37 protein-coding genes and 1 pseudogene are annotated in these 57,671 nt (G+C 44.7%); 29 read left to right on the top strand and 9 right to left on the bottom strand.

Translation table 11 applies throughout. The annotated features are described in order from the left end of the window. Positions 1–148: 148 nt before the first annotated feature. The 5 genes and pseudogenes from CA600_RS06190 (at position 149) to CA600_RS32090 (ending at position 10,173) form a co-directional block, all read left to right on the top strand. Positions 149–1,492: an ABC transporter substrate-binding protein gene (locus tag CA600_RS06190; protein WP_094869389.1), complete on the top strand. Its 1,344-nt coding sequence runs from the start codon at positions 149–151 to the stop codon at positions 1,490–1,492. A gap of 71 nt (positions 1,493–1,563) precedes the next feature. Beyond that, complete coding sequence (locus tag CA600_RS06185) at positions 1,564–2,502, top strand: carbohydrate ABC transporter permease (protein WP_094869388.1); 939 nt, start codon at positions 1,564–1,566, stop codon at positions 2,500–2,502. Between the two features lie 15 nt (positions 2,503–2,517). Continuing rightward, positions 2,518–3,357 (top strand): carbohydrate ABC transporter permease, encoded by an 840-nt coding sequence (locus CA600_RS06180; protein ID WP_094869387.1) that lies wholly within the window; start codon positions 2,518–2,520, stop codon positions 3,355–3,357. A gap of 153 nt (positions 3,358–3,510) precedes the next feature. Beyond that, positions 3,511–5,475: pseudogene (locus CA600_RS32095) on the top strand (hypothetical protein); the annotation flags it as partial. Positions 5,476–5,616: 141 nt separating this feature from the next. Further along, on the top strand, positions 5,617–10,173 hold the full coding sequence (locus tag CA600_RS32090; protein WP_306440384.1) for an S-layer homology domain-containing protein: 4,557 nt from the start codon (positions 5,617–5,619) through the stop codon (positions 10,171–10,173). A gap of 96 nt (positions 10,174–10,269) precedes the next feature. Here the strand turns inward: CA600_RS32090 and CA600_RS06170 are convergent, their stop codons facing one another. Beyond that, entirely contained in the window at positions 10,270–11,106 is an 837-nt protein-coding gene (locus CA600_RS06170) for an AraC family transcriptional regulator (RefSeq protein WP_094869386.1), read from the bottom strand. 190 nt (positions 11,107–11,296) lie between these two features. On the opposite strand from CA600_RS06170, the gene CA600_RS06165 reads away from it, so the two are divergent. The 5 genes from CA600_RS06165 (at position 11,297) to cls (ending at position 19,090) form a co-directional block, all read left to right on the top strand. After that, a complete protein-coding gene (locus tag CA600_RS06165) occupies positions 11,297–12,442 on the top strand; it encodes a DUF2264 domain-containing protein (RefSeq protein WP_094869385.1) in 1,146 nt (381 codons plus the stop codon). A 40-nt stretch (positions 12,443–12,482) separates the two neighbouring features. Next, positions 12,483–14,300: a heparinase II/III family protein gene (locus tag CA600_RS06160; RefSeq protein ID WP_094869384.1), complete on the top strand. Its 1,818-nt coding sequence runs from the start codon at positions 12,483–12,485 to the stop codon at positions 14,298–14,300. Positions 14,301–14,332: 32 nt separating this feature from the next. After that, complete coding sequence (locus CA600_RS06155; RefSeq protein ID WP_094869383.1) at positions 14,333–15,469, top strand: glycoside hydrolase family 88 protein; 1,137 nt, start codon at positions 14,333–14,335, stop codon at positions 15,467–15,469. Positions 15,470–15,480: 11 nt separating this feature from the next. After that, positions 15,481–17,361 carry a DUF2264 domain-containing protein gene (locus tag CA600_RS06150; protein ID WP_094869382.1) on the top strand — a complete coding sequence of 627 codons (1,881 nt, stop codon included), beginning with the start codon at positions 15,481–15,483 and terminating at the stop codon, positions 17,359–17,361. Between the two features lie 274 nt (positions 17,362–17,635). Further along, positions 17,636–19,090: a cardiolipin synthase gene (cls, locus tag CA600_RS06145; protein WP_094869381.1), complete on the top strand. Its 1,455-nt coding sequence runs from the start codon at positions 17,636–17,638 to the stop codon at positions 19,088–19,090. 85 nt (positions 19,091–19,175) lie between these two features. Here the strand turns inward: cls and CA600_RS06140 are convergent, their stop codons facing one another. After that, the gene (locus tag CA600_RS06140) at positions 19,176–19,964 is read right to left on the bottom strand and encodes a YheC/YheD family protein (protein WP_094869380.1); all 789 of its coding nucleotides are present in this window, start codon (positions 19,962–19,964) and stop codon (positions 19,176–19,178) included. Positions 19,965–20,128: 164 nt separating this feature from the next. Here CA600_RS06140 and sbnA point away from each other — a divergent pair, with 164 nt between their 5' ends. Together sbnA and CA600_RS06125 are read left to right on the top strand one after the other, a co-directional pair. Further along, positions 20,129–22,342, top strand: coding sequence for a 2,3-diaminopropionate biosynthesis protein SbnA (gene sbnA, locus CA600_RS32085; protein WP_306440383.1), 2,214 nt, complete (start codon positions 20,129–20,131; stop codon positions 22,340–22,342). Positions 22,343–22,373: 31 nt separating this feature from the next. After that, complete coding sequence (locus tag CA600_RS06125) at positions 22,374–23,339, top strand: 2,3-diaminopropionate biosynthesis protein SbnB (protein WP_094869379.1); 966 nt, start codon at positions 22,374–22,376, stop codon at positions 23,337–23,339. Positions 23,340–23,413: 74 nt separating this feature from the next. Here the strand turns inward: CA600_RS06125 and CA600_RS06120 are convergent, their stop codons facing one another. Then, the gene (locus CA600_RS06120) at positions 23,414–24,295 is read right to left on the bottom strand and encodes a LysR family transcriptional regulator (RefSeq protein WP_094869378.1); all 882 of its coding nucleotides are present in this window, start codon (positions 24,293–24,295) and stop codon (positions 23,414–23,416) included. A 151-nt stretch (positions 24,296–24,446) separates the two neighbouring features. On the opposite strand from CA600_RS06120, the gene CA600_RS06115 reads away from it, so the two are divergent. After that, entirely contained in the window at positions 24,447–25,811 is a 1,365-nt protein-coding gene (locus CA600_RS06115) for an MATE family efflux transporter (protein WP_094869377.1), read from the top strand. Between the two features lie 54 nt (positions 25,812–25,865). Here CA600_RS06115 and CA600_RS06110 read toward each other — a convergent pair whose 3' ends face one another. Then, complete coding sequence (locus tag CA600_RS06110; RefSeq protein ID WP_094869376.1) at positions 25,866–27,608, bottom strand: SGNH/GDSL hydrolase family protein; 1,743 nt, start codon at positions 27,606–27,608, stop codon at positions 25,866–25,868. A 237-nt stretch (positions 27,609–27,845) separates the two neighbouring features. On the opposite strand from CA600_RS06110, the gene CA600_RS06105 reads away from it, so the two are divergent. Next, positions 27,846–30,701, top strand: coding sequence for a glycosyl hydrolase 115 family protein (locus tag CA600_RS06105; RefSeq protein WP_094869375.1), 2,856 nt, complete (start codon positions 27,846–27,848; stop codon positions 30,699–30,701). A gap of 55 nt (positions 30,702–30,756) precedes the next feature. On the opposite strand, the gene CA600_RS06100 is transcribed toward CA600_RS06105, so the two are convergent. The 4 genes from CA600_RS06100 to CA600_RS06085 all read right to left on the bottom strand — a co-directional run bounded on the left by CA600_RS06100 (position 30,757) and on the right by CA600_RS06085 (position 36,785). Next, the gene (locus CA600_RS06100) at positions 30,757–31,536 is read right to left on the bottom strand and encodes an AraC family transcriptional regulator (RefSeq protein WP_094869374.1); all 780 of its coding nucleotides are present in this window, start codon (positions 31,534–31,536) and stop codon (positions 30,757–30,759) included. Positions 31,537–31,629: 93 nt separating this feature from the next. After that, on the bottom strand, positions 31,630–32,250 hold the full coding sequence (locus CA600_RS06095) for a TetR/AcrR family transcriptional regulator (RefSeq protein ID WP_094869373.1): 621 nt from the start codon (positions 32,248–32,250) through the stop codon (positions 31,630–31,632). A 44-nt stretch (positions 32,251–32,294) separates the two neighbouring features. Continuing rightward, positions 32,295–33,485, bottom strand: coding sequence for a pectinacetylesterase family protein (locus CA600_RS06090; protein WP_256989760.1), 1,191 nt, complete (start codon positions 33,483–33,485; stop codon positions 32,295–32,297). 168 nt (positions 33,486–33,653) lie between these two features. Further along, a complete protein-coding gene (locus CA600_RS06085) occupies positions 33,654–36,785 on the bottom strand; it encodes an alpha-mannosidase (RefSeq protein ID WP_094869371.1) in 3,132 nt (1,043 codons plus the stop codon). A gap of 249 nt (positions 36,786–37,034) precedes the next feature. Between CA600_RS06085 and CA600_RS06080 the strand changes: the two genes are divergently transcribed. The 15 genes from CA600_RS06080 (at position 37,035) to CA600_RS06010 (ending at position 57,316) form a co-directional block, all read left to right on the top strand. Further along, positions 37,035–38,849 carry a sensor histidine kinase gene (locus CA600_RS06080; RefSeq protein ID WP_094869370.1) on the top strand — a complete coding sequence of 605 codons (1,815 nt, stop codon included), beginning with the start codon at positions 37,035–37,037 and terminating at the stop codon, positions 38,847–38,849. Further along, positions 38,849–40,417 (top strand): response regulator transcription factor, encoded by a 1,569-nt coding sequence (locus tag CA600_RS06075; RefSeq protein ID WP_094869369.1) that lies wholly within the window; start codon positions 38,849–38,851, stop codon positions 40,415–40,417. The genes CA600_RS06080 and CA600_RS06075 overlap by 1 nt, the downstream gene beginning before the upstream one ends. Before the next feature lie 295 nt (positions 40,418–40,712). Beyond that, the gene (locus CA600_RS06070; RefSeq protein WP_094869451.1) at positions 40,713–41,594 is read left to right on the top strand and encodes an ABC transporter permease; all 882 of its coding nucleotides are present in this window, start codon (positions 40,713–40,715) and stop codon (positions 41,592–41,594) included. A gap of 19 nt (positions 41,595–41,613) precedes the next feature. Then, complete coding sequence (locus CA600_RS06065) at positions 41,614–42,537, top strand: carbohydrate ABC transporter permease (RefSeq protein WP_094869368.1); 924 nt, start codon at positions 41,614–41,616, stop codon at positions 42,535–42,537. Between the two features lie 86 nt (positions 42,538–42,623). Next, positions 42,624–44,141, top strand: coding sequence for an ABC transporter substrate-binding protein (locus CA600_RS06060; protein ID WP_094869367.1), 1,518 nt, complete (start codon positions 42,624–42,626; stop codon positions 44,139–44,141). 123 nt (positions 44,142–44,264) lie between these two features. Next, entirely contained in the window at positions 44,265–45,584 is a 1,320-nt protein-coding gene (locus tag CA600_RS06055; protein ID WP_094869366.1) for a glycoside hydrolase family 125 protein, read from the top strand. Next, complete coding sequence (locus CA600_RS06050; protein WP_094869365.1) at positions 45,581–48,739, top strand: beta-galactosidase; 3,159 nt, start codon at positions 45,581–45,583, stop codon at positions 48,737–48,739. Before CA600_RS06055 ends, CA600_RS06050 begins: the two co-directional genes overlap by 4 nt. 44 nt (positions 48,740–48,783) lie before the next feature. Then, positions 48,784–51,537 carry an alpha-mannosidase gene (locus tag CA600_RS06045; protein ID WP_094869364.1) on the top strand — a complete coding sequence of 918 codons (2,754 nt, stop codon included), beginning with the start codon at positions 48,784–48,786 and terminating at the stop codon, positions 51,535–51,537. 150 nt (positions 51,538–51,687) lie between these two features. Then, positions 51,688–52,449, top strand: coding sequence for an IclR family transcriptional regulator (locus CA600_RS06040; RefSeq protein WP_094869363.1), 762 nt, complete (start codon positions 51,688–51,690; stop codon positions 52,447–52,449). Further along, entirely contained in the window at positions 52,449–53,222 is a 774-nt protein-coding gene (locus tag CA600_RS06035; RefSeq protein ID WP_094869362.1) for an SDR family NAD(P)-dependent oxidoreductase, read from the top strand. Before CA600_RS06040 ends, CA600_RS06035 begins: the two co-directional genes overlap by 1 nt. 35 nt (positions 53,223–53,257) lie before the next feature. Further along, complete coding sequence (locus CA600_RS06030; RefSeq protein ID WP_094869361.1) at positions 53,258–54,169, top strand: fumarylacetoacetate hydrolase family protein; 912 nt, start codon at positions 53,258–53,260, stop codon at positions 54,167–54,169. Between the two features lie 28 nt (positions 54,170–54,197). Further along, positions 54,198–55,058, top strand: coding sequence for an amidohydrolase family protein (locus CA600_RS06025; RefSeq protein WP_094869360.1), 861 nt, complete (start codon positions 54,198–54,200; stop codon positions 55,056–55,058). A gap of 3 nt (positions 55,059–55,061) precedes the next feature. Further along, positions 55,062–55,832: an SDR family NAD(P)-dependent oxidoreductase gene (locus tag CA600_RS06020; protein WP_094869359.1), complete on the top strand. Its 771-nt coding sequence runs from the start codon at positions 55,062–55,064 to the stop codon at positions 55,830–55,832. Positions 55,833–55,858: 26 nt separating this feature from the next. Continuing rightward, on the top strand, positions 55,859–56,182 hold the full coding sequence (locus CA600_RS06015) for an L-rhamnose mutarotase (protein ID WP_094869358.1): 324 nt from the start codon (positions 55,859–55,861) through the stop codon (positions 56,180–56,182). 36 nt (positions 56,183–56,218) lie between these two features. Further along, positions 56,219–57,316 carry a mandelate racemase/muconate lactonizing enzyme family protein gene (locus CA600_RS06010; protein ID WP_094869357.1) on the top strand — a complete coding sequence of 366 codons (1,098 nt, stop codon included), beginning with the start codon at positions 56,219–56,221 and terminating at the stop codon, positions 57,314–57,316. Between the two features lie 104 nt (positions 57,317–57,420). Here the strand turns inward: CA600_RS06010 and CA600_RS06005 are convergent. Next, positions 57,421–57,671 (bottom strand): integrase core domain-containing protein (locus tag CA600_RS06005; RefSeq protein WP_143812107.1); only part of this gene is annotated, 251 nt, incomplete at its 5' end.

The raw sequence follows: 57,671 nt of genomic DNA, 5'->3' as shown, positions 1-57,671 counted from the left end.
TTGAAGCAAGGAGGAAAAGAAGAACAAAGAAAAGTGAATGAACTGAGTTTGAAAATACATGCCATTCTAGATGGGAAAGTCTTAAACTTTGAAATAGATCGGATGAGCCGATCAGTGTAAACAATCAGAAGGAAAAGGGGATTTTTATATGAAATTGAAAAGATTCTATGGCATGACTTTCGCCACAATACTCTCCCTAAGTGCGCTGGCCGGATGTTCCGGTAATAACAACAACGAAGGTAGTGCTGCAACAGCTGCTCCACAAAAGAGCAATTCTGCAAACGCTTCCGCTGAACCGAAACAGGATCCTGTGACCTTGAAATGGGCATTGTGGGATTGGGAAGCCACAGCATACTACCAGCCGTTGATCGAAGCCTATAAAGCTGAGCATCCGAATGTAACAATCGAATATGTCGATCTTGGTTCCACGGACTATATGACCATGCTAAGTACACAGTTGTCCGGCGGTGCCGATCTGGATGTTCTTACGATTAAGGATATTCCTGGATACTCAAACCTCGTGAAACAAAATCACTTGGAGCCGCTCAAGGGCTTTATGGGCGACAAAAGCATTGATCCATCCGTTTACGGCGGTACTGTAGAACAGATCGAAGTGAACGACGAAGTGTATGCGCTTCCTTTCCGTAGTGATTTCTGGGTCGTTTACTACAATAAGGATTTGTTCGACAAAGCAGGAGTGGAGTACCCGAGCAACGATATGACATTTGACCAATATGATGAACTAGCTAGAAAAATGACCTCCGGCAGTGGTGCTGAAAAAGTATATGGAGCCCACTACCATACTTGGCGGAGTGCAGTTCAATTGTTCGGTATTCTAGACGGCAAGAACAACGTTGTTGGTGGCAACTATGATTTCCTGAAGCCAACCTATGAACGGATCTTGAAAGAACAGGAAGATGGAATCGTTATGGATTACGCCACACTGAAGACTTCAAGTACGCATTATTCTGGTGTATTCTACAACAATTCCGTTGCCATGATGAATATGGGTAGCTGGTTTATAGCGACACAAATTGAAAAGGTGAAGAGCGGCGAGTCCCAATCAACCCACTGGGGAATTGTGAAATATCCTCACCCGGATGGTGTAGAAGCAGGCACAACCCTAGGTACAATTACTTCCCTGGCTGTAAATCAGAAATCTAAAAATAAAGAAGCTGCCCTTGATTTCATGAACTTTGTGACGGGTGAAGAAGGTGCCAAAGTCATTGCTTCCACCGGAACCATTCCAGCGATTAAGAACGATGAAGTTATCCAATCCATCACATCCATTGACGGTTTCCCTACGGATGAGAACAGTAAAGCAGCACTGACTACGATTCAGACGTATCTGGAAATGCCAATGCATGAAAAGAGTGCAGATATTGAAGTCATCCTGAACGAAGCCCACGATAACATTATGACCAAGAACGCTTCGATCGACGAAGGTTTGAAGGATATGAATACGCGCGTACAGCAGCTCTTGAACAATTAACCTGAAGAGAGTTGGTGAATTCTAAGGGCGGGTGTATGCCCGCCTTTTATAGAAGGTTTGGAGGAGAAAGCATGCAGAACGAAACCATATTGGGTACAAAAAAGATCCCTAAACGACATTTGTCTAAAGGTGTCCGGGAAAACCTGGTAGCTTACAGCTTCATTGCGCCAAACTTTATCGGATTTGCCGTGTTTACGCTGGTACCCATGTTCTTTGCCTTTATTCTTGCTTTTGTGAAATGGGACGGGGCCAATCCAATGAAGTATATCGGACTGGACAATTTCACCCGGCTTATCAAAGATACAACATTTCACAAAGCATTATGGAATACCATTGTTTACACTATTGGCGTAGTACCGTTCACTATGATTGTGGCGCTCGCGCTGGCCATTCTGCTTAATCAGAAGATAATGGCCCGCAATTTCATGAGAACCGTATTCTTTTTCCCATATGTAGCTTCATTGGTAGCTGTTGCTGCCGTATGGAACTTTATCTTTAGCCCTACGATGGGTCCGATCAACAATATTCTGCATACCCTTACCGGCATCCCACTGGAGGAGCTTCCCCGCTGGGCAGCGGATAAACACTGGGCGATGTTCACCGTAATACTGTTTACGGTATGGAAAAACATGGGGTATTACATGGTCATTTACTTGGCAGGTCTTCAGGGGATCAACCCTGAATTGTACGAGGCTGCTGAACTTGATGGAGCCAATGCATGGAGAAGGTTCCGCAATGTGACGGTCCCTCAGCTGGCGCCTACCTCCTTCTTTGTGCTGATGATTCTAGTCATCAATTCATTCAAAGTCTACGATATCTTTATCAACCTATTTGCCGGCGCTGATAACCAGCTGAACGATTCTACAAGGGTTATGGTTTATCAAATCTACAATACGGCGTTCCGTTCGCTTGATTACGGATATGCCAGCGCCATGGCCATTGTATTGTTTCTGCTGGTACTTGGCATCACCATCGTCCAGTTCCGCGGCGAGAAGAAATACGGACAATAGGAGGATTCAAAAGATATGGTGGGTACAAATAAAGGAATTAGAATCGGCACAATGGTGCTAGTGTATATTTTGTTATTTGCGACAGTGCTCTGTATGCTTGTTCCATATATATGGATGTTGTCTTCTTCACTCAAGCTGAACAAGGATGTGTTCTCGTTTCCGATGCAATGGATTCCGGCAAATCCGCGCTGGGAGAATTTCGTGGATATCTGGACCCGAATTCCGCTGGACCGCTTCATTTATAACACAGCGAAATTATCAATTATCGTAACGATATTGCAGCTACTGACTTCAAGCTTTGCTGCTTATGCGTTCTCCAAACTGCAATTCAGAGGAAAAAATGTATTATTCCTTGGATATATCGCTACGATTGCGATTCCTTGGCAGGCATATATGGTGCCGCAATTTATCTTGATGCGTTACATGGGACTTAATAATACCCATCTGGCAATCATTCTATTGCAGGCATTCTCGGCTTTCGGAGTATTTCTGATGCGCCAGTTCTATCAGGGAGTCCCAGATGAATTATGCGAGGCGGCCCGAATCGATGGCTTGAGCGAATATGGGATTTGGGCGAGAATCATGCTGCCGTTATCTAAGCCAGCCTTGTCCACATTGACGATCTTCACCTTTGTTGCCACATGGAATGACTTTTTGGGACCAATGATTTATTTGACGGATACAAAGCTTAAGACCATTCAAATTGGACTCCGAATGTTCATTTCGCAATATTCCGCCGAATACGGTCTAATTATGGCTGCAAGTGTGGTTTCCATTATTCCGGTTGTGATTGTTTTCTTGGCACTTCAGAAGTACTTCGTGCAAGGCGTCGCAGCATCTGGTATTAAAGGCTAGATAGGTTGAACCTGGCAGTTGCAGTCTTCGCATGCTGCCAGTTTTTTTAGCTTACCTATGAAATGAATGCGCTTTCTTGTTGTCTTTGCCGTTGACAAATTCCAGCATGGAGCATACCGAAAAGCTATTTGCAGCAAAAAGGAGGATTAGAGAATGAACAGAAAGTACGCCATTGGAAAAAAGTTAATCTCAATAATGATGACCACTGCGCTCGTAGTAGGAATGTTTCCGGCATTCCATATGCCAACTGTATTTGCGGCTACAATGGATCCGATCTTCGCAGCTGCCCATATGGGCGTGCAGACATCTGCAGAAACTACTTTGCCTGCTAGCATTGATATTGGAGGCCAGTCTGCAACTGTGAAATGGAATATTGGCGAAGATACCTTTGCCGTACCTTATGACACAGTGTCAGTAACTGGTACAGCGAACGGAGAACCGGTTGTTGCCAGCGTAGAAGTTATCCCATCTTCAAACCATCCATTGGTTTACTTTGTGGATAGCGGCAGGGGGGGAGATTCCGTAGGAAATGTCCCTACTGCTTCGCCGCTGTACGAAGCAGTCAAAACGCTGACAGGTAGCTTGCTAATCAACCAGTCACCGGATCAGAAATATGTCAGCGGAACGACAATCTGGGGATTTGATGATTCCATAAACAAAGTGAAAAACTCCAAAGACGGGGGACTTGCCGATCCTGCAACTGATCCATCCATATGGACAGTAGGACTTCGTGCCGACCCTACTAGCAATCATATTGTATATAAATTAATGGCTCCAGAAGCTGGAACTTATACACTCAGTAGTGGTTTCCATGATTGGTATGGCAGCCGCACTCGAGTAATACAGCCTCAGATCGAATATAAGGATACAAATGGGGTAACAAAGACGATATCGTTTGCACCATTCAATACTAATGTCACTCAGCTTATTTCCGGCGAATTCACTATTCCCGGTGATATCGACGCTAGCAGTCCTATGACATTAACCTATGCCTATGTTTCCGGTGAGAAACCTATCTTGAGCTGGTTCGCCATTGCTAAGGGCGGGATTCAGAAAGAGATCGAAGAGGCTCGGCAGACCGCAGCTTCTATGGTCAAGGTTCTGCTCGACGGCAACGATATTAAAGCAGACAATGTCAACGGCCTCACGTTCAAGGGATTTGGCGTACTGAGTGCCAACAGCACCAGTGCCCTATTGATGGATTATAAGGCAGAGCATCCGGATGCATACATGGAGATGCTGCGGATTCTGTTCGGTGGAGATCATCCCATTATGACGCATGTAAAAATCGAGATGGGCAATGACCGCAACAATTCTACCGGTCCGGACCCGGCTACCATGCGTACGGCCGATGAAGAAGCCAATGTCACCCGGCATCCCGGATTCTAGCTTGCGGCAGACGCCAAGGCTACGAATCCGAGTCTCAAGGTCAGCATTCTGCGATGGAGTGCTCCGGCCTGGGCAAGCAACAACGATAAAATCTATACCTGGTATAAAAAGACGATTCTTGCCGCTTACCGAGAGTATGGTTATATGGTCGACTACGTGAATCCTCATATCAACGAGCATTCGCCGGATTTGACATGGACCAAACAGTACGCTGAGCGAGTTAAAACAGATAACGAAGGTTTTGCAAGTCCAGAGGAGCAAGCGCTCTATAACCAGATCAAGGTTGTGATCTCTGATGAAGTAGGGATCGGTTCCTTTGGCGGCAGTATGGTAAGCGACGCTTCACTAAGGGATGCGGCTCCGATCGCCGGATATCACTATAACACTGACGACGACAGCGCAGGAAATTTCAAAAAGCTCGCAGAGCAATATGATATTGAAGTATGGAACAGTGAGGCGCAGTCAACCTTCAGTAACTCTGCTTTCCGTCCCAACAATAATGTGAAAGACCCTACAGTGGAAGGAACCGGCATCGGCGGTGTTGGCAGTCCGCTGGAGATGAGCAATACGATTATTAAAGGATTCGTCAATTCCCGCCGGACGCATTTTATTTATCAGCCAGCCATCGGTTCATTCTACGAGGGTGGACAATATTCATTTAAGGAACTAGTTAGCGCGCGTGATCCGTGGTCGGGCTGGATTCACTATGATGCAGGTCTTGTTACACTGCAGCATTACAGCTGGTTCGCAAATCTGGGCTGGGAGAACGAGAATAATACGGCAGAGATTTGGAGAGCGGTTCCTAAGGCTAGCTCTACGGGGGCAGCAGGCACTAACCCTGTCAGCGGCCGCAACGGTTCTCCTAGCTATATGACTCTTGCTGCACCTGACAAGAGTGATTTCTCGACCGTTATCGTAAATGACAGCGAGTATGCTAAAACCTACAAGCTACAGACAGTCAATATGGGTTATACGGACAATCCATCACTGGAAGTGTGGGAGACTCGTGCGGCAGACGCGGGAAAAGCTTTTAACAGCAATTATATGAAATATCTCGGGGATATCGTTGCTGATGGCAGCGGGGTTTATACCATTCATGTCAAACCATATTCGACAGTGACCGTGACCACTTTGGAGAATAAGGATAATGAGGCATTTCAGACGCCGATACCTGTAGAAGGCGACCGCACCGTGCTTGATACCGATGCAACGGGCAGGGTGCAAAATACCACAGACAATATCCTGTATGCGGATGATTTTGACTACTCCAGTCAATCCGTTGTGAAGATCGGGGCAGGCGGGCAGAGTGCGGGCACCCAAAGCTATATAGAATCCCGTGGCGGCTCTAAAGGTGTGATGCCGCGCTATACGCATGACCGTAACGGTGCCTTCGAGGCATATCTTCCGGACGGGACGGACAACTATATTCTGCGCCAACAGCTGGATAAGGGAATTATGGGGCTGGGGGGTACTTGGAACGGTGGAGATCCCGTAACAGCTATCGGTGATAACCGCTGGACGAATTACAAGGCTAGTGTTGATGTTTCGTTCGAGACGAACAGTACGCAGGAAGGAGACAATTATGCTGCGATTGGTGCACGGTATCAAGGAGGTGGGAGCTCTCACACTATAAACGGCACACCTTATGTGCTGAAATTCTGGTTTGACGGAGGCTGGCAGCTGCTGGTCAATAATAGTGCAGTAGCGAGTGGCAATGTAGTGAGCGGTTCCGGTGGAGTTAAGCTGGCTGGATTCAACGCCGCACATGATGCTTGGCATAACATTGCCGTTCAAGTTGCAGGCGATAAAGTGACTGCTTATCTGGATGATGTGAAACTGGCCGCTTATACAGATCCAAATCCAGAATTGTCTGGACGGGTAGATTTAGCCAGCGGATATTATCATGTTCGCTTCGACAATTTGAAAGTTGAGACGGTTGACGGCTATGCGCCGTACTATTCCGAACTACTGGATAATCTTGAAATGTATGACCTGGCAGCTACACCTAACCCTAAATTGCAATACAACGGATTGTGGAGTCATCAAAATGGTGCCGGTATGTATATTTACCAACGTTCCTTATCCACTAGTCAAGGTGCGGATGCAACGATGGAATATTCTTTTGAAGGCACTGGGCTAGATATTCTGGGACCGAATAATGGCTCGGCTAAGTTAGAAGTGACTGTTGATGATGAAATTGTCATGCTGTCAGCCGATACGATGGCCTCTAAAGAACTTTACCAAACGTACACGCTTCGCGGACTTAAATATGGACAGCATAACGTTCAGATAAGGGTATTAAGCGGCACTTTGGTTGTGGACGCGGTGGCAGTTGTTTCCGGTGAAGTAAAAGGTGCTGTGGATACAGCAACGCTGCAAGCCGCAGTAACCGCTGCAAAAGAAATTAACAAGCTGGATGAGTATTCTGAGAGAGATTGGCTGCTTTTTGCCACCGCACAGCGTGCCGCAGAGGAAGCGCTGGAGAATGCGGCTGACTACAGATTGGATCAAGAAGGAGCCATTCATCTTGCGGGACGTCTCACTTCCGCTCAGAACCAGTTGACTACAGGGGATGTAAGGGAGCTTGCGGCTCCTCAGGATACTGCCACTTCTGTCGGTAAACTGCCGACTCTTCCTGATAAGCTGGAGGCTACCCGTGAAGACGGATCTAAATTACTTGTGCCAGTGAAGTGGAATGTAGGTGCAGTTAGCTTCAACACGCCGTATGAAAGGGTAGCTGTAACTGGTACTTATGGCAATCTAAAAACCACTGCTTATGTAGAAGTGGTGCCAGAAGGTCTCGTATACTTTTTGGATGTTGGTGTTTCGGCGGATGGTGTCACACCACCCTATACGGTGATCAAAAATTTCGTGGGCGACAGCCTCCTGAACAGCACTGCGGATCAACTATCAACAGGTGCTATGTGGGGTCATACCAATACAGGAGCAAATTATAATCTCAAGGGGCTCGGAGGTGCCGTGGTTATTACGGATAAAACTCAGACAGGTGTCTACAGCTCGAATACAAAGAATACACCTCTGATCTACACCCTCCCACTAAACGCAGGGAAGTACACGATTACATCATTCCATCGGGACTGGTGGAATATGAGCAACCGTACGATGGATATTACGCTTAGCTATATGGATGCTGAAGGGAAAACGGTGAACGAAACGGTCAAGACCGGTGTACTCGCAGGTCCTAACGGTGTCACGATCAATCATGACTTCACACTACCCGTGAGCGGTGTCGTGAAATATGCGATAAACAACACGAACAGTCAGGCATCTGTGATCAGTTACTTAGCTGTGGCGAAGGACAGGGTCAGCATTGCCAATGAGCAAGCTGTGAACGAGGCCAAGAGTATTATAGAAGGCGCTGCATACAGCGTGCAGAAGACAACAGCTAACAGCGAGGACAAAGTCCGGACTTGGCTGCTCCAAACGATGAACGGCTTGATCGGGTTCAGTGATACAGGGGTTACGATAGGTGACATCACCCTATCTTCGTTCCAGGAAGCCACGGATGACACAGCCGGCAGCTTCAGCTTCACGGTAACGCTGAGCAAGGGCGAGGCGAAGGCGGAAGCTGCAGCCAGCGGATCGATTAAGCTGCCGGAGCCGGATCGTCTTCAACCGGTGATTACCCTGAATGGTGAGGCTACTGTTAATCTGCCGATAGGATCTGAATATACAGATGCCGGAGCCTCAGCGTATGACAACGAAGACGGTGACATCACAGACCGCATCACTACAACGGTCAGCAGTGAAGTGTATGGTCTAACTGAATTAGATACGGCGAAAGCGGATATCTACACTTTCCATTACAATGTCAGCGATGCTGCAGGCAACGCGGCTACTGAAGTTACCCGAAAAGTAATCGTATCGGAAGATCCGGATGTATTGAAGCCGATCATTACCCTGCTTGGTGAACCATCTGTTCAACTGGATAATGGTGCTAGCTATACAGATGCTGGAGCCACAGCAGTAGATGACCGCGATGGCGACATCACAGAACGTATTACAGCTACGATTACGAAGGATGGAAACAGCATCGAAACGCTAGATACTACAGTGGAGGGTACTTACATTTATCATTATAATGTGAGCGATTCCGTAGGCAACGCGGCAGCAGAAGTCACTAGAACAGTTACAATTGCCGAAGCTCAGCAACAGCCGACTTCAACACCAACGGCAGAACCAACACCGACAGTTGAACCCACAGCAAGTCCGGCGCCAACACCTGCACCTGCAGTGACCCCGGGCCCAGTGTCAACAACAGCGCCGACGATATTACCAACATCAACACCGCTGACGCAAACCACACGGATTCTTGACAGAGATGATTTTACCGCTCCGGTTGGAGGGGTTATAACGGTTCAGCTTAACGAAACTACAGATTCTGTACTGCTTCCTGAGGGGTTATCAGAACTCATCGGAGTAAATACGCTACGTCTCGTATGGCCTACGTTAACTATTCAGCTGACTCCGGAAGCGCTGAAGAGCATCCAAGAGAAAGCTGGGGGAGATCAAGCAGATGGGGCACGCCTCAAGCTCTCGGCCGGGAAGGTATCAAGAGCTGTCGTGGAACAGCTTATGAATAACCCGGCTGTCAACCGTTCGGTTCAGTTAACTGCTGCAAGCGATGTAATTAACTTCAGCTTGGAAGGTATAGGTGTGGACGGTACTGCCATTCCGATCCCCCGTTTTGACAAGCCATTGACGATTACCTTCACCGTCGATTCGGATGCCAATACCGATTTGCTCGGCCTCTACTATATCGCCGGGGACGGAGCTCTTGAGTTTATGGGAGGAACGCTAACTACTGGAATATGGAATGCGGAAATACAGCATTTTAGCCAGTTTGCGGTCCTGGAATATGACAAGGTTTTCTCGGATGTCAGTGCAGATAGTTGGGCTAGTAATGTTATTAAGACCATGGCTGCCAAACATATTATGCAAGGCATTTCTAATACCGAATTTAATCCACAGGGGAAAGTGACAAGAGCACAATTCGCGACCATGATTGCAAGAGCGTTAGGGTTAGAGGCAGGAGGTAATTCGACGTTCGTTGACGTGGACTCCAAAGCCTGGTATGCCGAAGCCGTTGCAGCTGTAAGCGAAGCGGGCATTGTATTTGGCCGCAGTTCGGATACTTTCGCACCGGATCACAGCATCACCCGTGAGGAAATGGCTGTGATGATCGTCAGGGCTTATGAATATTTACATGGCAGCAAGGTAGAAGAAGTTTCTGCGGGCTCGTTCAGTGATTATTCCCAGATTCATGACTGGGCACAGAAGTCAGCAAGGATTGCTGAGCAGACGGAGCTCATTAAGGGACGCGGCAATAAGCAATTCGCGCCTCAAGAGCTGATGACCCGTGCCGAAAGTGCACAAGTCATTGCCAATCTGCTGGGGCATTTGTAAGGCCCATACTTCTATGAACCTGGCAGCTGCTGTAGCGGGCTGTCAGGTTCTTTATAGTTTCAGATTACAATTGCGGAGCGTTGATAAGTGGCAAGATCAGCTTTTTTTGCCGTATTTTCCAGGTGGAATGCCCGTGATGTTCTTGAAGGTACGAATGAAATTGGCATAGTCATTGAAGCCGGATAGATAACAGGTATCGGAAACGGAGTTTCCAGCGGTTAAGAGCTGTTTGGATAACGCGATCTTTTTCAGCAGGACGTAACGGTAGATTGTTCCTCCGGTCTGTTGCTTGAACAGGTGACTAAGATAATATTTATCGACGTTCAACTCCCCGGCGATCTGCTCAAGCGATAGATTCAGATGGAGATGGTTATCAATATAGCTCATGGCTGTTTGAATATGTGAGGAAATAATGCTAGGTATAGTGGAAACGGTACGGCTATATAGCTCATTAATGAGGACAAGGATCTGAATCAGATATGTAAGGGCCAAAACCTCGCTGCCGTATTGAGGGTTCTCCAAGGATGCAATCAGGCAGGAAGCAAGCGCCATATACTCTGCAAGCAGCGCTTCATCCATTTGAGCCAGATTATACTCTCCGTTCTGACGGTTCTGGAAGCAGGCGAGCAGATTTGTAGTTGCGGTACAGAAGGGATATACAAGTGGAGCTTTGAAATGAATAGTTAAACGTTCGTAAGGCTCCGGAGATAGATTAATGATTTTATGAATCTCGTGATTGTTGAATAAGAGCACATTGCCCCGCTGAAGCGGATAGCTATATTGATCCACAAATCCGTTCACCGTGCCGCCTAAAAATAGGAAGATTTCAAAGTGATCATGAATATGAAAATCTTTGGTGGGTGAGATCGGTGAATTGCCGATGCCCGCCAGTATGTCGCCTTCGAACGGCTGATAATACTGGGCATGTTTCATCGAGAGAGCCCCTTTCAAATTGATCGCAAGATACGCAATAAATGATCATAAATCGCAAAGACATTGCAATAACATAACACTAAACTATAGAAGAAGATTACGCAATCAACCAAGTATATAGCTGGTCAGAACAAGAGTAACGGGAACCTGCATCTGCTGAATAGACGCAACTGGAAGGGCGGTATTGTGTATGAATGGTACGAAACAGCGTAAATATTGGCTGGACACGATGCTAAAGATCGGGGACCCAGTGCTTGACGCTTTGTCGCAGAGAAAATTAAAGGAACGGCTACCTACGGAGTTTAACAGTGACAGGAGTTCATTTGCGCACTTGGAAGCATTCTCTAGGTTATCCTGTGGAATGGCTCCCTGGCTAGAGCTTAAAGGGCTGGAGGGTGAAGAAGAAGTGCTCAGGGCTCGTTATGTCATATTGATGCTGGAATGCATCGATGCTGCTGTTGATCCATCATCGCCTGACTATATGGATTTTAAGTCCGAAGGCCAACCGTTGGTCGATGCGGCATTCCTCGCTCATGCTTTGGTGCGTGCACCGAAGCGGCTTGCAGGGCAGCTGAATGAGCGGGTGAAAGGTAATTTAATAACAGCTTTGAAGCAAACGCGCCGGACAGCGCCTAGCGGCAGCAACTGGCTGTTATTTAGCGCAATGGTCGAAGCAGCTTTATATATCCTCGGCGATTCAGAATATGACCGGATGCGCGTGGGATATGCGATCCATATGTTTATGGATTGGTACAAAGGGGATGGCATATACGGGGACGGTAAGGATTTCCACTGGGATTATTACAATAGCTTTGTCATTCAGCCGATGCTTGTGGATGTGGTTACACTCTTTGAACGGGAATCGGAGCAATATTCAGAATTGAAGCTCTTGATTGTAGAGCGGGCACAACGATACGCAACGGTTCTGGAACGAATGATTGCGCCAGACGGTACGTATCCGTTCATCGGGCGTTCCATCGTTTACCGTTTTGGTGCATTTCAACTGCTATCCCAAGCGGCGCTGCAGCATTTTCTGGAGGATGCGCTATTCCCCTCACAGGTACGCTGCGCCTTGACTGCTGTAATTACACGGACTATGGGGTTTACGGGGACATTGGATGAGGCCGGATGGCTACGTCCAGGGGTATACGGCTACCAGCCGGAGCTTGCTGAGAGCTACATCAATACGGGAAGTCTTTATTTATGCGCTTCGGTATTCCTTCCACTGGGGCTACTGCCTGCAGATCCTTTCTGGGCAGGGACAGAATTGAAATGGACCGCACAAAGAATTGCAGCCGGTGAGGATGTTATGAGAGATCATGCCTTGAGTAGATAGAGGTGGATCTGATCTAACTGGGCAAAGGGAGGAAGAAAGCATGAACAGACAGGAGCTTTTCGAAATTGTCCAAGTGCTGAAGCCGGCAAATCTGAGCTTGTATTATCCGAATGGAGCTTCGGATGCTTTTTGGCAACAGGCAGCCTCTTCAGAGACGTTAAAGGAAGATATCAGCGAAATCCGTGCAGAGGCTCTAAGAATAGACGGGCAGCCTATAGCGGAGCTGACGGATACGCTATTTTCAATTTTTGCGCGCACGGGTTCGAGGCTGGAGTATGAACGGGTATATTTTGAACGGAGAAGAAGGCTGAACACATATGTGTTTATGAGCTTGCTTGAGCCGGATGATCTCAGACTTCTGGAGAATCTGGAAAACATCCTGTGGTCTATATGCGAAGAGTACACATGGTGCCTGCCAGCCCATCTTCCTTTAGATCATCATTCAGTGAATATCAATCAGTTTATTGATCTGTTCTCCTCAGAGACCGCTTTTACCCTTAGTGAAGTTTTACTTCTACTGGGAGAACGACTTCCGCTGCTTCTTCAATCCCGAATCAGACATGAAGTAGAGCAGAGAATACTTCGACCTTTTATAGTACATGGTCCTTATGAATGGGAGACCGCACGTCATAACTGGGCAGCAGTGTGCGCAGGGTCGATCGGGGCAGCCGCCTTATTGATGTTGGATGATCCTGCTGCGCTGACGAATATCCTGCTGAAGACAGAGCGCAGCATGAGCTACTATCTGGAAGGCTTCGGGGAAGATGGGGCCTGCCTTGAAGGTCTGAGTTACTGGAACTACGGATTTGGCTATTTCACGTATTACAGCGATCTTCTCCGGGTTAGAAGTGAGGGAAGAGCAGACTGGTTTGCAACGGACAAAGTGCGGAGCATTGCTCAATTCCAGCAGAAATGTTTTCTTGGGAGCAGCTTTGTCGCTAATTTCTCTGACTCTGAGCCTCAAATTCACATTCATATGGGACTGTCTCATTATTTAGCTGATATCTATCCAGATGTCGAATGTCCACCTTCTGAGCTGCGTGCTCCTTTCACAGAGGATCACTGTAGTCGCTGGGCCCCGGCCTTTCGAAATCTGATTTGGAGAAAGACCAGTGATCTGGAAGAGAACCAGGATTGGAAAGCGGCCAGCTATTATCTTCCTGATGCGGCATGGCTCGTTTCACGATATATATCCGGAGGAAGCTCGTTCGGCTTCGCGGCGAAGGGAGGGCATAACGCTGAACCTCATAATCATAATGATCTGGGACAGTTCATTCTGTTAGGTGGAGGCGAAATCTATGCAGCTGATCTCGGCAGTGGAGAGTATACGGCTGAATATTTTGGGGCTGGCCGTTATCAATATGATTGTAACGGCTCGCAGGGACATTCGGTTCCGATCATCGACGGCCAGTATCAACTGGCTGGCAGGAAGCATAGTGCTACAGTTCTGTATGCGTCGGCTGGGGTGGAGCGGGACGAGTTGAAGCTAGAGCTGTCTCAGGCATACGAAGCGGAAGATCTCCAATCCCTGATCCGCTCTATGGTTTGGTATAAAGAGCAGCGTCCTCGTTTAGAGTTAATGGACGAGTATCGGTATAACGGTAGGCCGGAGAGCTTTACGGAGCGGTTCGTAACCTGGCGTCGTCCAAAGATACTTCGATCTGGTGTCGTACTGCTGCCCGGAACTGAAGTAGGCGGTGTGGAAGTGACTTATGATATCCAGGTCGTAGAGCCAGAAATTACCGTACGTGAGTACCAGGATCATTTTGGCAGGAATACGGTCTGGCATACGCTCGACTTTCATGCTCTTCAACCTGATTCTGAAGGGAAATTAACATTTACCTTTCAATTTATATAAAAGCGAACCATTCGAAGAAGGCGGTGTTTGAAATGAATATAACGGAAAAACAAACTTGGGTGGATGAAGCTTGGAACAAGGCACTTGAAAAGACAAGATGTAACAGTCGAAAGATCGGTGCAGAATTTCCACACGCGAGTCAAGGTGGTAAATACTTGCTTGAGGCACCGAACTGGTGGACAGCAGGGTTCTGGCCGGGAATGCTCTGGCAGTTTTATTCTGAGAGCGGGGACGAAAGTCTTAAAATGATCGCGGAACGCTGCGAAGAGAGACTCGACGAGGTACTGGACGGCTACGTTAAGCTGGATCACGATTTAGGCTTCATGTGGATTCTTACCAGTGTGGCAAATTATAAGTTAACGGGTAGTGAAGCGTCACAAATTCGGGCATTAAAGGCGGCCAACTACCTGGCAGCCCGCTTCAATCTGAAAGGACATTATATTCGGGCTTGGAATCCATGGAGTGAAGGGGAGGACAACAGCGGAGTTGCTATTATCGACTGCTGTATGAACACCAGCCTGTTATTCTGGGCTTCCGAGACAACAGGTGATCCCCGCTATCGTCATATCGCAGAGGCGCATATGGATACTGTACTGGAGCATTTTATCCGGCCGGACGGCTCCGTGTACCACATCGTCAAATTCAACCCGGAGACGGGTGGAGTGGTGGAGAAGCTTGGAGGACAAGGCTTTGCGCCTGAATCGGCTTGGTCACGGGGCACGGCTTGGGCTATTTACGGCCTAGCGCTTGCCTATCATCATACGGGAAAGCAAAGCTACTTGGATGCAGCCAAGCAGGTAGCGCATTTCTTCTTGACCCGACTGCCGGATGATCACGTTCCACATTGGGATTTCCGTGCTCCCGTTGAAGTAGGCGAGCTGCGTGATAGCTCCGCCGGTTCCTGCGCGGCAAGTGGTTTGCTGCTGCTTGCCGACCAGGTGGATGATTCGGAGTCTCATGTGTACCGGAATGGGGCTATAAGAATAGTGGAATCTCTCTACAAAAATTATGGCAGTTGGGACAATGCGGACGAGGAAGGGTTGCTGCTTCATGGTACAAGTAACTACCCTGAGGACCGGAATATAGATGTTCCGCTTATCTATGGTGATTTTTTCTATGTCGAAGCATTAGCCCGGATTAAATCCGCAGGGCCGTTCTTTTGGGAGTAGGGGTGATTAGGATGAACAATGAGAAATCACTTTCTCGGATCGGCGGTAACCCGCTGAAGACCCGTGAGGATATGGTGATCGCCCTTGAGCAGCTTACGGATCCGCTTCGGCCGCACTACAGCAGAGGCAGCGCACGACTTGAAATCGGTAGAACCGGGGCGAGCTATTCGGCAGCAACTGCTGAAATGGAAGGTTTCTCACGGGTGTTATGGGGGTTGGTACCCCTGCTCATTGGTGGTGGAGACAGCGAACTCTGGGACAACGTGCTGGATGGTATTCGGCATGGCACCGATCCTTCTCATGAAGAATATTGGGGAGAGGTAAAGGATTACGACCAGCGTTTGGTCGAAATGGCGGTCTTCGGCTTCGCATTGGCAGCCATTCCGGAACGGATTTGGTTGCCGCTTGCTCCGAAGGAGCAGGATCAATTATACCGCTGGCTGAATCAAATAAATGCCCATCCTTGCTATGACTGTAATTGGCTGTTCTTCAACGTTCTAGTCAATGTCGGTTTCCGTAAAATCGGCCGTTCCTACGACGCAGAGCAGCTGGAAAACAATTTGAAGCGCATGGATGATTTCTATCTGGGTGAGGGCTGGTACAGCGACGGAATTAACGGCCACAGCGATTATTACGTACCTTTTGCTATTCATTACTATGCGCTGCTGTATGCAAAGCTGATGGAGCAGGAAGACTCCGAACGTTCCCGTATGTTCAAAGATCGGGCTCGATTGTTTGCTGCTGAATTCATCGGCTGGTTCGCACCCGACGGCTCTGCGCTTCCATATGGGCGCAGTTTGGCTTACCGTTTTGCCCAATCGGCATTCTGGAGCGCCTTTTCTTATGCAGACGTTGAAGGATTTCCCGCTGGTGTGGTAAAAGGTCTGGTGCTGCGAAATCTGCGTTGGTGGTTCAGTCAGCCGATTGTTGACGTTTATGGCGTACTGACCATCGGATATACTTACCCGAATCTGGTCATGGCGGAGAATTACAATGCCCCCGGATCTCCGTATTGGGCGTTAAAGACATTCCTGCCGCTGGCTCTAGGGGCGGATCATCCGTTCTGGAAGGAAGAGGAACTGCCGCTGCCGGCCATTCCGGCGGTCATGGTTCAGAAGCCTGCACATCTTGTCATCGTCCGCGAGCCCGCTTCCGGTCATGTGGCAGCCTTCAACAGCGGACATTTATACACGAATGAACATACCCATACCTCGGCCAAATACGAGAAATTCGTGTATTCAACAGGCTTCGGCTTCAGCGTGCCCCGCTCCGAATGGGGGCTCTCCCAAGGAGCGTTCGACTCTATGCTTGCGCTGAGTGAGCGCGGAGACAACTTATACCGGGTACGACGCCAGAATATAGAGTCAGAGATTATAGACAACGTCCTTCGTTCCGTCTGGAGGCCGTGGGCCAATGTCGAGGTTCAGACTTGGGTTGTCGCCGGACTTCCTTGGCATATTCGGATTCATCGAGTCGAAACTGGACGGTCGCTGGATACCGCAGAGGGTGGATTCGCACTTGGGCAAGAGAATGAAATGTTATCGAAGATCGATGTGGCTGGGGCGATGGCCTCCACTGCTTGGGGAACCAGTGGAATCAAGGATTTGCTAGGCTGCCGGAAGGGTGAGCTGGTTTGGCCGAATGCCAATACGAATCTCCTTCGCCCTCGGACGGTCCTGCCGATGCTGACGACCACCCTTCTGCCGGGCATTCATTGGCTCGCGTCGGCTATATTTGGTTCACCTTCAGAGGAGGCTTTGGATATTCAGGCTGATCAAGCTGATGACGTCTTCAAGCATTCACCTGAGCAAGATTTGAAAGTTAAGCTCAGCGATGGAGCGTTAACCATTGTCACTCTTTCTGGGAGAGAAATTGTCCTTAATTTACAATAAATTGTTTAAATATTTCTCACATTAATTAAAAAGTCACAACAGCTCTGATGCAGAACTACTGCATTAGGGCTGTTGTTTTTATGTGAATTTTTATGATTTTATCTTTTGATTTTTGAGTTTTTTATCAAATGTTTTCTTAGATGGACAATTATGCTATAGTACTCTATCTAGTCATTTACAGAAGTATTGATTTATCAGACGATGGATAAACTGTCTTTTGGCAAAACTAGAAATACCGGCATCTATAGAAAGATAAGAAAGGCAGGAACTCCTAATGGACAACAGCAGTCTGGTCACGTGGATACTTTCTTTTGTTATGATTATAAATATATTGCTTTCTGCAGGTTTTTTATTTTTCGAGAGGAGAGATATTGGTTATACGTGGGCGTGGCTTATGGTTTTTTATTTCATTCCCATTTTGGGCTTTATTGTTTATCTGTTTCTTGGCCGTAATTTAGCAAAAAAGAATTTCTTTGGCCTTTCAGTGGAAGAAAGGAATTATCTGCAATCAACTGTAGACCATCAATTGGCTACATTAAAGGATCAACGCAAGGATCAGAGCTCTTTGTTAACGAAGTATGCTGATTTAATTCATATGAACCTTGTTTCATCGAATGCGCTAATGACAACAGATAACGAGATAGCTATTTTTAACGATGGTAAACAAAAGTTTGATTCTTTATTTAATGATATTAGAAATGCCAAAAAAGAGGTCAACATTCAATATTACATCATCCAGCCTGACGATTTAGGAACAAAATTAAGAGATGAATTAACTAAAAAAGCCAAAGAAGGCGTAAAAGTGAGGGTTCTCTATGACGAAATCGGCTCCAAGAGACTTTCTCTTAAGTTCTTTAGAGAACTACTTTCTGCGGGTGGAGAAGTAGAGGTGTTTTTCCCATCACTGCTTAGACCGATAAATTTTCGAATGAATAATCGAAATCATAGAAAACTATGTATCATCGATGGAGAAATTGCATATATTGGTGGATTTAATGTGGGAAATGAATATTTAGGGATAGTTAAAAAGTTTGGCTATTGGCGGGATACGCATTTTAGAATGAAGGGAAATTCTGTTAATCAAATTCAAGGCAGATTTATTCTGGATTGGAAGCATGCCCGGAAACAGCATCAGGTAAGCTTCGATCAATTTTCCTTTACCACTGAAGGAAGTGTCGGATCAAGTCCTGTTCAAATTGTGTCTAGTGGTCCCAACTCGCTAGTTGAACATCTTAAAAACATGTATATTAAGCTTATTTTAAATGCCAAACGGAGTGTATATATTCAGACGCCATATTTCATTCCGGATAGCAGTTTTATGGATGCATGTAAAATTGCACTCCTATCCGGTGTGGATGTACGGATTATGATTCCAAATAAGCCTGACCACCCTTTTGTTTATTGGGCAACTTGGGCGTATGCAGGTGAATTATTGAATTATGGGGCAAAAATTCTGTTATATGAAAATGGTTTCTTGCATGCCAAGACGATTGTGGTAGATGAAGAAGTAGCGTCCGTTGGGACAATGAACATTGATTCCCGGAGCTTTAGACTCAATTTCGAAGTTAATGCAATTGTTTATGATGAGCAAGTGGCTAAACAGCTTCAAGAATTGTTTCAGGAAGATAGCCAGTTAAGTACAGAGCTTACCCCTGAGCGTTATAAAGAAAGATCCTTAATGATCAAATTTAAAGAGGGCGTTTCTCGTCTATTCTCATCTATCTTATAAACTCCCGAAACATACCTCTGTACAAAAAGGCGAATTGTAGTTTTGAGGATTCACAGTTCGCCGCGGCCCATGGATTCTCTATGCTTCACACGACACCCTTTTTTGATTTCATGCACTTAAGATTGTATGTGCGACCGTATACTTTTGCATATCTGACAATTCGGTCAATCATACGGGTGTCTTTCAGCTTAGTAAACGGGCATGGATCAGGAGCGGTATTCACTTCCAAGATCCATGGCTTGAGACGTTGATCTAAGGCAATATCTACACCGATTTCCTGAAGGCCAGGATAGACAGTGCTAAGCTGTCTGGCGGATTTCACTCCAATTTGCTTCAGGGATCGGATCAATATTGTACAATTCTCTGCGCTTGTGTAGGCTTTCAATAATTCCTCAACCGGATAAATCGTTCCTCCTTGACTCCCGTTTGTAACTACTTTGCGAGGATGCGCCACGCGTCCTGCAACCCCTGTTGCTTCCCACCCACCCTTAGAATTTCGTTGCACCATTACCCGGATATCGAAGGGGCGGCCATCGTACACCAACAGCCTGATCCCCTTTTGAACTAAATAGGACTTCCCTTGGGCTTCTCGTAAGAGGGCTCGATATGCCGTGTCATAATTAGAATATTTGTGTACGTGGGTACCGGACTGGTAGCTGTATAGTGCACGAGTGTGTTCAACCCGTATCACGCCCTGTCCTAATGATCCGCAGCAAGGCTTAATATACACCATCTTATATTTGTGTAGCATTTCATAGAGAGTGTTCTTATCCATTTTTTTTGTAAGCGGGACATGTTTATTTAACGCTTGATTTCTAACCAGCACCCTTGTCTTCGTCAGCTTATTGGATATTCGACTGATCTGATTCATCATTCTGACCCTCCGTCTTAAAAGATCCATAGGCTATATTACGGAAATGCCTTAGCTTTTGATTGGGCAACTACCAAATCGTAGAACACACTGAAAGAATTCGACATATGATTATGGTAGGTATTTATCTATGGGCTGCAGCATGCGGTCAACAGGAGGCGGCCATCATGCTGCTCGACAAAGACAAATTGCAGGATAAGTTGCTTGAAGTAATTGAGTTGTTTCCCTGGTATAAGGAGCTGATCAGCGGCGAAAGAGCGAATTATAGCTTAGAGACACTTCCGCTTATGACGTCGACAACGCTAGATACCTATTATTATAATCAACCCTTTGATCCTTCTTTGAACGTATATAGGACGTCGGGTACAAGCACTGGCCGTCGAAAAGCCATTCTTTACTCTAAGGAAGACGATAAGCACTATATAGATATTAAAACGAAGCTGTACGGTGATCTTATTGCGGGAAGTGGATGCGTTAGCGCTTTGGCGGACATGGGCACTGGGCATGCGGCGAACACTGCGTTGTCCATTTTTGAGCGGTTAGGATTGCAACATTGTTCAATTGCCTTTGAATTGCCAATCGAGCAGCATATTAAACAACTTCAAACCTTCAAGCCTGACCTGCTTTACACTATGCCTTCCATCCTTGATCATATCGTTCATGCTACTAAAGATCCGCAGGCTTTTGGAATCCGTAAGATTATTTTGGTTGGGGAGATCGCCTCATTAGGGTGGCAGCGGAATATGGCCCGTCTGTTCGGTCTTGAACCGCGCGACATCATTGATACGTATGGCTCTATTGAAATAGGCACGATTGCTTATTATTCACATGATCTTGGCAGGTATATTTTTGCTGATGGGATTTTTGCAGAAGCGATCGGGGCGCAGGAGATTGGCGAAGAACTAAGTCCGCTTAGTAATGATGAAAGTGTTCTTGTTCTTACCTCCATGGTTCGCACAATGCTGCCAGCGATTCGTTTCGTTACCTATGACGTTGTAAGGGACTTTAGGTCTGTGATGGTAGATGGTGTGGAGAAACAGAGCTTTAGTTCCATCGTCAAACGGGTGGGTCGGGAGCTGAAGCATGGGGAGAAAATCAGCCTGTACGATATCGAACAGGTCGTATACCGACATATCGAAGATGCGATCATTCGGGTTAAAGTGAGGAAGAACGCGCTGAGCGTTTATATCAAAAGTAAATCTGCGGATAACACCATTGTCCCGAAGATCAAAGAGGAAATTAGGGAATGCATTCCGGAAATCGGCATGATGATTCGAAACCATCTGCTGGATGATATTGAGGTCATTATAGTAGGGAAAGACGAGCCGATGGACAGCGGAAAGGTTAAGAACAAAAAGCTATATTACCAGAAAGATAAAGATCGCGCAGAGATGGACGTCACTGACGGTATTTTGTCGACGATCGGAAATACACCCTTAATCAAGCTGAAGAGCTTGTTCTATAAAAGTGAGTTTGACGTCTATGCAAAAATGGAGCTGATGAACCCGGGAGGAAGCGCCAAAGATCGTCCCGCCCTGCGGATGATCCAAGAGGCGTGGAAGGAAGGAACAATAGGTCCGGGAACCACGATCATTGAATCGAGCTCTGGAAATATGGCGATCAGCCTGGCCATGATTTGTAAGTATTTGGGGATGCGTTTTATCAGCGTTATTGATCCTAGAACCACGGAAACGAATCTACAAATTCTGAAGGCGTTGGATGCCAAAATCGACTATGTCACTGATCCCGATCCCGTAACAGGGGAGTTTCTTCCTGCTAGATTGAAACGTGTGCAGCAGCTATTGGCGGAAATACCAGGCAGCTACTGGCCGAATCAGTATGCGAACGCAAATAATTATTTAGCCCACTACCATACGACAATGAAAGAAATCGTGACTGATCTTGAACAACTGGATTATTTATTTTGCAGCGTTAGTACATGCGGAACCATACGGGGTCTTGCGGAATACGCAAGGGATAGCGGACTTCGGACCAAGATCGTGGCTGTCGATGCAGAGGGAAGCGCGATTTTTGGAGGGAATAAGAGTACACGGCGCTTTCCGGGACTAGGTGCCGGCATCGTGCCACCTTTCTGCAGAACAGATCTAATCGACCATATCGTGCATGTCTCGGATTCAGATATCGTAAAAGGTTGCCGGATGTTGGCGCAGAACGAATCCATCTTGGCTGGCGCATCGTCCGGGGGAGTCATTGCCGCCGTTAAGCAAATGGAGCCAGAATTGACTCCGGGAGCTGTCTGCGCAGTCATTCTGCATGATAAGGGAGAGCGTTACCTCGATACCGTATATTCTGACTCATGGATTCTGAACCAATTCGGTCAGGAGCTTTTGGCTGAATGTGGCGATTGCCCAGAGATGTAAGAAAGGATATGTTTCATAAGGAGGTCACGGTATGCTGTACTTAAATGATCGAGATATACGGGCAGTAGGTATTGATTGGCCTATTCTTGTGGAGTCGATAGAAACTGCTGTGGGTATCATCGATTCAGGTGATTATGTGCAGCCGATAAAGCCTTACCTAAGGTATAAGAGTCCACAAAACCGGATTATTGCAATGCCCGCTTACGTAGGGGGAGAGGTGAACGCAGCAGGGATAAAGTGGATTTCCAGTTTCCCGGATAATATTCAGGCTGATCTTCCTCGTGCGCATAGCATCATTGTTTTGAATGAACCAAGTACAGGCCAGCCTGCAGCCGTCTTGAACTCTCCGCTTCCCAGTATCATTAGGACGGCTTCCATCAGCGGACTGATGATTCGTTCCTTTTTGCTGGCGCGTTCAGTGGAGCGGATTCATCTAGGCATTATCGGCTGGGGACCGGTTGGGCAGTATCATTGTCAAATGGTTACGGCTCTGTATGGGGACCAAGTCGAGCGTATCCGGATTTTCGATATCAAGGGAGTAGACTTATCAGGAATCTCATCTCTCTTTAGAGATAGGATGGAAGTGGCTAAGACGTGGGCGGACGTTTATCAGCATTCTAATATCTTCATTACTTGTACCGTATCAGAACATCGGTATATCGATCTCCCCCCTGAAAAGGGTAGCCTTCTGCTGAATGTTTCACTTCGTGATTATAAGCCGGAGGCTTTAGCTTCGGTAAAAGCCATCATTGTCGACGATTGGGATGAAGTGTGCCGTGAGAATACGGACATTGAGCAGCTTCATCTGAAACAGGGGCTAACTCGTGACGGCACTCGACGGATTACCGATGTCGTCTTGCGCCACAGCCTAGCTGATTTCAGCGAAGATGAACCGATCTTCTTCTGCCCGATGGGGATGGCCGTTTTCGATATTGCTACAGCGGTGTATTACGTGAAGCAAGCGAGGGAAAAAGGGATAGGAACTGAGCTGGAGTAGGGGAGAGCAATAATGTGAGCAATTCTGTCCATATAACAGCGAAAACCCGCTTATCGAGCGGGTTTTTTATTATGTTATGAATGATAGGCATCTTTAATAAATTGAATAAAATGTGCAGTGGCTGAGCTGAACAGCTTGTTTTTTTTCCAAGCCAATACATGACTTGTAGTTCGTTCAGGTTCAAATGGAACAAAACAGGTACGATCACTTTCCCGGATAGAATATGAGCCACTTACACAAATGGCATAGCCAAGCTTTTGTTCTACTAGAAGCATGGCGTTTGTCAAAAGATTATGTAAGGCAAAGATACGAAGGCTCTCATTCTCGACCCCAAGCCAGCTTGCGATCTCATTTTGCACAATCGTACGACGAGGTAGAATTAGCGGTAAAGTAAGAATATCCTGAATGCTAATAGAAGTTTTCTGGGCGAGAGGATCATCTCGTCGCATAAGAATGCCCCACTGTTCCTGATAAGGCAAGCGAATATAATCATATTTGGCGGCTTCAATGGGCTCTAATAATATACCAATGTCAATATTTCCTCGGTCTAGCTTCTCTCGAATATCATCCCCATCCGCACTGTACAATTCATATTGTACCTTAGGATGCCGATTGGAGAATTCCTCTAATAACTCCGGCAACGCCCGGGATACCGTGGACTCTACACAGCCGATAGAGACTACGCCACCCACGAGATCCTTTTGTTCCGCCAGATCTCTTTCTGTTTTCTCCAATAAAGAAACAATCTCTTTCGCGCGTTGCTGAAATAAAAGTCCACTGTCTGTTAATGTAATCTGCCTTTTTCCCCGAGTAAACAAGCTGGTCCCCAGCTCTTCTTCCAGATCCATAAGCTGCCGGCTTAAAGTTGGCTGGGTAATGTGGAGGATTTCCGCCGCATTGGTTATATTCCCTACCTTAGCTACTGTTAAAAAATATCTGAGAACACGAACATCCATTATTTTTAACATCCTTCCAAAATGCATCTGATAGATTGGACTTCCAAACCATACATATTAGGCATGATAAGCGATTTAACATAGGTATTAGATATTTTTTACTTTTGAATTTACCATAGATTTAAAACCATTACAAAACGGGGTTAAACAAATGAGTGAAATGGAAACGGCGCTTACGAAACCAAGATTATTTTCAGATAAGCAATTAATGAAATTATTCCTCCCCTTAATTGTAGAACAATTATTAGAATCTCTGATGGGCTTGGTCAATTCGATCATGGTAGCTTCCGTCGGAGAATCAGCAGTATCGGGTGTATCCTTGGTAGAAATGGTGATGTTACTGCTGATCAGTTTATTTGCAGCGTTAGCAACCGGAGGGGCTGTGATTGTTGGTCAATATCTTGGAAAAAAACAAGAGAATCAGGCCGGAGAGGCAGCGAATCAACTTATTTGGTTTGCCGGTGTTGCGGGGCTTGTGATTATGGCTTTGATTTATTTGCTGAAAGGATTTATTTTACACGGGTTATTTGGAACGATTACAGAGGAAGTGTATGGACATGCCAATACTTATTTAATAATAGTTGGGGCGTCTGTTCCTTTTCTGGCGCTTTATAATGCTGGTGCTGCGATATTCAGAACGATGGGGAACTCCAGGTTGCCTATGAATATTATGTTGGTTATGAATCTTGTGAATATCGCAGGGAATGCTTTGTTGGTTTATGGGCTTGATATGGGGACTACAGGAATTGCTATACCAACCCTAATCTGCAGAATAGGTGCTGCTGTTTGTATTGTTGTGCTTGTATCTAACCCAAAGAATCTTTTATCTCTGAAAAAGACCCTGCGGCATAAATTTGATGGCAAGCTGATTAAGCAGATGATGAGAATTGGTGTACCTTATGGACTGGAAAATGGAATGTTTTATATTGGACGGTTATTGATATTGAGTTTAGTCTCGACTTTTGGAACAGCGGCTATTGCAGCGAATTCTGTAGGGAGTACGATTGCTTCCTTGCAGGCTTTGCCCGGAATGGCCATCGGCTTAGGGATGTCTGTTGTGATTTCCAGATGTGTAGGTGCTGGAGAGTATACTCAAGCTAAGTATTATACGAAAAAGATTATGGGTATAATCTTTTTGGCACAGGTGGTTAGTTCAATTGTGAGTTTAGCTTTGTTTCCAAGTATACTGAGTATTTATCATTTTTCACCAGAAGCGGAGCTATGGGCAACGAGGATTGTATGGAGCCATGCGATCGTTATGATGTTGATCTGGCCTTTTGGGAATGCATTACCTACCGTTTTTCGTGCGGCCGGAGATGCAAAATTCCCTATGATCGTCAGCATGATTACGATGATGGGTTGTAGAATTCTGTTCGCTTATGTGTTGGTTTATTGGTTTCATATGGATATGTTTGCAACGTGGATTGCAGTTTATTGTGATTGGTTGATCAAAGGAGCTTTGTTTATTTGGCGGTATATTAGTGGGAAATGGACGAAATTCCAGGCGATACAATAAAGACAGCCCCGATGAAGAATACATCGGGGCTGTCTTGCGACTGGTGCAAACAGATTAAAGCGTATAACCGAAGCCTAGAATAGTAAAGCACTTATCCTGATCTTCGGGCACCATTCTGATTTCTATCTGATGCTCACTGCTAGCTTCGTTTTGATATAGAATTACCGGATTGCAATGTGTCCAGTTGTTCACGTGAGGATCAGCAGTAACTGCAAGGCTGCCGTCTACGAAGATATCCGCCTTGCCGAACTCGCTGCTGCCGGAATCCTTATATACGAGGATGAGATTTCTACTCGTTATTGTTAACTTGAAGCTCTGTTCCCCTGATGCCCTTGAATGCATCCAATTATGCGGGAATTCCGGAGTGCCGTGAGAGTCGGCATCCATTTCTACCCGCTGCAAATCGGTATCGATCCCCGAAAATCCGCCTGCTTCGATCTTACCTGCGTCAATATAGTTTTTTCTATCCAGCAGGAGGGTTCCGGAAAAATCATTCCCGATGACCGGGTGTTGATCCAATAAGATGTCATCTTCATTCATTAGTGATTTATGGGTTTCGGTGAATAAATAAGCGAGACAATCAGCCATTACCCGGTGACCCTCATTTGTCGGATGATAGATATCATAGAAAAATTGCCGTTTAGAGATGATGTTGCCTTCAGCTTTACTCAGGCGGAACTGCTCGGATACGGCATTCTTTACACTAACCATAGGAAGATCATAATGGCGGCCAATGGGGGAGAGCCGATCCTGCAGGTTCCAGTCATTCATAAACACACTGAATAGAAGGATAACGGCTGGCTGATGATCGGCGGAAAGTATTTTTAAGCATAAGCTTTCAAAACAATTGCCCTTCGTTTCATCCCCTTCGTCGTTTACCGCAAATTCCACTACCACGATATCTGGTGTTACGGACCCGTCTCTAAGAATATCTCTTTCATAACGGATGACACCAAGCTCGGAGGGTGTCCCGCCGACCCCAGCCTTCACAAAGTGGATGTTCTCACCACCATTTGTGCCGAATAAGTCTTTAAAGCTTAAATACGACTGATAGGCATAACATTCTGTGTGTATCGGCTTAGCACCGGCTCCTTGAGTAATGGAACCTCCAATATAAGCGATCGTGACTTCCTCGCCCTTTATAGCCTTATTTATGGCAGCTTTTAATCTTTTATTATTGCCAGCGTGCAGCAAGGATTGCGTAATGATCTTTTGGTACTCATTCGATTCAAAAGCAACCGGCGGTTCAAGGATTAGCTCTGGAACAGAATAACCGTCATGCAAATAAAAAATAACACTCGCAATCGCCAGTTCGCCTGCATTATTAAATTCAAACGCAAATTTTCCGAGCACATCATCCTCTTCAGAACCCGGACAATCTGCTAACCTCAAAATAACCTCTGAACCATCGGAGGGGCAGGGTACACGTAAATGACTGCCGGATTCATATTTACTGGTTTTTCCCCAGTGCTGCAATAAAAAAATTACAGGATCTTCCTGCGCGTTAGCCCTTCTGACGGATATTCCGATACTGTGGACTAATTTGCGAAATCCTGTACTGCTCCCCAGAAGCTCCAGAATTGCTGCATCTGTGACGCCACCTATAAATTTGGTCTTGTCGATCAGATAGCTGCCTTCCAGATAAACTTCTTGTGACGGTTTCCCTTCAGCTCTTGCTGTTGCTTCAATGGCTGCTTCATACAGCACAAAAAAGCCGTTTCTACGATCAGCCGGGTCCTTTGGAGCCTTCGGACCTTCAATCTGTTCGCCTGCAATGAATTCGTTATTCTTTTCCATATGGATCATCCTCGCTTTGTAAGGTTCTCTTATTATGGATGCGCTTGCAAATGAAATGATTCTGCTACAGGGAATACCTGTTAACAGTAACATCAAATATCTAGATTGTTCAACCAATAAACAAAGTTTCATTTAATAATTACAAAAACTTGCTAGTTTGCACATGGAAGTTGAAATCGCTTACTTATATAATGTGCCTAGTCATACGAAAATAGGATGCTTAAGGGGAGAATAATCATGCCTACGCAGGAAATAAACCTTGTGAAGCAGGGCAAAGCTGCCAAGATTTACGTGGATCCCAAAGGGAAGGATTATGCCGGTTTACGGCGCGTGGCTCAATCTTTTGCAGCAGATGTTAAACAGGTAACAGAGGTAGAACCTGAAATATATACAGAATTGCAGGAATTGGGTGGAACAGTCATAATCGCTGGATCGATCGGCAGTAATGAGCTTATCGATCGTTTAATTGCGGAGGGAACTGTGGATGTGTCCGCTATCCATGGGAAAAGGGAATGTTATCAAATTCAGGTAGTTGAAGAACCGACAGCAGGAGTGGACAAGGCGCTCGTCATTGTGGGAAGCGATAAACGCGGGACGATGTATGGGATTTATTCTATCTCTGAAAAAATTGGCGTTAGTCCGTGGGAATATTGGGCAGATGTTATACCAGAGAAAAAAGTAGATTTGATCTTACTTGATAGCCAGCTACATAGGATCTCCAAAGAACCTTCGGTTAAATACAGGGGTATTTTTTTGAATGACGATTGGCCGTCCTTGGGCTCTTGGGTAACTCAAAGATTTGGTGATTTTAATGAAGATTTCTATGACAAGGTGTTTGAACTAATTCTTCGATTAAAGGGGAATTATTTATGGCCAGCGATGTGGAGTGCCGAATTCAGCCTTAACGGTAAAAGCAATCCAATCGCCAACGCCCAGCATGCACAGGAATACGGCATTATAATGGGAACCTCTCATCATGAACCTTTATTTCGGGCAGGCAGTGAATGGCAGAAGGTATATAACCAATATGGAACAAGTAACTTATGGGATTTTGCCCGAAACAAACAGGCCATTACGGATTTCTGGGAAGATGGAATTAAACGGAATCAGGACTTTGACAATTTAATTACATTAGGGATGCGGGGAGAAAGTGATTCTGCGCTGGAGGGCTCCGACCAGGAGAATATTGACCTGCTGAAGGACATCATCCTTACGCAAAAAGAATTATTAAAGAAATATAATCTTGAGCACTCGCCCCAAATTCTAGCCGTATACAAGGAAGTGGAGAAGTATTGGTATGGCACTGCTGAGGTTGAAGGCTTGAAGGACTGGGAAGTCCTGAATGAGGTTACGATCCTGCTGGCTGATGATAACTTTGGCAATCTCCGCAAAATCCCAACGGAACACGAACGTGATCGGAGTGCAGGGTGGGGGATGTATTATCATTTTGACTATCATGGTGGTCCGCATTCCTATGAATGGTTAAATACGATTCCGCTGGAAAAGGTTTGGGAGCAAATGTGTATGGCATTCGACTATGGCATCCGTGAGGTATGGATTGTGAACGTCGGGGATTTGAAGCCTATGGAATTGCCCATTTCCTACTTTATGGATTTGGCCTATGACTTTGAAGCTTGGGGTACTGGAGCGATTAACCGGACTGAGGAATATACCAAACGATGGGTAGAGCAGCAGTTCGGATATGCACTGGAACAAGAGACATGCCTGGGCATCGCGCAATTGCTGAGTGATTATACCCGAATAAATGGGCGCCGCAAGCCGGAGATTATTTATCCGTCAACCTTCAGTCCAATCCATTACAATGAGGCACAGAGAGTGCTAAAGCAGGCGATTAGGATGGAGAATGCCGCTGACCAATACTATGCTCTTATTCCTGAATCATTAAAAGATGCGTACTACCAGCTTGTATATTTCCCTGCTGCTGCCTCAGCCAATGTGCTCAAAATGCAAATATATGCTGGACTTAACGAGCTATATGCTGGACGAGGCAGTGTATTGGCAAATACTTACGCTACTCTGACTCATGAAGCCATCGAAAGGGATAAACAGCTGGAACAGGTTTATAATAGCGGAATTTCAGAAGGGAAATGGCAAGGGATGATGAGTTCCCCTCATGTCGGGTATATTCACTGGAATGCAGAAGGGTGGAAATATCCAGAGGTGAGCATGTTGATTCCCGCTAAAGGCTCTATATTGATTGTTGATGTTGAAGGTACGGAGCAAGCGTATGTTGCGGGTACAGCGAATCTTCCGGTTTTTACAAATCTTCAAAAGGAAAATTATTGCATTACAATCAGCAACGGTGGAGAAGCGGGTTTTGAATATCAGGCAAAAAGCAGTGTAGCTTGGATCAAGCTTGAGAAAACATCGGGGTGGATCAAGGCTGGGGAGTCCTTACAGGTTTTTGTAGATTGGGAAAAGGTCCGTGAGGCATCGACGGGTGAAATTACGATCTGTGGTGCCGGGGGCACCGTTAAGGTGAATGTAGCTGTGGATTGGACTGACATTCAGGATGTGCCAGCGATGACCTTTATCGAGGCGCATAATAGAGTGGCAATTGAAGCGGAGCATACCTCAAGCCGTGTTGCACAATCAGGGGTGGAATGGAAGACCATTGCTAACTATGGGCGTTCTTTATCCTCGGTTAAAATGTTTCCGGATGCTGTATCTTTTGAACAACCGGAGTGTGCACCTTATCTGGAATATCAGGTTTTAGTACAGCAGGATGCAGATTACAGCTTAACCGCGTATATTGCCCCAACGAACAACCTGTCACAGTCCAGTGGATTAAAATATGCGATAGGCTTCGATGCACAGTCGCCAGTGATTACGGATGCTCTACCTACGGATTTTGCGGGTGGCAATCATGATAATGAACCGTGGTGCCGCGCGGTTATGAATAATATCCATACCGTGACCACCATTCATGCTTTAACGAAGGGTATCCATACCCTCCGCTTTTACGGATTGGATGCGGGCCTGGTCCTGCAAAAGCTTGTGTTGACCGCTGCGGAGCTGCCGTATACCTATTTGGGCCCAGAGGAGAGCTTCTATACTAGGGGGATGCACTAATTCTTAGTTAGAGCTAATTGAAGGGCTGAATCCCCGAATGGTTCAGGGTCCTCCGTTATTTCAAGGCAGATGACGGAGGATAACCCTTGATATTTTTGAAAACATTACTGAAGTAGGCGACATCTTGATAACCACAGTGCTCTGCTACTTCGGACACATTGAAGCCACCTGCGGACAGAATCATCTCGGCATTGTTCACCCGTACTTTATTTATGAATTCCTTATAGGTGGAACCGGTGTTTTGCTTGAACAGCTTGCCAAGATATACAGAATTTAAGGCAACCAAATCAGCTAGTTCCTTGATCGTAACTTCCTCCGAATAATGATCCATAATATAGGTCATTACTTTTTGGATTCTCAGATCGATTAGAGGTGTCTCTTGATGGTGGGTTATGCTTAACAGGCGATACACGATCAGTTGAAAAATGGCTCTGGCCTTCATTTTATAAAAAGCCTGTTTGCCCATCCATACATGCGAGAAATCTTTGATGTCTGCTAGGATCTCTTTAGTTCTCCAATTTTTTGTTACAGTCTCAAAAGGGAGCTGCACATGATTGTCCGCCCCCTCCCAGAAGAAATTAAACGCAAAAGAACGCATGGGTGCCTCCTTAAAGGTCTGCGCTTCCCGAATACTTCCGGAAGGTGCATAGAGCATATCACCAGCTTCAACCGTAAATTTCTCCCCATTAATAAAATAGTTCGATTTCCCTTCCACAATGAAGGTAAGGTCATGGAAATCTATTTTGCTCCTCGTTATCTCCCAATCCGGGAAGGATCTGCGGTCGACGAACAAAAAAACATTCGGAACTAGATTCTCATATTTGCCAATGTCCATTTCAGCCATTGCTCCTTCCATATAACTAGAGCCGCACCAATACCGTTTGTATATTATACCGAAATGAAACCTATAACGAAAAGACTCTTTTAATCATTGGGAATGCCGTACGCCATGCATAATGAAATCCTTGAATTGTCGGTCCGTTGCCCGGTCTTCCTCCGTAACCATACCGCCCCGCTGATGTGTAATAATAACGGCTTTTTGTAAATACATGAAATACAGGTGGGTGGACTTCTGCAGAATGTTCAGCCACTTATTTTTTTCCTCTGGAGCCACTGTTATTGTGTCAAGCAGTATAAGTCGCGAATACCAGCCTTCCATAGCCTTCTTAAAGTCAGGCAGTTCTGCAGGATTCTTAGAAAGCGTGCTGTAGTAAACTCCAAAAATGGCATCATAGTAAATCAGTGACTCCTGATGATCTCTTAGCGCCAAATATTTATCCAGAATGTTCTCTAGTGATTGTACCGGCTGTTCAAAATCAAAATCAAACAGCAGCTGGCCAAACATCCGCTCCAGGTTAAGGACATAGATTTGAGCGGCTAATTCTTCTTTGTCCTTATAATGATGATACAAAGTGCGCCGGGAGACCCCGGCTTGTTCTGCAATTTGAGCCATATCCGTACGTTCAATACCTTGAGCACAGAACAAGCTGAGCGCTGTATCCTTAATGATCTCCCTCGTCATTTGCATCTGCTTTTCACGCAAATTCATTAATTTTCTCTCCTGCCTTGTGCGAATATTTCGCTAATTCTGTGCTATTTCTGAGCTGGCTTCGACGTCATGAGGAACTTGCTGCCCACGGAATAGGGTTTCTGATGGTTGACCGCATCACCTAGCCATTTCAGAAGCTTCACACCATCTTGTTCAGCCTGAAAGAAGGTCTCTCTGGTTGCGAAAGTGTGCGGGGTTGTATCCGTCTTTACATTTAACCCATAGTCGGTCAGATAGTAATAATAATTAGGTAAAGTGGCAGCCAAAGAAGATACCGATTGCCGCATTTCCTGTGACCATTCATTAATAATGCGTTGATCTCTGGGCCCCTTGTAATCGTTGATGTTGTTCTGAAAGTGGATCAGAATCTCGTCAAATACCGAGTAGGATTGCAATATTACCGCATTCGCAGGCAGTAGATGACCGTTCGCTTTAAATGCTGCCCCGATGATGTCCGCTTCAGGGGTATACCCAAAGTTCTTAACGAAGTCTGCCTGCCATTCCTTATTCACAACATTTGGCCACTTGTCTGATTTCAGGAAGGAACTGTCTGAATATTGGAAGATCTCGGAGTCTTTGTAATGAGAGGCGATCTCCGGAGCCCAGAAGGCGGACCCGAATCCACCAGCACTTTCACCTGCAATTAGCAGTTTTCCGGGCTTTTCCACGTTGGCATATATCCAATCAAGGCTGCTTCGCACATTATTGCTGCCGTTATAACGCATTGTAAAGGTGCTGCCATCCTCTCTTTTATATTCAACCGTACGGTTACCGATATGGAAATCACCCGTCGAATAGGGAAGGTAGACCACATTCCATCCATGAAAAGGATTGTCAGGGTTATCCGTATCCATCATGCCTCTCAGCAATGTCAGCATATAGAAGGGGATATTGGGGAAATAGTTGCCCGTATCTCCACCTTTAATGAAGTTCATGAGCTTGATTGGGTGCGCAGCGCTTTGGGCATCCCAGCTGGCCCCTCCACCGGAAAAGAAGATGATCCAGTTATTAGTCTCACCCTTTTTATTCCACATAAAATACTCTGATCCATCACTTGAAATGACATTTCCGTCCAGCTTGACTTTATTCCACTCATAAGGCTTCACTTCCGTGATTACGGGGGTGGCGGTGGCCGGTCTCTTGATCACAAAAGCGCTAATCGCAAGAATAGCAATCAAAGCAAGGCTCAATAATCCAATGCATGTGAATATCGTAATTTTCCCCATTCTTCTCATATACATCTCTCCCTTAATTGGAGTATACGCTACGTTAACTCATTGCGCAATGTGTATACTTAAATTCAAAATAAACAATCATAATCGAAAAACGGGATGTCCTCGCAGCCTTTTATACATGGCTACAGGGACACCCCGATGTTGTATGTTACTTCATTTAATTAGATTCTACACTTCGATTTCAAATGTTCTAATCTCGTAAGGATCAAGTACAAAGGTAATGACAGGTTCAGTGTGAACCTCACCTTCAGGACGTTCCATTAAATTACACTCTTTCCATGAAATAATGTTCAAGTCGCTCATCATATCAATCTGCTGGCGGCTTCCGGAATAGTCGTGAACACGTACGACTAATTTTTGGCCATCTTCAGATTTCTTAAGGGCAGATACCATAACTGTATTCGTAGAAAGACGAATCATGGACTTTGTTTCCACTTCAGCTTGCCCCATGGTGCTCCGCAGTGGATTGTTGATAGACCAGGCTTGACGGACGGTATCACCTTGTAGCCAATCCCCAGTATGAGGCAGGATAGAGTAGGTGAATGAATGTTCGCCTTGATCCGCATCAGGGTCAGGGTGTGTTGCCGATTTGATTAGGGATAAACGCATCACATTATCCTTGATATCGTAGCCATATTTGCAGTCGTTCAGCAAGCTGACGCCATAACCACGATCTGATAAATCTGCCCACTGATGACCCACAGTCTCGAATCTAGCGTAATCCCAGCTAGTGTTCCAATGTGTTGGCCGCTTAACATTACCGAACTGGATATCATAAGTGGCATCGGTAGCTCGTATCGCAACAGGGAAGGCTACTTTCATTAGCTGTTTTTTCTCATGCCAGTCTACATTCGTTACGAAGTCGATACGACGATGTCCAGCGTGTAAGATCATTTGCTGTTTAATCGTGGAATCCATATAACTCCATGTGAATTGCACAATACAACGTAATGAACCATTTTCTATGACTTCAATGCTAGTGCAGTCGATCACTTCGCGCATTTTTTGCTGATAATAGATGTCAATGTCCCAAGCTTCGTGTGCTAATGGTTTATCCTCAAACACTTGGAACACATTACCGTGACTTCCATTAGCTAATACTTGACGCTGTTCGTGTTTATCAAAGATGGATGACAATTGACCTTGCTCGTTCCACACTATTTCAAGATGAGGCGTTGAAATTCCTGATTCACTTAGCTTGAATGGAGTGCTTAGTGGCTCAGAATTCACATCTGTCACGAAGGAGATGGTGGTGTATCCGAGAGAAGGAATGTCGGACACTTCAATGATCCAACGGTCACCTTCACGTTGAGCTTGAAGTTGTTTACCTTCTGAATTTACCCAATGCCCTGCTTCCATCCCAGTCTCTACTGCGATTTCTACAAGCTCAGTGACTTCCCAAGAAGCATTGTTCCAGATGGTATATTTACCGGCTTCACTTCCGTTCACTAGTGCCTTCGTAGATTGTTCCCATACAGATTGACCAATGGCTTCGGCTTGAGCATATTCAATCGTACTGTCTTCATACACTTCACGGATCGAAGAGCCAGGGATAATATCATGGAATTGGTTACGCAAAATAATTCTCCAGCCCTCGTCTAAGTCGGTCTGACGATAGTTCGACCAATCTTCAGACACCACACTTTGCAGTGCGTTTAGCCATTCCGCCTCGCGGTATAGCAGTTCAAGCTTGCGGTTCATCCGCTTATTGTAGGCTTGGCTAGTGTACGTGCCGCGGTGATATTCTAAGTAAAGCTCACCATCCCATACATGGACATAACGATCTGTATTAGCAACGGTTTCTTGCAGATTACGGAAGTAATCTCCTGCTGTTCCTGTTTCAATTTTCGGTAGTCCTGGGAGATCGCTCAGTCTACGGCGCATCTCTAGCATTTCACGGTTAACCCCGCCGCCGCCATCACCATATCCGTAAGAAAGTAATAAATTGCGATTCACTTCTTTGTCCCGGTACGTATCCCAAATCCCTTTTACAGTCTTAGGAATGATGCGGCCATTATAGGTGTAGAACCAAGAATCTTCTTCAGACCAAGGCTCAGGTGTTGTAATGAAGTGTGTTAATACTTCAGTGCCGTCAATACCACGCCATTGGAAGGTATCATGTGGCATGCGGTTGTATTGATTCCAGCTAATTTTCGTGGTCATAAACGTATTAATTCCTGATTTTTTTAGAATTTGTGGCAAGGACCAGCTGTAGCCAAATACGTCCGGCAGCCATAAATAATCACATTCAACACCAAATTCATTTCGCAAGAAGCGAGTACCATATAGCAATTGACGGACAAGAGACTCACCTGAGGTTAAGTTACAATCCGCCTCTAGCCACATGCCACCGCCAGCTTCCCAGCGTCCTTCAGCTACACGTTCACGAATCTTCTCGTAGATTTCTGGATAATCGTTTTTGATGTATTCATAGAGCTGAGGTTGAGTCTGTAAAAAAGTATAGTCAGGGAACATTTCCATCAGACGGAGTACGGTCGAGAAGGAACGCGCACATTTCTCACGGGTATGCTTCAATTGCCATAACCAAGCTACATCAATATGGGTATGACCAATACAGGTAACAGTAACTGGCGAAGACTTTTCCATTTTATTAATTTCATCACGCAAATAATTACGAGCTTCCTCGATCGAAGCGTAGAAGACCTCTGAACCTGGACGAGACCAGTCAATCAGAAGAAACGAGCGGTCTACTGTGCTTAGCAGCTGTGTATATTCTGGTGTTTTTGAATCGAGTACGTTCAGCGTCTCAACTACAGCAAGTGCAGTAAAGTAGAAATCATCCGTTGCATCGTCCAGCCAACAAATTTCTGCCATACGAATGCCATGGGTTTGATCTTTTTTAGGACCGCCACCTTCAAGTCCCGACCATAAACGGAAGGTAAGTGGAAGCTTCGTACCTACCGTTTCATCCGGCAAGAACACTTCTGTATGATTGGAATCTACGCCTTGATAGGGTTTACCATTGTAAAAGAATAAAGATTCAAAGCCGGAGTTGTTTCCGGCACCCGTCTCGCCAAAATCAAATCGACCCAGTACCCTGCGTCCTGCCCAAGAGGCGGGTACGTCTATCTGTGTCGTTAGCCATAAATACAAATCGCGGCCTTTCCAGGTATCGCCAACCTGTAGCTTAGACCATTCTCCATCCACGGGTGGTTCCGCTGCAATTTCACCTTGTTCGTCAATCATAGAATTGAAAAAAGGAATGTGTATTCGATCCCGGTAACGATATTCGGAAATCTCGTTTAGTTGGGAGTTGAGTTTACGTTTGGTTAGAAACATGAGTAATAGCCCTCCATTATCTTGATGGGGGACGAGGATTATAAGACTTATAGGGTAATTACAGGTTTGTTTGGGGGGTAGAAACCAACTATAGACGATTTTAAGCGAGATGTAAACTCATGATAAAGAAAAAGTATGCGGGGAAGAAAGATTTACATCTAAAAATGAATGCGCTCCCATTGCACAAAAAGAAAGGTGGTGTTAAGCTTCTAATCCTAAAGGTCTAGATTTTGAAGGAAGGTGAATTTGTTGAATATAAAGAAATTTTATCAAAATCATTTACGAAAAAAACTGTTTAATAAAATTTTAGCTATATATTCATCCATCATCATTATTACGCTCATTGCCTCTTCCATTACCGTTTATAAATACTATGAACAGACGATCACGCGTCAACATGTTGATGCTAATCGAGAGGTATTGGATTACGTGAGTTTATATATGAATCAGCAGTACGAAGGGATCCAATTGGCCATCCAGCAAATTTATAGTGATGCTTCTGTAAGTGAGGATTTGTCCTACTTTTTGCAACATGATTATGGAGATTATCTAAAATATCGTTTAGATCAGTTTGCTGAGATTGGGAGCTTCGTACCCCATACATTCGATACTTACTTCAAAACATATTTGAATCAGAAAAGTGGTATTTCTGACGTTATCTTATACAGCACTGAGAAAGAATTTTATTATTTATATAAAAATAATACACGACAGCTCTACAAAAGAGATATAGATATTTCAGAGCAAAAATCACCCATACCCAAGAATGGTTGGGTTTCGCATGAGAAAAAATTATTACTTAAGGAAATAAGGGAAGACAATAACAATTTGTATACGATGACTAGGGAGCTTAAAGATCCGATTTCATTGAAAACGATCGGTATGCTCATTATAGATTTTGATGCTGAACTTATTTCAAAATGGCTTGGTACGAAAGGTACAGAGAATAATGGTCAAGTGTTGGTTCTAACACCAAGCGGTGATGTCATATATGATTCCTTAGGAAGGTATATGGGACAGCAGTATCCGCATATCGCTGGTCTTTATTCAGACAACTGGACTGCACTGGATGGATTATCCAAAGTTAACTTAAATACAACGAATAGCTCAGGTCTTATTGTGGCAGGGATCATTCAGAAGTCGCAGGTCAATAAAGAAATGGTGGTAGTACGAAATTGGATTATCGGGATAACGGCAGCACTTATTGTTGCGGCAATGTCCATTACATACGGAATCATTTTACGTTTCTCTAAAAAAGTGAAGATCATTGTCAAATCTATGAAGCGCTTACAGGAAGGCGACTTAAGTACACGCATTCACCTTAACCGAGAGGATGAATTGCAGCTCATTGCCAACAATTTTAACTATATGTGTGAAAGACTAGAGCTGTATATTAATAAAGTTTACATTTCAGAAATTACGCAAAAAAATGCAGAACTCGTTGCTCTTCAATCGCAGATTAATCCGCATTTTTTATATAACACGCTTGAAGCTATAAGGATGCGGGCTATTTCGCAAGGTGCGAAGGATGTAGGTCAGATGATTTACATTTTATCTACGTTATTCCGAACGATGATTAAGAAAAGTATGGTTGTTACCATCGCTGATGAGATTGAATATTGCAATCTATATCTTGAGCTGTTTCAGATTAGGCATAAAGATAAGCTTCAAATCGAGTCGCGAATAAGTCCAGTGGCTATGAATTGTTCTATCGTTAAACTGCTGATTCAGCCGGTCATAGAAAATTATATTGTCCACGGATTTAGGCCCGAACGCTCCGATAACCTAATCCGCATTGAAGTCACTGAATCTGACGGCAGCATTCAAATTGCTATTAGAGATAACGGAAATGGGATTATTCCCAGCAAGCTAACGGAACTTCAAAAAACACTTCAAGTCAGTATGCGAATGGATGCACCACCTTCCTCGCTTGGACTATGTAATGTGAATGAGCGAATTAAGCTTTATTATGGGGTTGAATATGGATTATCGATTGCTAGTGAGATAGGTGTAGGAACATCAGTCATCATGAATATACCAGTGGTAAGGGAGAGTATTAAATAATGTACAACATACTTATTGTGGATGATGAACCTCTTATTCTTGAAGGATTACGTTCAGTGATCGAATGGGAAGATTATGGACTAAGAATCGCTGGGCAAGCGAGTAATGGGGAAGAAGCTTTAGAATTTTTGCATAGCCATAACGAAGCCATTGACATATTAATTACAGATATTACGATGCCAAAGCTTACGGGACTTGAACTCATTCAACAAATTAAGTCTTTTGATTCAAAAATGAGATTTATTATCTTAAGCGGCTATGAACAATTTGAGTATTTAAAAGCTGGAATGAGCCTAGGCATTGAGAATTATATTCTTAAACCCATTAACATAAAAGAATTGGAATCGACCATTGAGCAAATTGTTGAGGTCCTCAATCAAGAGGATGTTGAACAATTTCATGCGAAGGAGGATCAGCAAGTTTTACGTAACAATATTCTAAATCGTTGGGTCACAGGAAATATAGACAGACAGGAGCTATTGCATCGTTCAAACGTCTTAAATATTTCTCTGGACCGTTCATGTTTTACGGTGGCTGCGATTCGGCTTATTACGGAACATGAAGAGGATGAGGGTCAACTGCACCCTAATCAACTTATGGAAGAATGTTATCGTATCGCTGTGCAGTCCGTAGCAGAGCGCGGAACAGTTATTGTTTTTATAGATATGGAAGGTGATCTTGTTCTTATTGTTGCGGAGTCGGCTGAAGATGAGAACAAAGAAGAAATGTATTGCATGCTGCAACAAGTGCAATGTGAGATTATGCATGAATTAGGAAAGTCTGTCTGGATTACGATAGGAAGTAAGGAATATACTTTTCAAGAAGTACCACAAAGCTATAAAAAAGCGAAAAGTTTATATGTGGATCATCTGATGCTGCCGGGCTACCCGATTATAGATGTGGACCAACTGTCGAAGATGGTGTTACATGAGGAAAAGCTCGAAATTGATTATGAAGCATTTACTAAACTATTATTATCTGGAGAGCGTGAGGCGGCAAATCAATTTATCGCAGAAACATTCCAAAAGCTGTTCGGATGTGGCGTGATTACACGCATTGATAATTACAACGTGGCGATTGAATTAATGTTGATCGCTAAGAATATGGAGAAGAACTGTAATTTCAGTGCGGTGTTTAATCCTTTGTTACGCATCCATACCATTGAGCAGTTGCTTCATCATGTGCAGGAAAGTGTGAATGAAACGCTGGACCAATTATCGCTAGTGAGTGATGAACTCAGTCCGAATATGAGATATATGGTGGATCAAGTGAGCAAACATTATAGAGAAGAACTATCTCTGAAGACGCTCAGTCAGCGAATGAATATGCATCCTACTTACTTGGGACAGCTATTTCAGAAGGAGATGGGGCGAAGCTTCTCTGATTATGTGAATCAATTCCGAATTGAAAAAGCAAGACAATTGCTGCTTCAAACTACGTTATTAACCAATGAAATTGCAGCTGAAGTAGGATATTTAGATCCAGCGTATTTTTATCGCCAGTTCAAAAAATCAGTAGGCATATCTCCAACAGAACTTCGAAAGATGTATAAAAAAGAAAAGGCGTAGGATTTAGGAAATGTTCCCGGGTGTCACGTTCAAGTGGAGGGTTCACGAACGTTGGTCACGAGAATGTTTCCTTTTTTTTGTTCAAATCATAAGTCGATCTTTAATTTTTACATATCATTCTGGAGTTTTTCAACTTTATGAAACCGCTTTTATAGCCCAGAATAAAAGATAGTTAAAGGGGCAAGGAAATAAGATCGAAAGGGTATTACGGGGATTGTTTGGGGATAGAGAAGGGGGATGTAGAATAGTGTCTGCATTTTTCAAAAGCTTAAATAAGGATAAAGTACTGTGGTTTATGGTATTGCCAGGGACAATATGGTTCCTAATTTTTTGTTACTTACCAATGTTCGGAACCATTATTGCATTTAAGGATTTCAAGATTCATCGGGACGGTTTCTTTGCAAGCGTTTTAAATAGTAAATGGGTTGGCATTGAAAATTTCAACTTTTTGTTCTCGACGGAAGACGCCTATATTATTACAAGAAACACGATACTGTATAACTTGGCGTTGATCTCTCTCGGTTTAGTTCTTGCGGTGGGCATTGCGATCACCTTAAATGAACTTGTGAACAAACGGACGGCCAAAGTTTATCAAACGGCGATGTTTATGCCTTATTTCCTTTCTTGGGTAATTATTAGTTTCTTTACATTCAGCTTCCTAAGTGTAGATAAAGGGATCTTGAATCAAGTGATTACGTACTTTGGAGGCGATCCTGTTTCCTGGTATGGGGATACTCGATTTTGGCCATATATCCTAATTTTCATGGGGATTTGGAAATCAATTGGTTATTCAAGTGTTGTTTACTTAGCGGCTATTGCGGGTATCGACAAGTCCTATTACGAAGCGGCTATGATTGATGGGGCCAGCAAATGGCAGCAAATTAAGTTTATTACACTTCCCTTGCTTAAACCTTTAATGGTAACGCTAACGATTCTTGCGATTGGTGGTATTTTCAGATCTGACTTCGGTCTATTCTATCAAATTCCTCGGGATTCCGGTGTTCTATATTCCGTAACGAATGTTATCGATACTTATATCTATCGAAGCATGAGTACGACAGGAAACCTAGGGATGAGTACAGCAGCGGGTCTATATCAATCAATCGTCGGATTTATCATGGTAATTGTAACGAATTCTATTGTGAAAAAAATCAGCAAAGAAAACGCGATATTCTAGAAAGGAGTCAATTGACGTTATGGAAGTATTCAAACGTAAGCCGAAAGAAGTCGACAACAACGCCATTACTCCTTTTTGGAATGTGGTACTCAATATTGTGATAGGAATTTTCGCTTTTACCTGTGTGTTTCCGTTCTTGTTTGTCATAGCCATTTCTTTTACAGATGAGAAAGTCCTCGCTTTAAATGGATTTAGCTTAATTCCAGAAAAATTTAGTATGGCGGCATATCAGTTTGTTTTTAACACAGGAGATCAGTTATTTCGTTCCTTTGGAGTCACCTTACTTGTTACTGTACTAGGTACGCTCATTAGCTTATTTCTAATTACAACTTACGCCTATGTTCTTTCTCGAAGATCATTTCGCTATCGTAATTTTTTCAGCTTCTTCGCCTTTTTTACGATGTTATTCTCAGGCGGTATGGTTCCAAACTATATCGTAGCAACGCAGTTTTTACATTTGTACAACACGATCTGGGCTTTGATATTGCCAATAGCGATGAATGCATTCTTTATTCTAGTAATGCGGACCTTCTTCCAGACTTCAGTGCCTGATGCACTCATTGAGGCAGCTAAAATTGACGGTTCAGGGGAGTTTCGGACGTTCCTGCAAATTGTACTTCCGATCTCTTTACCAGGGATTGCAACGATTGGATTGTTCTGTACGCTGGGCTATTGGAATGATTGGTTTAATGCGCTGCTGTATATAGATGATGCGAGTCTTGTACCGCTCCAAGCGATGCTGATGCGAATCCAGAATAATATGGAGTTCGTCATTCAGAACAGTATGCAGATGGGATCAAGCTTTGAGATTGCTGCGACCTTGCCGACAGAAACCGTTCGTATGGCGATGGTTGTACTGGCGACCTTGCCTATAGCACTAGCGTATCCTTTCTTCCAAAAATATTTTGTACAAGGCTTAACCGTAGGCTCTTTAAAAGAGTAACGTTATTATGATGTATTTATTCGAATCGCTAGTACTAGGAAACGATATAAATAAAAAGTTAATTAATCTAAAGGGGGAAAATAGAAATGAAAGCGAAAAAAAGTTTAACGCTGGCTCTTGTAGGAACAATGCTTTTGTCTGGCCTTCTTGCTGGATGTGGTTCGAATAATAATACAAATGCTGCTAAAGAAACAAACAATTCAGCGGCTGCAGGGAATTCAGCAGAGAATACATCGGGATTAAAGCCATATGAGCTGAAGATGTATTTAATTGGTGGACCTCAAAAGGATTTGGATCTTGTACTAAAAGAAGTTAATAAATATACCCAAGAAAAAATTAATGCGACGTTGAACATTACGATGTTCGATTGGGGCGATTACGATAAGAAGATGCAAGTCATCACCGCTTCTGGTGAGCCTTATGACATTGCCTTTACCTCTTCTTGGACAAATGATTTCCGCCGTAACGCAGCTAATGGTACCTTCTTGGGTCTGAACGATTTGCTAGATAAGTATGGAAAGGAAACGAAAGAAGTTTTGGACCCTCGTTTCTTAGAAGGAACTAAGATTAAAGGTGAGATCTACGGTGTTCCTGTAAATAAGGAGCTTGGACAGCAATGGGTATGGCGCTTCAATAAGAAATATGTTGATAAATACAACATGGACATTTCCAATATTCGTACATTGGATGATCTAGAGCCACTTCTTAAAACAATTAAAGAGAATGAGCCTGCGGATATTACACCGCTAGCTGTTCCTAAAGGCTTTAAACCATTCATGCCATTTGACTATGTACTTGGTGATGAGTTACCTATCGGGGTCTATATGGATTCCACAGATGGCAAGGTTGTTAATATTCTGGAGACACCTGAACTTGCAACATCGTTAGATACGATGCGTAGACTTTACACAGCAGGTTACTTACGTCCAGACGTTGCAACCCTTGAAGGTATTGATAACATTAAGACAGGTAAATGGTTTGCCGATCGCGAAATCACACAGCCTTATGCAGAAAAAGGTTGGTCTCGTTCAGCAGGTTATGAAATTGTAACTTCGCCTATGCATGAGCCTTATGTATATACACAATCCGCCGCAGGTTCGATGCACGCTATTTCCGTAACCTCAGGTGATCCTGAACGGGCTATGATGTTCTTGAATCTTTTGAACACAGATAAGTACTTACGCAACTTGCTCAACTATGGTATTGAAGGCACTCATTATAAGAAAATCTCCGAAAATGTCATTGAAGATCTGCCAGCTATGCAAGATAGCTATGCAATGCCAGGCTTCACGCTTGGAAATATGTTACTGACTTATCTGCATGCAGATGACCCTGCTGATAAATGGGATGCTTTCAAGAAGTTTAATGATTCTTCAAAAGAAGCCCCTACCTTCGGTTTTGCATTTGACCCTACACCTGTAAAAACAGAAGTAGCAGCCATCAACAACGTAACTAAAGAATTTATGCCAGCGCTATACACAGGTTCTGTTGATCCTAAAACATATCTGCCAAAAGCAACCAAGAAATTTAAAGAAGCTGGACTGGAAAAAGTCATTGCTGAAGTTCAAAAGCAACTTGATGAGTGGAACCAGACAAAGAAATAAGCTTTGAACGTAACAAAACGCCTACGATTAATCTAAAGGTAACACAAATAGGATTAGTGGAGACGGGCAGCTATGCTGCCCGTCTCTCTATCTATACTCATTTTTATCAAGAGGAGTGGGAATATGGAACAATTTAGACTGCCAACGATCTCAATGCCGAAGCTTCCGCTTCCACAAGCGATTCAAGAGGTATTGAACGAAGCAGAGGAGAAATTAGCTCATCGGCCTAAACTACTGCAGCTCTTCAAGAACTGCTTCCCGAATACACTTGAGACAACGACTAAGCTCATGGATGATGGAACAACATTCATCATTACTGGTGATATCCCTGCTTCCTGGTTGCGGGATTCTGTAGAGCAGGTTATGCACTATGTGCCATTTGCGAAGAATGACCCGGATCTTCAACGTATCATTAGCGGTCTAATTAAACGACATATTCAGTATATACATATTGATCCGTACGCCAATGCGTTTAACGAAACAGCAAATGACTGGCATTGGAGCACTAGCGATATTACGGAAATGTCCCCTTGGGTGTGGGAACGTAAATTCGAGATCGATTCTCTCTGTTTTTCTATGCGTCTGGCTTATGCCTATTGGAAAGAAACGGGGAAGACTGATATATTCGACGCCGGATTTAAGGCAGCAATGGTCAAAATATTCAACTTATTTAAAACTGAACAGCGCCATAACGAATTATCTCCATACCGTTTTACGCGTAATAACGGAATTCCTGAAGATACGCTGCGCAACAACGGCCTTGGTATGCCTGTAAATTACACGGGTATGGTCTGGTCTGGGTTCCGATCAAGCGATGATGCTTGCGACTTTCATTACAACATCCCAGGAAATATGTTTGCCGTTGTTGCCTTACGTCATATGCAGGAATTCGCAGAATGGGTATTCCGTGATCTTGAATTTCTGGAAGAGCTTAAAGCATTAGAAGCGGACATTGATCATGGCATCAAGCTGTATGGGATTTACCGTCATCCTAAGTTTGGTCCAATCTACGCCTACGAGACCGATGGGTATGGCAACTACTGCTTGATGGATGATGCGGGAACACCGGGACTCATGTCGATTCCTTATCTCGGCTATGTTACGGCAGAGGATGAGATTTATCAGAATACACGCCGATTTGCGCTGAGCAAGGAGAATCCTTTTTACTTTGAAGGAACCGCAGCGAAAGGGATTGGCAGTCCACATACTCCGAAAGATTATATCTGGCATATGGCATTGTCTATGCAAGGTTTGACGGCTTCTACGAGGGAAGAGAAGCTGGACATGCTTGCGATGCTAGAGTCAACTGATGCGGGGACTGGTTTTATGCATGAAGGATTTCATGTCGATGACCCGAATATATTCACTAGGAAATGGTTCGCTTGGTCCAATAGTCTGTTCTCCCAACTCGTCTATAAAGCGATGAAGGAAGGACTACTATGAGCAGCCCTAACAGACCTGTAATTATATTCTATGATTCTGATTTTCCGATTTCGAATTCGATTCCTAGCGATGCGATTAAATCCATGCGTGAGTTCGGTACGATTGTGAATGGAGATCAGCTTGCAGCAGCGCTTAGGGAAACCGAAGGCGGCTGTTTCATTAATCTGCATGCACCCTATTTCCCAAAAGCGGCATGGATAGACATTCTTGGATATTTGCAGAGAGGTGGCGGGCTGATCAGCATTGGAGGCGCCCCCTTCAAACAACCCGTTCGCTGGAAAAATGAACAATGGCATGTGGAAGCGGAGCAGACTTCATATCATCAAGAGCTGTATATTCATGAGGCATTACGTGTTGATTGTTCTCGTAATCAATCCTTGCTAGCATCAGATGTCATTCCTTTGCTTAAGGGTCAAGAAGCTCTCTTTTCAGCGAGTGAAGAGACATGGAACCTTGTGCCACATACGACGAAGACGAGTGATTTGCCCCATCAAATGGGGTCGGCAGGTCCGATGAGCACACGCATTTACCCGCTTTTGAAGGGAATTACGCATGAGGGCCGGGAAACTGCCGCTCCAGTAGTTCTTTGGGAGAATACGATTGGTTTATTTGCAGGCTCACGCTGGTTGTTCGTAAATACGGCTGCAACGTCTTCTTTATGGAAGGAAAAAGGGCTGTCCGCGATGTCTGAGTGGGTTCGTTTCTGCAGTAAGGGTGTAACGGAAATGTGGGTTAAGCCAAATTACGCATCATATGAGCCAGGAGAACGCGCTTCTCTGACACTTCAGATTCAGCAGCTTGAGCGGGTAAAACCTTCTTTGCGAAATGAAGACAAATGGAAGTTAACAATGTATGTTGAGCATGAATCCGATCCCTCCTTGCGTTGGTCCCACAGTTTGGAGATGAAGGCTAATGCTGAGCTTAACATCGTTCGGGTGCCTATTCCTCTGGAAATTAGGAGCGGTCTGTTCCAAGTGATCTGCGAAGCGGAAGCCAGTGATGGTGAGGTCCGTATTCTTCGTCAAGGGTTCTGGGGGCATGCCCCTGAACTTCTTGCAGCAGGTCAACCGGTAACGAGTGGAAGAGATTATTTCATAAAAGATGGGCGTCCGCTACCTGTTGTGGGGATGACATATATGACGAGTGATGTGGCACGGAAATTTCTATTTCTGCCGAACGTCGGGGTATGGGATCGCGATATGGATCAAATGCGGAAGGCAGGGATTAACTGGATCCGAACAGGAATCTGGACGGCTTATCGCAATGTGATGCAAGACGATGGTCATGTTTCAGAAGAGGTACTGCGAGCGATTGATGCCTTTATCATGACGGCGAAGAAGCATGATCTTCAGGTGACTTTCACGTTTTTCTCCTTCACACCGGAAACGTGGGGTGGGGTAAATCCTTACTTGGACCCCCAAAGTGTTGAGGCTCAGAAGCGGTTCATTCGTTCTATTGTATCTCGTCATAAAGCGTCTTCGAATGTAGATTGGGATCTTATTAATGAACCGTCGATGTTTGATCCGGCACGGATTTTCTCGGAGGGTCCGAGTTCATGTCATGATCGCTTCGAGCAACAAGCTTTTATAGAATGGCTTCGGCATAGACATGGGGAAATCGAAGTGCTACAGGAACGTTGGAATATGACACCCGCACTGCTTCCAGACTTTGCATCGGCAGGGCTGCCAGAAGCGAAAGAGATGAACTTCGATGTACAGGATATGCACAGCGCTAAAAGAGGGACACGTTGGCTTGATTATTGCTTGTTCTCTATGGATATGCATAACCGGTGGGTGAAGCAGTTATATGACACCATTAAGGAGCAATGTCCAGATCAGATGGTTACGGTTGGGCAGGATGAAGGGCTAGGGGCACAGCGACCTTCGCCGTTCTTCTACGAGGAGGCGGTGGATTACACCACTGTACATTCCTGGTGGTTTAATGATTATCTGGTGTGGGATGGCATCTTTGCCAAGACGCCTAATAAGCCAAACCTGATTCAAGAAACCGGCGTCATGTATGTAGAAACTCCTGATGGACGAGCCAAACGTTCGGAGCTAGAGCTGCGAAATCTGCTCGAACGCAAATATGCCTATGCGTTTGGAACTGCTGGTGCGGGGGCCATACACTGGATTTGGAATACGAACTTCTATATGGATAATGCGAATGAGTCCCATATCGGAGCATTGAGAGCAGATGGAACCGAAAAGCCAGAGGCGGATGTCTCATATGACTTCGGGAATTTTATAACAAGCATTCGTGACGTATTTGGAGATCGGAAACTGGAAGAGATTGCGGTTGTATTTCCGTATTCGAATGATTTCTCTAACCGGAAGCTGGCTTTCGCTGCTACAACAGAGCTTACCCGTATTCTTTCATATGATCTGAAGATGCCTTTCAGAGGGGTTTCTGAATACCACTTGGATGATTTGGAGAAGCACCCTGTGAAGCTTATTATGCTGCCAAGCGCGCATAACTTCGATGATGCAGCGATGGAAAGGCTGTTACGCATCGTTGAAGAAACAGGTGCGGTATTACTTGCTACAGGCCCGCTCGACATTGATGCTTACTGGCGTTCTTCAGAGCGTTTTAGTGATATTCTCGGCAAGCGTGAATTGCGTAATGTGCGCCGTGAAGAAGTGCTTAGCCTTCAAGGTCAAGAACTACCCGTCTCCTTCGGTCACCGGCGGATTGCTGAGGTATCGAAGGAAACGATGATTCACGAATCCGGCGGAAGTGGAAGTTCTGCCATAGATACTGTCGTGAATATTCCACTCGGCAAAGGCCGGCTCCTATGGAGTCCACTGCCCGTTGAATTGAGCGACCGAAGTGACACTACAGCTGCACTGTATCGCTACGCGTTGAATGCTGCTCATGTGGAGTGTGACTTGGAGTGGATTAGCGGAGGGGACTTAGCAGGCATCTATGGACGGAAATTGAGCTTTGATACGGGGGCGCTGTTCACCTTCGTGTCCGAATATACTCAAGATGTGAAGATAGAGGTAATGGATTCGGCTACTGGCCGGACCTACGCGTTCTTATTAGAACAGGAACGTTCTGTCCTGTTCGCTACGGATACTAAAGGAAATCTGCTTGGCGTGTATCGTCCGCAGGAAGTAGAAATCCATGTAACTTATCCACAGCTACTACATTAAGCATATTAGTAGAGAAACGTATTGCATATAAGGAGGTCTTCACTTTGGAAAGCTCAGATAAATCTATTAAACCTCAGACTGCTCATATCATTTCTCATACCCACTGGGACCGGGAATGGTATCTTCCATATGAAAAGCATCACGTGCGCCTTATTAAACTGGTCGATGAATTGCTGGATCGATTGGACGCGGATGGTGAATTTAAGAGTTTCTTTCTGGATGGACAGACAATTATTCTGGAGGATTATCTTCAAGTTCGTCCCGAAAATCAAGAGCGTCTACAAAAATATATTACGGAAGGTCGTCTTCTGATCGGACCTTGGTATATACTGCAGGATGCTTTCCTTACCAGCGGAGAGGCAAACGTACGTAATATGCAGATTGGTCATCAGGATTCGAAGCGTTACGGAGAACCTTCCAAGATCGGTTATTTTCCGGACACCTTTGGCCTAGTTGGCCAGACTCCACAATTAATGAAGCAATCGGGCATTAATAATGCCTTTTTTGGAAGAGGTGTAAAGCCGACTGGATTCAACAATACAGTATCGGACGGTGGATATGAATCTTCGTTCTCCGAGCTGGTATGGGAAGGTCCGGATGGATCGAAAGTGCTTGGCATTTTATTTGCAAACTGGTATTCGAACGGAAACGAAGTGCCAGTGAATGAAGCAGAGGCACAAGAGTTCTGGGAGAAGAAGTTAGCAGATGCGCGGAAATTTGCCTCTACAGGCGAGCTACTATTCATGAACGGCTGCGATCATCAGCCGGCTCAGCTGGATTTGCCGGAGGCGATCGAAACTGCGAAGCGGCTATATCCAGATATGGAGTTTGTCCATTCTAACTTCCCTGATTACCTTAAGGCTGTAGAGGATGTAATGGATCACAACAAATTATCGACCGTAAAGGGCGAACTGCGAAGCCAGCACACTGACGGATGGGGGACGCTAGTGAATACCGCATCTGCTCGTGTTTATTTGAAACAGATGAATCAGGAAGGTCAGGTCTTGCTTGAAAAAGTGGCTGAGCCACTTGCTTCGTTCGCACAATTACTGGGCAAAGATTATCCCCATCATCTGTTCACCTATGCCTGGAAGACGCTGATGCAGAATCACCCGCATGACAGCATTTGCGGCTGCAGTGTGGATGAGGTGCATCGAGAAATGGTCACCCGTTTTGATAAAAGCCGCCATGTAGCAGAGACCATTGTTGATGATAGTAAGCGTGTGATCGCAGATGCGGTTGATACGTCTGGTTTTACAGCATATGGTGAAGAAGTGCTTCCACTCGTAGTTATGAATACGACCGGATGGAGTCGCACGGGTACAGTGAGCATAGAAATTGATGCGGCACGTCTATATTTGCGAGAGGGTTTCTCTTTAGAAGAAACAGCCAGCCGTATGAAAGATATTGTTTTAAACGTCCGTGAATTAGTAGACGATCAAGGGAATACCATTACATGCCAGATGGAGGATTTGGGTCTTCAGTTTGGTTATGATTTGCCTGACGATAAATTCCGCCAGCCCTATATGTGCCGCCGAGTAAGACTTACCTTTGAAGCTGTGCAAGTTCCGGCGCTGGGTCTTCGTGCATATGCGTGGGTTCGCCGTGCTAACGCAGGGTTGCCTATAGCTCCTGAATCTTTGCTTCAAGGGGATCGGGTGTTGGAGAATGAGACCATCAAAGTAGTGATCCATGATAATGGTTCATTTACGCTGAGTGACAAAGCCAGTGGCATGACCTACCGGGATCTTGGTGTGTATGAGAACACAGGTGATATCGGGAATGAATACATGTATAAACAGCCAGAGGGTGAACAAGCTTTAACGACTAAGGGACTACAGGCGAACATTTGTGTTCTGGAAAACACACCTTATCGAGCATCTGTGGAAATTAAGCATGACTGGGAGATTCCAGTCTCAGCAGATGATAAGCTGGACGAGGAACAGCGTGCTCTTGTGTACTACCCAGAGCGGAAAGCACAGCGCAGTAATGACACAGTCATTCTTAAACTTCGTACCGTAATTAGCTTGGAGCGGGGCGGGAAGGGGCTGCATATCGAAACGACGATAGACAATAAAGCCAAAGATCACCGGATTCGGGCGCTATTTCCGACAGATTTATGCACCGCCACACATCATGTAGATTCGATGTTTGAGGTTGCGGAGCGGAATATTGAGCCAGCTGCAGAATGGATGAATCCGAGTAATACGCAGCATCAGCAAGCCTTTGTTGATATCAGTAATGACACAGCCGGTCTAACCGTCGCTAACTTTGGATTAAATGAATATGAAGTGCTAAGAGACGGTCGTAACACCATTGCGATTACACTACTCCGTAGCGTGGGTGAACTGGGAGACTGGGGGTTGTTCCCAACTCCAGAAGCGCAGTGTCTCGGAGAGCACGTTGTACGTATGGAGCTCATCCCACACACAGGAGATGGTATAGCCTCAGGTGCTTTTGCTGAAGCCTATCAATTCCAGATTCCTTGGATCGTATGTCAGACTGATGTACATGAAGGAGCAATTGCTCCGGTGTATACTCCATTCGAATGGGAGAGTCATGAGCTCGCATTTTCCTCTCTAAAAATGAACGAGCAGACTGGAGACCTACTGCTTCGCTGGTACAACATGAGTCAGCAGAGTACCGACCTGACCATCCGTTCAACGATACCGCAGCAGTATTTCTATAAGACGTCGATCCTGGAAGAGGAGAGCCACCCACTCTCTAGTGAAGAGAAAGGCAGTTCGCTCTTACAGATCGGTCCATGTGAAATTATAACGATTGGTATTCGGAGATAATATGAATATAAAGACGATAGTTAACCTAGGCATCAGCTTGGGAGCTATCGTCTTTTTTTTAAAAAAAAGATTGCCAAATATAACTAATAAAATTAAAATTAGTTTGTATAGAAAACTTGGTTTTGTATAATGTTCGAAGGAGGTGCTCACATGGAGAAAAAATATTGGGTGCCTGCTTTGGAGAAAGCAGACGGGATTCTACGCCTTGTATCCGAGGAACCCTATAAGCATCGATTAATTGATTTATCCAATCAGCTTGGTATCCATAAGAGTTCTATGTATTCTATTTTGCAGACTATGGAAGTACTTGATTGGGTGAATAGAGATACTAACGATACTTATGCCATTGGCTCCGCTACGGGAAGGTGGGGAGATTCCTACTTGCAAGGTCAGGACTTAATCTCATCATTCCACCGAGAAGCTGCCGCCACAAGAGAACGCCTGCAAGAGACGGTTCAGTTGGCCAGACTTGAAGGTAATGAAGTGTTGTATCTGGCTAAGGAGGAAGCGCCGACTATGGTCAGGCTAGCATCCGGCCCCGGTATGAAGTTCCCGGCTCATGTGACTGCACTTGGGAAATTGCTTCTGTCGTTCATTGATGATAAAGATCTGGATTCATTGTACCCGATTCAAGAATTAACGAGCGCTACAGAGTATTCATTGAAAACTAAGGCGGATCTGGTTAAGCAACTACGAATCATCCGCGATAAGGGGATTGCTTTCGATGAGCAGGAAGTTATCGTTGGGTTCAGCTGTGTTTCAGCCCCGATCCTATCTAAATCAGGTGAGGCTATCGCAGCAGTGAGCTGTACCATGCAGCAGCATATCTGGGAGAAAAAGAAGGATGTTGCGGAGGCTGAAATTCGTCATTTGGCGAATCGGTTATCGCTATACCAAGGAGGCAATCATTAATGAGATTAGCCAATAAAGTCATCTTAATTACGGGATCAGGTTCAGGGATCGGAAGAAGCACGGCATTGCTGTTTGCTCGTGAAGGCGCAACTGTAATTGTGAACGATTTAGATGAAGCAAAAGGTATAGAGACTTTGAAGAATATTCATGCAGATGGAGGAAAAGGTCATTTCATCCATGCGGATGTGACCCATGCTGAATCTGTAGAGCAGATGGTTGATCAAATCATTGAACACTACGGTCATATAGATGTGCTTTTTAACAACGCAGGAATTAGCGGAGTAGGCGCTTTACATGAAGTTGAACCGGATGCATGGGAACGGGTAATTCAGGTCAATATTCGGGGTGTATATTTGCCATCCAAATATGTGCTACCTCATATGATGAAACGAAAATCCGGCAACATCATTAATATGTCCTCTTGCGTCGCAGAAATCGGGCTCGCCAGAAGAGCTTCTTATTCAGCTACCAAAGGAGCGGTATTGGCCCTGACGAAATCCATGCAAGTAGATTACGCAGTATACAATATTCGTGTAAATGCCCTTTTACCAGGCACAATCTTAACACCGTTCGTTGAGAATTACTTAAAAACCTCTTACGATAATCCGGAAACTGCGATTGCGTCAATTAAGAAACGTCAGCTTAGTGAAGAGCTCGGCTTACCTGAGGATGTTGCCCAAGCCGCCTTATTTCTTGCTTCGGATGAATCAAAATTTATGATGGGTTCTCCTCTCTATATTGATGGAGGCGCAACTTTTGGGAAAAACGCCTGAACAGCATGAAACGATAAAAGGAAGGGGAACTAATAATGAAGTTATTAACATTCCTTAACAATGGCGATTACCAATTAGGGGTCGTAACAGAAAAGGGAATATTGGATGTTGCAAGCGCTTTAATAGATTTGCCTAGACAGTATGGGTATTCCGTACCTATGACCGTTCACGAAGTCATTGACGGTGGTGAGGCAGCGGTTTCGAGGCTGGATCAATTCACAACTCAAGCACTGGATATAGCTGGAGAAGACTGTTCATACCTATTAGATGAAGAGAAGTTGACACTCGGTCCATGCGTGACTCATCCAAATAAAATTATCTGTGTCGGTCTTAACTATCGCAAGCATGCGGTTGAAACGAACGCATCGATCCCTGAGTTCCCGATATTGTTCAATAAATTTAATAACACGTTGGCGGGACATGGCGGCGATATTCCGCTTCCAAGAGTGACAAAAAAAGTTGATTACGAAGCAGAGCTTGTTATCGTTATCGGTAAATCAGCTAAGTACGTTACGAAAGAGGACGCGCTTAACCACGTATTTGGTTATTGCAACGTAAATGATTTGTCCGCACGTGACTTGCAGCTAAGGACTCCGCAATGGCTGTTAGGCAAGTCATGTGATAAATTCTCTCCTCTTGGACCTTATCTAGTTACAACGGATGAAATAGAAAACCCGAATGATTTAGAGATTAAATGTACAGTCAACGGAGAAATCCGCCAGCATTCGAATACGTCAGATATGATTTTCCAATGCGATGAGATTGTAAGTTATATTTCGCAACATATGACGCTTGTGCCTGGAGACATCATTTTGACTGGAACACCAGAAGGCGTCGTCCTCGGTTATCCGGTAGATCAGCAGATTTACCTGAGGGCTGGTGATATCGTCACGATTGAGATTGAGAAGCTCGGCAAGCTGACGAATCGGCTCGTTAAGGAAGACTGAGAATGTACTCATTTTGTGAGGTGAAAGCATGAGAGTTGATGCACATCAGCATTATTGGCGATTAAGTCGAGGCGATTACGGATGGCCTACACCAGAAGTTCCATTACTATATAAAGATTTTATGCCTGATGACCTGACAGAATCATTACTACGACATGGAATCACGAAAACCATTGTTGTTCAAGCAGCAGCTACTGTTGAAGAAACTGAATTTTTACTAAGTTTATGCGAGATCCATGATTCAATAGCTGGTGTTGTGGGGTGGCTAGATTTAGAGCAGGACAATTTTACGGAAACCTTTGAACTTTTGCGTAAAAATCCTTATTTTATTGGCCTCCGATTAATGCTTCAAAGTATTGATGCTGATGAATACTTGCAACGTCCTCAAGTTATTCATCATTTAAAATGGTTAGAGACCATGGGATTCCCTGTTGATTTATTGATCCATGCTGCACAATTCCCAGCCGTATTGAAATTGCTCAAGCTTGTGCCAAATCTACATGCGGTCATTGACCATATAGGTAAGCCACAAATTTCCCAGCAGGAAACCTCACCTTGGCAAGAGTGGGTTACGGAGGTCGCGCAATATCCCCAGACGTATTGCAAACTTTCAGGCATGGTTACCGAAGCAAATATGCCCTACTGGGTAGAAGCTGACTTTAACTTTTATATCAAACATGTCATATATGCATTTGGATTAAACAGGGTCATATTCGGCAGTGACTGGCCAGTGTGCCTGCTTGCAGCAAGCTATGATCAAACAGTAAGCATTTTGTTAAACAATTTACCTGAAGCGCTTACAGAGCGAGAATTAGACGATGTTTTTGGCAATAATGCGATCCGCTTTTATCAATTGGAGACATCAGATTTTATTGAAACTGGAGTGTAGCCTATGCAATTACAAGGGAAAGTCGTTATTGTTACAGGCGGTGGCTCTGGGATTGGCGAAGCGACTGCCAAATTATTTGTTAGTGAGGGTGCTAAAGTGATCATTGCGGACTGGAATGAGGCTGAAGCTAAACGAGTAGTCGAGGAAATTCATTCAGTTCATTGTGGGGATTCTGTTGCTTACGCTGTGAAAACAGATGTTTCATCGGAGCTAGAGGTTAAACAATTGGTAGAATGGGTCCTAAATAAGATTGGTAAGATTGACATTCTATTCAATAACGCAGCTGTTGTATTGCCGAAGTCCTTGGAGGATATTTCTGAATCAGAATGGACTCGTACCTTAGATATCAATTTGAAGAGTGTCTATTTGATGATTAAATTCTGCATTCCTTCGATTAGAGAAAACCGTGGCTGCATCGTGAATATGGCATCATTAAGCGGATTGGTAGGCCAAAAGCAAAATCCGGTATACTCTGCTTCAAAAGGCGCAATTATTGCAATGACTAAAGCATTAGCGTTGGATTACGCGAACGATGGAGTTCGTGTCAATTGTATATGTCCAGCAGGTGTAATGACGCCTTTATTAGAAGAGTGGATCGGTCAACAGCTCAATCCGGCAACTACAGTACAAGATTTGATCGATATGCATCCATTGGGAAGATGTGCCTCAACGGAAGAGATAGCAAGTGCCGCGTTGTATTTAGCTAGTGATTTATCCGGATTTGTTACGGGTGTAGCACTCCCTGTTGATGGTGGAGCAGCCTTAGGCTATTAATGGGTTAGTAGAAAGGGAGGGACGTAATGACTCGCTATGGAAGTGTTATTCATGTCAAGGATGAGAAGCTGGAAGAATACAAAGCATTACACGCATCTGTATGGTCAGAAGTGTTGTCTAGATTAAGGAAGTGTAACATTAAGAACTATTCCATTTTTTATAGAGACGGCTATTTATTCAGTTATTATGAATATACAGGGGATGACTACACGGCTGATATGGCCATCATGACTGAAGATCCTCGTACACAAGAATGGTGGAGCTTAACAGATCCTTGTCAGTATCCAGTGAAGTCTGCATTAGAAGGTGAATGGTGGGCGAGTATGGATGAGGTTTTCCATTTGGATTGAGTAATTATTTCATTTAAAGCTAGGGAGATGAAAAAAATGAAAATTACAAAAGTAGAAAGCTTCGTCTTACACGTTCCGATTACGCCACCAATTACGGATGCAATTAATGTTGCTACGCATTGGGGACTTGCAGGCGTTCGGATTTTTACAGATGAGGGTTTTGTGGGGTATGGGTATACAGGAACTTGTGCACATGGTGATGATATGATCGTTGATACGATTGACCGTTATTACGCTCCTTTATTAATTGGCAAAGATCCGTTTATGGTGAAAGAAATTTGGGATGAGCTGCGTTTTGGAAAAATGCATTGGATTGGTAGAGCGGGAGTTACTCATATGGCATTGGCTGCAGTAGATATTGCACTTTGGGATATTATGGCGAAAGCTTCCAATAAACCGTTGTGGCAATATCTTGGCGGACATAAATCCAAACAAATAAAAGCTTATAATACAAACGGCGGCTGGTTGAACTGGTCTAAAGAACGTTTAATTAAGGACGTTACTGAAATAGTAGAGCAGGGCTTCACTGGAGTCAAAATTAAAGTGGGTAAAGCAGATTCACATGAGGATTATGATCGTTGCAAAGCGGTTCGTAAGGCGATAGGAGATCAAACCATCTTCATGATCGATGTGAACCAACAGTGGAATATCAATACAGCGATGACATGGGGGAAGAAGTTAGAGGAATTTGATTTGTTCTGGTTAGAAGAACCCTTAAATCCAGATGACATCATGGGACATAAGAAGCTGGCCGATGCATTAAATGTACCTATTGCGTTAGGTGAACATGTCTATACGAAATATGCATTCCGGGATTATATCCATCATGGGGCACTCGAATATTGCCAAGTAGATGTAACGCGTGTTGGTGGGATTACGGAATGGCAACAGATTGCAGGTTTAGCCGCTTCATACGATATTCCGATTTGTCCGCATGTTGGTGATATGGGGCAAATTCATCAGCATTTGGTTGCAGCAACACCGGGTGCGATCATGCTGGAATACATTCCTTGGATCCGTCATATTTTTGTGGAGCCGGCCACTGTAGTCAACGGGCACTATATACTTCCTCAAATGCCGGGTGCATCAACAGAGATTATACCAGCGCTGTTTGATCTGTATCGAGTGAGATAATGAAGAAGATGATGCTTTAAGCCTACACTCATAAGTGGAACATGAACAAGAAACCCGCTTTATGCATGGTCAAGACCCCATTTTATAGACACTGAAAAAAGACCCTAGGCTATAAGCTGCTCCCGGTACCGAACCGGAGGAAGCTTATTTAGCTTTCGTTGTGGTCGATGCTTGTTGTAAAAGTGGATATATTCTTCAATTTTCCTTTGTACCTCGTCCATATTTCGGATATCATAAGGGTAGAGTCCTTCCGTTTTGAGATGCGAGAGGAAGCTCTCCATCGAGGCATTGTCATAACAATTTCCTCGACGAGACATGCTGATTTGGGCGCCAACCTTTGGCAGCATGTCGTGGT

This window comes from Paenibacillus sp. VTT E-133280, assembly GCF_002264385.1.
Taxonomy (GTDB): Bacteria; Bacillota; Bacilli; order Paenibacillales; family Paenibacillaceae; genus Paenibacillus_AQ; species Paenibacillus_AQ nitricinens.
The sequence above is the reverse complement of the archived record's forward strand: the minus strand, read 5'-3'. Positions and strand labels throughout refer to the sequence as shown.

Excerpts from the sequence above, each read along its gene's own strand:
- CA600_RS06115 (WP_094869377.1), top strand. The coding sequence starts at position 24,447 with ATGAGTGAAATGGAAACGGCGCTTACGAAACCAAGATTATTTTCAGAT.
- CA600_RS06035 (WP_094869362.1), top strand. The coding sequence starts at position 52,449 with ATGAGATTAGCCAATAAAGTCATCTTAATTACGGGATCAGGTTCAGGG.
- CA600_RS06055 (WP_094869366.1), top strand. The coding sequence starts at position 44,265 with ATGGAACAATTTAGACTGCCAACGATCTCAATGCCGAAGCTTCCGCTT.
- CA600_RS06190 (WP_094869389.1), top strand. The coding sequence starts at position 149 with ATGAAATTGAAAAGATTCTATGGCATGACTTTCGCCACAATACTCTCC.
- CA600_RS06020 (WP_094869359.1), top strand. The coding sequence starts at position 55,062 with ATGCAATTACAAGGGAAAGTCGTTATTGTTACAGGCGGTGGCTCTGGG.
- CA600_RS06105 (WP_094869375.1), top strand. The coding sequence starts at position 27,846 with ATGCCTACGCAGGAAATAAACCTTGTGAAGCAGGGCAAAGCTGCCAAG.
- CA600_RS06065 (WP_094869368.1), top strand. The coding sequence starts at position 41,614 with ATGGAAGTATTCAAACGTAAGCCGAAAGAAGTCGACAACAACGCCATT.
- CA600_RS32090 (WP_306440384.1), top strand. The coding sequence starts at position 5,617 with ATGACTCTTGCTGCACCTGACAAGAGTGATTTCTCGACCGTTATCGTA.
- CA600_RS06060 (WP_094869367.1), top strand. The coding sequence starts at position 42,624 with ATGAAAGCGAAAAAAAGTTTAACGCTGGCTCTTGTAGGAACAATGCTT.
- sbnA (WP_306440383.1), top strand. The coding sequence starts at position 20,129 with ATGCTGCTCGACAAAGACAAATTGCAGGATAAGTTGCTTGAAGTAATT.
- CA600_RS06125 (WP_094869379.1), top strand. The coding sequence starts at position 22,374 with ATGCTGTACTTAAATGATCGAGATATACGGGCAGTAGGTATTGATTGG.
- CA600_RS06100 (WP_094869374.1), bottom strand. The coding sequence starts at position 31,536 with ATGGACATTGGCAAATATGAGAATCTAGTTCCGAATGTTTTTTTGTTC.
- CA600_RS06075 (WP_094869369.1), top strand. The coding sequence starts at position 38,849 with ATGTACAACATACTTATTGTGGATGATGAACCTCTTATTCTTGAAGGA.
- CA600_RS06180 (WP_094869387.1), top strand. The coding sequence starts at position 2,518 with ATGGTGGGTACAAATAAAGGAATTAGAATCGGCACAATGGTGCTAGTG.
- CA600_RS06170 (WP_094869386.1), bottom strand. The coding sequence starts at position 11,106 with ATGAAACATGCCCAGTATTATCAGCCGTTCGAAGGCGACATACTGGCG.
- CA600_RS06085 (WP_094869371.1), bottom strand. The coding sequence starts at position 36,785 with ATGTTTCTAACCAAACGTAAACTCAACTCCCAACTAAACGAGATTTCC.
- CA600_RS06050 (WP_094869365.1), top strand. The coding sequence starts at position 45,581 with ATGAGCAGCCCTAACAGACCTGTAATTATATTCTATGATTCTGATTTT.
- CA600_RS06110 (WP_094869376.1), bottom strand. The coding sequence starts at position 27,608 with ATGGAAAAGAATAACGAATTCATTGCAGGCGAACAGATTGAAGGTCCG.
- CA600_RS06025 (WP_094869360.1), top strand. The coding sequence starts at position 54,198 with ATGAGAGTTGATGCACATCAGCATTATTGGCGATTAAGTCGAGGCGAT.
- CA600_RS06040 (WP_094869363.1), top strand. The coding sequence starts at position 51,688 with ATGGAGAAAAAATATTGGGTGCCTGCTTTGGAGAAAGCAGACGGGATT.
- CA600_RS06010 (WP_094869357.1), top strand. The coding sequence starts at position 56,219 with ATGAAAATTACAAAAGTAGAAAGCTTCGTCTTACACGTTCCGATTACG.
- CA600_RS06030 (WP_094869361.1), top strand. The coding sequence starts at position 53,258 with ATGAAGTTATTAACATTCCTTAACAATGGCGATTACCAATTAGGGGTC.
- CA600_RS06155 (WP_094869383.1), top strand. The coding sequence starts at position 14,333 with ATGAATATAACGGAAAAACAAACTTGGGTGGATGAAGCTTGGAACAAG.
- CA600_RS06185 (WP_094869388.1), top strand. The coding sequence starts at position 1,564 with ATGCAGAACGAAACCATATTGGGTACAAAAAAGATCCCTAAACGACAT.
- CA600_RS06160 (WP_094869384.1), top strand. The coding sequence starts at position 12,483 with ATGAACAGACAGGAGCTTTTCGAAATTGTCCAAGTGCTGAAGCCGGCA.
- CA600_RS06165 (WP_094869385.1), top strand. The coding sequence starts at position 11,297 with ATGAATGGTACGAAACAGCGTAAATATTGGCTGGACACGATGCTAAAG.
- CA600_RS06140 (WP_094869380.1), bottom strand. The coding sequence starts at position 19,964 with ATGATGAATCAGATCAGTCGAATATCCAATAAGCTGACGAAGACAAGG.
- CA600_RS06015 (WP_094869358.1), top strand. The coding sequence starts at position 55,859 with ATGACTCGCTATGGAAGTGTTATTCATGTCAAGGATGAGAAGCTGGAA.
- CA600_RS06070 (WP_094869451.1), top strand. The coding sequence starts at position 40,713 with ATGGTATTGCCAGGGACAATATGGTTCCTAATTTTTTGTTACTTACCA.
- CA600_RS06120 (WP_094869378.1), bottom strand. The coding sequence starts at position 24,295 with ATGGATGTTCGTGTTCTCAGATATTTTTTAACAGTAGCTAAGGTAGGG.
- cls (WP_094869381.1), top strand. The coding sequence starts at position 17,636 with ATGGACAACAGCAGTCTGGTCACGTGGATACTTTCTTTTGTTATGATT.
- CA600_RS06090 (WP_256989760.1), bottom strand. The coding sequence starts at position 33,485 with ATGAGAAGAATGGGGAAAATTACGATATTCACATGCATTGGATTATTG.
- CA600_RS06095 (WP_094869373.1), bottom strand. The coding sequence starts at position 32,250 with ATGAATTTGCGTGAAAAGCAGATGCAAATGACGAGGGAGATCATTAAG.
- CA600_RS06150 (WP_094869382.1), top strand. The coding sequence starts at position 15,481 with ATGAACAATGAGAAATCACTTTCTCGGATCGGCGGTAACCCGCTGAAG.